Source organism: Xanthobacter sp. NM-59 (assembly GCF_021401125.1).
Classification (GTDB): domain Bacteria; phylum Pseudomonadota; class Alphaproteobacteria; order Rhizobiales; family Xanthobacteraceae; genus Xanthobacter.
Genome location: NZ_JACBFQ010000005.1, coordinates 115,344 through 171,608, shown reverse-complemented (window position 1 = coordinate 171,608; position 56,265 = coordinate 115,344). Strand labels below are relative to the sequence as shown.

At 68.4% G+C, this 56,265-nt stretch carries 49 protein-coding genes (2 of these 49 running past the window's edge); 25 read left to right on the top strand and 24 right to left on the bottom strand.

What is annotated here, in order from left to right; translation table 11 throughout:
* Together L0966_RS11625 and L0966_RS11620 are read left to right on the top strand one after the other, a co-directional pair.
* On the top strand, window positions 1-186 hold the 3' portion of the coding sequence (locus tag L0966_RS11625) for a DUF3126 family protein (protein ID WP_234052062.1). It extends 27 nt beyond the left edge of the window; the window shows 186 of its 213 coding nt (coding positions 28-213); the start codon falls outside the window, past its left edge; the stop codon is at window positions 184-186.
* A 473-nt stretch (window positions 187-659) separates the two neighbouring features.
* Window positions 660-1,532 carry a cation diffusion facilitator family transporter gene (locus L0966_RS11620; protein ID WP_234052061.1) on the top strand — a complete coding sequence of 291 codons (873 nt, stop codon included), beginning with the start codon at window positions 660-662 and terminating at the stop codon, window positions 1,530-1,532.
* A gap of 22 nt (window positions 1,533-1,554) precedes the next feature.
* Here L0966_RS11620 and L0966_RS11615 read toward each other — a convergent pair whose 3' ends face one another.
* From L0966_RS11615 to L0966_RS11590, 6 genes are all read right to left on the bottom strand, one after another.
* Window positions 1,555-1,785, bottom strand: a complete 231-nt coding sequence (locus L0966_RS11615) for a formate dehydrogenase subunit delta (protein ID WP_234052060.1) — start codon at window positions 1,783-1,785, stop codon at window positions 1,555-1,557.
* Window positions 1,775-2,659 (bottom strand): formate dehydrogenase accessory sulfurtransferase FdhD, encoded by an 885-nt coding sequence (gene fdhD / locus L0966_RS11610; RefSeq protein WP_234052059.1) that lies wholly within the window; start codon window positions 2,657-2,659, stop codon window positions 1,775-1,777. The genes L0966_RS11615 and fdhD overlap by 11 nt, the downstream gene beginning before the upstream one ends.
* A 263-nt stretch (window positions 2,660-2,922) precedes the next feature.
* Window positions 2,923-5,763, bottom strand: coding sequence for a formate dehydrogenase subunit alpha (gene fdhF, locus L0966_RS11605; RefSeq protein WP_234052058.1), 2,841 nt, complete (start codon window positions 5,761-5,763; stop codon window positions 2,923-2,925).
* A gap of 13 nt (window positions 5,764-5,776) precedes the next feature.
* Complete coding sequence (locus L0966_RS11600) at window positions 5,777-7,339, bottom strand: NADH-quinone oxidoreductase subunit NuoF (protein WP_234052057.1); 1,563 nt, start codon at window positions 7,337-7,339, stop codon at window positions 5,777-5,779.
* Complete coding sequence (locus tag L0966_RS11595; protein WP_234052056.1) at window positions 7,339-7,833, bottom strand: formate dehydrogenase subunit gamma; 495 nt, start codon at window positions 7,831-7,833, stop codon at window positions 7,339-7,341. The genes L0966_RS11600 and L0966_RS11595 overlap by 1 nt, the downstream gene beginning before the upstream one ends.
* A 274-nt stretch (window positions 7,834-8,107) precedes the next feature.
* On the bottom strand, window positions 8,108-9,037 hold the full coding sequence (locus L0966_RS11590; protein WP_234052055.1) for a LysR family transcriptional regulator: 930 nt from the start codon (window positions 9,035-9,037) through the stop codon (window positions 8,108-8,110).
* A 382-nt stretch (window positions 9,038-9,419) separates the two neighbouring features.
* Between L0966_RS11590 and L0966_RS11585 the strand changes: the two genes are divergently transcribed.
* Window positions 9,420-9,668, top strand: a complete 249-nt coding sequence (locus tag L0966_RS11585) for a hypothetical protein (RefSeq protein ID WP_234052054.1) — start codon at window positions 9,420-9,422, stop codon at window positions 9,666-9,668.
* A gap of 622 nt (window positions 9,669-10,290) precedes the next feature.
* On the opposite strand, the gene L0966_RS11580 is transcribed toward L0966_RS11585, so the two are convergent.
* The 3 genes from L0966_RS11580 to cysQ all read right to left on the bottom strand — a co-directional run bounded on the left by L0966_RS11580 (window position 10,291) and on the right by cysQ (window position 12,819).
* A complete protein-coding gene (locus tag L0966_RS11580; RefSeq protein WP_234052053.1) occupies window positions 10,291-11,061 on the bottom strand; it encodes a hypothetical protein in 771 nt (256 codons plus the stop codon).
* A gap of 138 nt (window positions 11,062-11,199) precedes the next feature.
* Window positions 11,200-11,811, bottom strand: a complete 612-nt coding sequence (locus L0966_RS11575) for a DUF1134 domain-containing protein (protein WP_370640722.1) — start codon at window positions 11,809-11,811, stop codon at window positions 11,200-11,202.
* A 153-nt stretch (window positions 11,812-11,964) separates the two neighbouring features.
* Window positions 11,965-12,819 carry a 3'(2'),5'-bisphosphate nucleotidase CysQ gene (gene cysQ, locus L0966_RS11570; protein ID WP_234052052.1) on the bottom strand — a complete coding sequence of 285 codons (855 nt, stop codon included), beginning with the start codon at window positions 12,817-12,819 and terminating at the stop codon, window positions 11,965-11,967.
* 170 nt (window positions 12,820-12,989) lie between these two features.
* Here cysQ and chpT point away from each other — a divergent pair, with 170 nt between their 5' ends.
* The gene (gene chpT / locus L0966_RS11565; protein ID WP_370640721.1) at window positions 12,990-13,697 is read left to right on the top strand and encodes a histidine phosphotransferase ChpT; all 708 of its coding nucleotides are present in this window, start codon (window positions 12,990-12,992) and stop codon (window positions 13,695-13,697) included.
* 308 nt (window positions 13,698-14,005) lie between these two features.
* Here chpT and ctrA read toward each other — a convergent pair whose 3' ends face one another.
* Window positions 14,006-14,707 carry a response regulator transcription factor CtrA gene (ctrA, locus tag L0966_RS11560; RefSeq protein ID WP_234052051.1) on the bottom strand — a complete coding sequence of 234 codons (702 nt, stop codon included), beginning with the start codon at window positions 14,705-14,707 and terminating at the stop codon, window positions 14,006-14,008.
* Window positions 14,708-15,165: 458 nt separating this feature from the next.
* Between ctrA and L0966_RS11555 the strand changes: the two genes are divergently transcribed.
* The 3 genes from L0966_RS11555 (at window position 15,166) to L0966_RS11545 (ending at window position 21,242) form a co-directional block, all read left to right on the top strand.
* Entirely contained in the window at window positions 15,166-15,561 is a 396-nt protein-coding gene (locus tag L0966_RS11555; RefSeq protein WP_234052050.1) for a flagellar export protein FliJ, read from the top strand.
* A gap of 177 nt (window positions 15,562-15,738) precedes the next feature.
* The gene (locus tag L0966_RS11550; RefSeq protein WP_234052049.1) at window positions 15,739-16,272 is read left to right on the top strand and encodes a sigma factor-like helix-turn-helix DNA-binding protein; all 534 of its coding nucleotides are present in this window, start codon (window positions 15,739-15,741) and stop codon (window positions 16,270-16,272) included.
* Complete coding sequence (locus L0966_RS11545) at window positions 16,269-21,242, top strand: hypothetical protein (RefSeq protein WP_234052048.1); 4,974 nt, start codon at window positions 16,269-16,271, stop codon at window positions 21,240-21,242. The genes L0966_RS11550 and L0966_RS11545 overlap by 4 nt, the downstream gene beginning before the upstream one ends.
* A gap of 47 nt (window positions 21,243-21,289) precedes the next feature.
* Here the strand turns inward: L0966_RS11545 and L0966_RS11540 are convergent, their stop codons facing one another.
* The gene (locus tag L0966_RS11540; protein WP_234052047.1) at window positions 21,290-22,432 is read right to left on the bottom strand and encodes a diguanylate cyclase; all 1,143 of its coding nucleotides are present in this window, start codon (window positions 22,430-22,432) and stop codon (window positions 21,290-21,292) included.
* 232 nt (window positions 22,433-22,664) lie between these two features.
* Between L0966_RS11540 and speB the strand changes: the two genes are divergently transcribed.
* From speB to L0966_RS22540, 4 genes are all read left to right on the top strand, one after another.
* Window positions 22,665-23,645: an agmatinase gene (gene speB / locus L0966_RS11535; protein WP_234052046.1), complete on the top strand. Its 981-nt coding sequence runs from the start codon at window positions 22,665-22,667 to the stop codon at window positions 23,643-23,645.
* 66 nt (window positions 23,646-23,711) lie between these two features.
* Window positions 23,712-24,827, top strand: a complete 1,116-nt coding sequence (locus L0966_RS11530; RefSeq protein ID WP_234052045.1) for an ionic transporter — start codon at window positions 23,712-23,714, stop codon at window positions 24,825-24,827.
* Between the two features lie 115 nt (window positions 24,828-24,942).
* On the top strand, window positions 24,943-25,353 hold the full coding sequence (locus tag L0966_RS11525; RefSeq protein ID WP_234052044.1) for an NADH:ubiquinone oxidoreductase subunit NDUFA12: 411 nt from the start codon (window positions 24,943-24,945) through the stop codon (window positions 25,351-25,353).
* 702 nt (window positions 25,354-26,055) lie between these two features.
* Window positions 26,056-26,727 carry a DUF2155 domain-containing protein gene (locus L0966_RS22540; RefSeq protein WP_370641829.1) on the top strand — a complete coding sequence of 224 codons (672 nt, stop codon included), beginning with the start codon at window positions 26,056-26,058 and terminating at the stop codon, window positions 26,725-26,727.
* Here L0966_RS22540 and aat read toward each other — a convergent pair.
* Both aat and L0966_RS11510 read right to left on the bottom strand, forming a co-directional pair.
* Window positions 26,658-27,335, bottom strand: coding sequence for a leucyl/phenylalanyl-tRNA--protein transferase (gene aat, locus L0966_RS11515; RefSeq protein ID WP_234052043.1), 678 nt, complete (start codon window positions 27,333-27,335; stop codon window positions 26,658-26,660). The genes L0966_RS22540 and aat overlap by 70 nt on opposite strands.
* 68 nt (window positions 27,336-27,403) lie before the next feature.
* Entirely contained in the window at window positions 27,404-28,591 is a 1,188-nt protein-coding gene (locus L0966_RS11510; protein WP_234052042.1) for a pyridoxal phosphate-dependent aminotransferase, read from the bottom strand.
* A gap of 333 nt (window positions 28,592-28,924) precedes the next feature.
* Between L0966_RS11510 and L0966_RS11505 the strand changes: the two genes are divergently transcribed.
* From L0966_RS11505 to L0966_RS11475, 7 genes are all read left to right on the top strand, one after another.
* Window positions 28,925-30,367, top strand: a complete 1,443-nt coding sequence (locus L0966_RS11505) for a M48 family metalloprotease (protein ID WP_234052041.1) — start codon at window positions 28,925-28,927, stop codon at window positions 30,365-30,367.
* Window positions 30,368-30,398: 31 nt separating this feature from the next.
* Complete coding sequence (locus L0966_RS11500) at window positions 30,399-31,172, top strand: DsbA family protein (RefSeq protein ID WP_234052040.1); 774 nt, start codon at window positions 30,399-30,401, stop codon at window positions 31,170-31,172.
* A 156-nt stretch (window positions 31,173-31,328) separates the two neighbouring features.
* Window positions 31,329-31,760 (top strand): type II 3-dehydroquinate dehydratase, encoded by a 432-nt coding sequence (gene aroQ, locus L0966_RS11495; RefSeq protein ID WP_234052039.1) that lies wholly within the window; start codon window positions 31,329-31,331, stop codon window positions 31,758-31,760.
* A 60-nt stretch (window positions 31,761-31,820) separates the two neighbouring features.
* Window positions 31,821-32,291: an acetyl-CoA carboxylase biotin carboxyl carrier protein gene (gene accB, locus L0966_RS11490; RefSeq protein ID WP_234052215.1), complete on the top strand. Its 471-nt coding sequence runs from the start codon at window positions 31,821-31,823 to the stop codon at window positions 32,289-32,291.
* 161 nt (window positions 32,292-32,452) lie between these two features.
* On the top strand, window positions 32,453-33,808 hold the full coding sequence (accC, locus tag L0966_RS11485) for an acetyl-CoA carboxylase biotin carboxylase subunit (RefSeq protein WP_234052038.1): 1,356 nt from the start codon (window positions 32,453-32,455) through the stop codon (window positions 33,806-33,808).
* A 689-nt stretch (window positions 33,809-34,497) separates the two neighbouring features.
* Window positions 34,498-35,718: a polysaccharide biosynthesis/export family protein gene (locus L0966_RS11480; RefSeq protein WP_234052037.1), complete on the top strand. Its 1,221-nt coding sequence runs from the start codon at window positions 34,498-34,500 to the stop codon at window positions 35,716-35,718.
* Window positions 35,719-35,883: 165 nt separating this feature from the next.
* Window positions 35,884-36,498, top strand: a complete 615-nt coding sequence (locus tag L0966_RS11475; protein WP_234052036.1) for an invasion associated locus B family protein — start codon at window positions 35,884-35,886, stop codon at window positions 36,496-36,498.
* Between the two features lie 780 nt (window positions 36,499-37,278).
* Here L0966_RS11475 and der read toward each other — a convergent pair.
* The 3 genes from der to L0966_RS11460 all read right to left on the bottom strand — a co-directional run bounded on the left by der (window position 37,279) and on the right by L0966_RS11460 (window position 39,785).
* A complete protein-coding gene (gene der, locus L0966_RS11470) occupies window positions 37,279-38,646 on the bottom strand; it encodes a ribosome biogenesis GTPase Der (RefSeq protein ID WP_234052035.1) in 1,368 nt (455 codons plus the stop codon).
* A gap of 84 nt (window positions 38,647-38,730) precedes the next feature.
* Entirely contained in the window at window positions 38,731-38,997 is a 267-nt protein-coding gene (locus L0966_RS11465; protein ID WP_234052034.1) for a hypothetical protein, read from the bottom strand.
* A gap of 11 nt (window positions 38,998-39,008) precedes the next feature.
* Complete coding sequence (locus L0966_RS11460) at window positions 39,009-39,785, bottom strand: tetratricopeptide repeat protein (protein ID WP_234052033.1); 777 nt, start codon at window positions 39,783-39,785, stop codon at window positions 39,009-39,011.
* A 191-nt stretch (window positions 39,786-39,976) separates the two neighbouring features.
* On the opposite strand from L0966_RS11460, the gene L0966_RS11455 reads away from it, so the two are divergent.
* Together L0966_RS11455 and cowN are read left to right on the top strand one after the other, a co-directional pair.
* Window positions 39,977-40,777 carry a PAS domain-containing transcriptional regulator gene (locus L0966_RS11455; protein ID WP_234052032.1) on the top strand — a complete coding sequence of 267 codons (801 nt, stop codon included), beginning with the start codon at window positions 39,977-39,979 and terminating at the stop codon, window positions 40,775-40,777.
* Window positions 40,778-40,939: 162 nt separating this feature from the next.
* Window positions 40,940-41,269 (top strand): N(2)-fixation sustaining protein CowN, encoded by a 330-nt coding sequence (cowN, locus tag L0966_RS11450; RefSeq protein WP_234052031.1) that lies wholly within the window; start codon window positions 40,940-40,942, stop codon window positions 41,267-41,269.
* 105 nt (window positions 41,270-41,374) lie between these two features.
* Here cowN and L0966_RS11445 read toward each other — a convergent pair whose 3' ends face one another.
* Window positions 41,375-41,869 carry a YaiI/YqxD family protein gene (locus L0966_RS11445; RefSeq protein WP_234052030.1) on the bottom strand — a complete coding sequence of 165 codons (495 nt, stop codon included), beginning with the start codon at window positions 41,867-41,869 and terminating at the stop codon, window positions 41,375-41,377.
* A gap of 122 nt (window positions 41,870-41,991) precedes the next feature.
* Between L0966_RS11445 and L0966_RS11440 the strand changes: the two genes are divergently transcribed.
* On the top strand, window positions 41,992-42,792 hold the full coding sequence (locus L0966_RS11440; RefSeq protein WP_234052029.1) for a phosphatase PAP2 family protein: 801 nt from the start codon (window positions 41,992-41,994) through the stop codon (window positions 42,790-42,792).
* A gap of 10 nt (window positions 42,793-42,802) precedes the next feature.
* Here the strand turns inward: L0966_RS11440 and L0966_RS11435 are convergent, their stop codons facing one another.
* Both L0966_RS11435 and L0966_RS11430 read right to left on the bottom strand, forming a co-directional pair.
* Window positions 42,803-44,140 carry a sigma-54 dependent transcriptional regulator gene (locus L0966_RS11435; protein ID WP_234052028.1) on the bottom strand — a complete coding sequence of 446 codons (1,338 nt, stop codon included), beginning with the start codon at window positions 44,138-44,140 and terminating at the stop codon, window positions 42,803-42,805.
* Entirely contained in the window at window positions 44,140-45,996 is a 1,857-nt protein-coding gene (locus L0966_RS11430) for an ATP-binding protein (RefSeq protein ID WP_234052027.1), read from the bottom strand. The genes L0966_RS11435 and L0966_RS11430 overlap by 1 nt, the downstream gene beginning before the upstream one ends.
* A 373-nt stretch (window positions 45,997-46,369) precedes the next feature.
* Here L0966_RS11430 and L0966_RS11425 point away from each other — a divergent pair, with 373 nt between their 5' ends.
* The gene (locus L0966_RS11425; protein WP_234052026.1) at window positions 46,370-47,710 is read left to right on the top strand and encodes a dicarboxylate/amino acid:cation symporter; all 1,341 of its coding nucleotides are present in this window, start codon (window positions 46,370-46,372) and stop codon (window positions 47,708-47,710) included.
* A 93-nt stretch (window positions 47,711-47,803) separates the two neighbouring features.
* Here L0966_RS11425 and L0966_RS11420 read toward each other — a convergent pair whose 3' ends face one another.
* Window positions 47,804-48,502 (bottom strand): pirin family protein, encoded by a 699-nt coding sequence (locus L0966_RS11420; RefSeq protein ID WP_234052025.1) that lies wholly within the window; start codon window positions 48,500-48,502, stop codon window positions 47,804-47,806.
* Window positions 48,503-48,611: 109 nt separating this feature from the next.
* On the opposite strand from L0966_RS11420, the gene L0966_RS11415 reads away from it, so the two are divergent.
* Entirely contained in the window at window positions 48,612-49,559 is a 948-nt protein-coding gene (locus L0966_RS11415; RefSeq protein WP_234052024.1) for a LysR family transcriptional regulator, read from the top strand.
* Here L0966_RS11415 and L0966_RS11410 read toward each other — a convergent pair.
* The 4 genes from L0966_RS11410 to L0966_RS11395 form a co-directional block, all read right to left on the bottom strand.
* Window positions 49,552-50,919, bottom strand: a complete 1,368-nt coding sequence (locus tag L0966_RS11410) for an alkaline phosphatase family protein (RefSeq protein ID WP_234052023.1) — start codon at window positions 50,917-50,919, stop codon at window positions 49,552-49,554. The genes L0966_RS11415 and L0966_RS11410 overlap by 8 nt on opposite strands.
* A gap of 116 nt (window positions 50,920-51,035) precedes the next feature.
* Window positions 51,036-51,989: a ribose-phosphate pyrophosphokinase gene (locus L0966_RS11405; protein ID WP_234052022.1), complete on the bottom strand. Its 954-nt coding sequence runs from the start codon at window positions 51,987-51,989 to the stop codon at window positions 51,036-51,038.
* A gap of 81 nt (window positions 51,990-52,070) precedes the next feature.
* Window positions 52,071-52,667 carry a hypothetical protein gene (locus tag L0966_RS11400; protein WP_234052021.1) on the bottom strand — a complete coding sequence of 199 codons (597 nt, stop codon included), beginning with the start codon at window positions 52,665-52,667 and terminating at the stop codon, window positions 52,071-52,073.
* Between the two features lie 237 nt (window positions 52,668-52,904).
* A complete protein-coding gene (locus tag L0966_RS11395; RefSeq protein ID WP_234052020.1) occupies window positions 52,905-53,456 on the bottom strand; it encodes an alpha/beta hydrolase in 552 nt (183 codons plus the stop codon).
* 240 nt (window positions 53,457-53,696) lie between these two features.
* Between L0966_RS11395 and L0966_RS11390 the strand changes: the two genes are divergently transcribed.
* Complete coding sequence (locus L0966_RS11390; RefSeq protein ID WP_234052214.1) at window positions 53,697-54,275, top strand: glycosyltransferase; 579 nt, start codon at window positions 53,697-53,699, stop codon at window positions 54,273-54,275.
* Between the two features lie 318 nt (window positions 54,276-54,593).
* Window positions 54,594-56,265, top strand: the start of a protein-coding gene (locus L0966_RS11385; RefSeq protein ID WP_234052019.1) for an alpha-2-macroglobulin. 3,671 nt of this gene lie beyond the right edge of the window; 1,672 of the gene's 5,343 nt are visible here — the first part of the coding sequence; its start codon is at window positions 54,594-54,596; the stop codon falls past the right edge of the window.

Genomic DNA, 56,265 nt, shown 5'->3' with positions numbered 1-56,265 from the left:
CAGCGCTATATGCGTAACCTCTTCGGCAACCCCCAGATCAAGGTGATGGGCCGCCCGAAGAAGAAGGATTCGGCCGAGGTCTATATCGGCGAAGAGTTCATCGGTGTCCTGTTCGAGGACAAGGAAGACGGCGAGCTCTCCTATAACTTCCAGATGGCCATCCTCGATACCGATCTCGAGGACTGAGTTTTTCTGCACCCCTGAAAGCCGCTCACGCTCATTTCCTTTCGAAGGCCGGTGACATGCGCCTCACATACTGGTGAGGTATGCTCGTCCGTCGGATCTTCAGGGCGAGGGGGCGTGGCATGAGCGGGCCGGAGGCGGGGGCAGGCACGACCGATAAGGGATCGCCGCGAGCGCAGGGGGCATCTGTCCCGCGCCCGGCATCCGCTTCCGCCGGTGGCGCGCACGAGCACGCCCCCGCGCACCATGACGGCGACACCCACCCGCATTCCGATGGCCCCGGCGCAGCCCACGCGACGGAAGGCCACGCCCATCAGGCGCATGACGAGGCCCTCCACGGGGACCATGCGGGTGAAGACCAGGCTCACGACGCGCATTCCCACTCTGGACATTCCCATTCGGGTCATTCCCACGCGGGTCATTCCCACACAGGTCACGGCCATACGGGCCATGACCATGCGGGTCATTCCCATGCCATGCCCCAATCCCTGCGCGCCTTCGCCATTGGCGCGTCGCTGAATTTCGGCTTCGTGGTGGTTGAGGTTCTGCTAGGGCTTTGGGCGGGATCGCTCGCTTTGGTGGCCGATGCCGGCCATAACCTTTCGGACGTTCTGGGCCTGCTGCTGGCCTGGGGCGCGGCTTGGCTGTCGCGCCGGGCGCCCACTGCGCGGCGCACCTTCGGTTACGGGCGCTCCTCCATCCTCGCGGCTCTCGCAAACGCCATTTTGCTGCTGGTGGGCACCGGCGCCATCATTATCGAAGCTCTGTCGCGCCTGGAGGATCCGGAGCCGGTGAAGACTGGCGTGGTCATGGCGACCGCGCTGGTGGGCGTCGCCGTCAATCTCGGCACGGTCATGCTGTTCATGTCCGGACGCAAGAGCGACCTCAATGTGCGCGGCGCCTTCCTGCACATGGCGGCCGATGCGGCGGTCTCGGTGGGCGTGGTGATCGCCGCCGGCCTCATCGCCTTCACCGGGTGGCTGTGGCTCGATTCGGCCGTGTCCTTGGTGATCGCGGTGGTCATCATCGTGTCCACCTGGGGCCTGGCGCGCGACAGCGTGGATCTCGCGCTCGACAGCGTGCCGGCGCACATCGACCGCGCGGAGGTGGAAGCCTATCTTGCCGCCCTGCCGGGGGTGAGCGAGGTGCACGATCTGCACATCTGGGGCCTCTCCACCACCGATGCGGCGCTCTCCGCCCATCTGGTGCGCCCGGGGGCGAGCCTCGACGATACGTTCCTGGACAGCACCATGCGGGAGCTGAAGTCGCGCTTCGGCATTTCCCATTCGGTGCTGCAGGTGGAAGAGGGGCGCATGGCGTGCGCGCTCGCCCCCGCCGAGGTGGTCTGATCAGCCCCGGCTGAAGTGCCGCTCAGGCGGCCCTGACGGGTGGCAGCCCTTCCAGGGCCTCCTTCGCGACGCTGGAGAGGCCTTCGCCACCGGCCGCCACATGCTCCGCGATCTTGGCGCGCATGCGCGGATCCCAGAATTTGCGAATGTGGGTGCGCGTGGCTTCCACCGCCGCCTCGTGGCTCTGCTGGGCGAAGGCGGTGGCGATCTGGTTCGCCATATAGACGAGCTTTTCCGCGGTGCTATGCGACATAAGCGGGCCGTTCATGTGGGCTGCCGAGCGCGATGCGCCCGGGGTGGGTGAAAATCTCGAAGCCGTCGGTGCGCACCACGGCACACAGCGTGATGCCCGCGGCCTCGGCGGTGCGGATGGCGAGGGAGGTGGGGGCCGAGACCGCCGCGATGATGCCGGTGCCCAGCACCGACGCCTTCTGCACCATCTCGATGGACACCCGACTGGTGAGCAGCAGCAGGCCTTTCGACGTGTCGAAGCCGCCGGTGACGGCAAGGCCCACCAGCTTGTCGAGGGCATTGTGCCGGCCCACATCCTCCGCCACGGCGCGGATGCCGGCGCCGGGCTCGGCATAGGCGGCGGCGTGCACGGCGCGGGTTTCGCGATTGAGCTCCTGCAGCGGGCCAAGGGCGGCCATGGCGGCCAGGATCTCCTCAGGGGTCAGCACCAGATCGCAGGCCACATGGGCGGCGGGCTTCACCGCCTCGGCCAGGCTCTCCACCCCGCACAGGCCGCAGCCGGTGGGCCCGGCCAGTGCCCGGCGGCGGGCGGAAAGGGTGCGCATCTTCTCTTCCGCGATCCAGATGCGCGCCTCGATGCCGTCCTCCACCACGATTTCCTCGATGGACAGGATGTCCGCGGGCGACGCCACGATGCCTTCCGTGAGCGCGAAGCCCAGGGCGAAGGCGGGAATGTCTGCGGGTGTCGCCATCATCACCGCATGGGTGGTGCCGTTGAAGGTGAGGGCGACGGGGGTTTCCTCCGGCACGGTGCGGCCGCCCTGGGAAACCGCACCCTCCCGCACTTGCGCGCGCTCCACCCGCCGCGCCGGCGGCGGAGCGGGGAGCTCCTGCGCCGCAGGGCAGGAGAGGGGGGAAACGGGCGTGTCGGCCATAGGGGCGGCCCTTCGGGTCCTCAATCTACGTTTTGCCCGGAACGGGTCACTTCGTCCGCGCCGGGCATCGGGAAACGGCGGCGCTTCAGATGCGCCATTCCCGCCGGGGCGAGGGAGACCCCGGCGGGAGGAGCGGCGTCGCCCGGGGCGATCCGCTCAAGGCAATTCCGGCGGAGGCGCGCATCTGGCCCGCGCCTGGAATTGCGTGGAAGCAGACCCTGGAGCATGCCGGGTGAAAAGGTGTTCGCCCGGCATGCCCGGCTTCATTCCGCAGCTTCCGCGGCGATGCGGCGGCTCTTGCGGGTCAGGTCCTCATACTCTTCCTGCCACGGGGTCGGGCCGTTGGACGGCGAGACCTGCACGGCGGTGACCTTGTATTCCGGGCAATTGGTGGCCCAGTCGGAATAGTCGGTGGTCACAACATTGGCCTGGGTCACCGGGTGGTGGAAGGTGGTGTAGACCACGCCCGGCGCCACCCGCTCCGAGATCTCCGCCTTCAGGGAGGTGGAGCCGGCGCGGCTTTCCACCTTCACATAGTCGCCGTCGCGGATGCCCCGATTCTCGGCGTCGAAGGGGTGGATCTCCAGCACGTCCTCCGGATGCCAGGCCACGTTCGCCGTGCGCCGGGTCTGGGCACCCACATTGTACTGGGAAAGGATGCGCCCGGTGGTGAGCAGCAGCGGGAAGCGGGGGCCCGTCTTCTCGTCGGTGGGCACGTATTCGGTGAGCATGAACTTGCCCTTGCCGCGCACGAAGCCGCCGATATGCATTACTGGCGTGCCGGCGGGGGCCTTCTCGTTGCAGGGCCACTGCACCGAGCCGAGCTCGTCGAGCCTGGCATAGCTCACGCCCGCGAAGGAGGGAGTCAGCGCCGCGATCTCGTCCATGATCTCAGAGGGATGGCCATAGTCCATCTTGAAGCCCATGGCATTGGCGAGCATCTGGGTCACTTCCCAGTCGGCATAGCCATTCTTGGGCGCCATCACCTTGCGCACGCGCTGGATGCGCCGTTCCGCATTGGTGAAGGTGCCGTCCTTCTCCAGGAAGGTGCAGCCGGGCAGGAAGACGTGGGCGTAATTGGCCGTTTCGTTCAGGAACAGGTCCTGCACCACCAGGCATTCAAGCGCCGCAAGGCCGGCCGAGACATGGTGGGTGTCCGGGTCGGACTGCAAAATGTCCTCGCCCTGCACATACATGCCCTTATAGGTGCCATCGACCGCGGCATCGAACATGTTGGGAATGCGAAGGCCCGGCTCGTCGTCCAGGTTGACGCCCCACAGGGCCTCGAACGAGGCGCGGGTGGCGTCGTCGGAGATGTGGCGATAGCCCGGCAGCTCATGGGGGAAGGAACCCATGTCGCAGGAGCCCTGCACATTGTTCTGCCCGCGCAGCGGGTTCACGCCCACGCCCTCGCGGCCGATATTGCCGGTGGCCATGGCGAGGTTGGCGATGGCCATCACCGTGGTCGAGCCCTGCGAATGCTCGGTGACGCCGAGGCCGTAATAGATGGCGGCATTGCCGCCGGTGGCATAGAGGCGGGCCGCCTGCCGCACCAGGTCGGCTGGCACCTGGGTATATTTCTCCACCGCCTCGGGGCTGTGGCGCTCGTCGGCCACGAAGGCCGCCCACTCCTGGAAATCCTCCCAGTCGCAGCGCTCGCGCACGAAGGCTTCGTTCACCAGGCCCTCGGTGACGATCACATGGGCCAAGGCGGTGACGATGGCGACATTGGTGCCCGGCTTCAGCGCCAGATGGTAGGCCGCCTCGATATGGGGCGAGCGCACGATGTCGGTGCGGCGCGGGTCCACCACGATGAGCTTGGCGCCCTGGCGCAGCCGCTTCTTGAGGCGGGAGGCGAACACCGGGTGCCCATCGGTGGGGTTGGCGCCGATGATGAGCACCACGTCGGTCTGCTCGACGCTGTCGAAATCCTGGGTGCCGGCCGAGGTGCCATAGGTCTGGGAAAGGCCATAGCCGGTCGGCGAGTGGCAGACGCGGGCGCAGGTGTCCACATTGTTGTTGCCGAAGCCGCCGCGGATCAGCTTCTGGACCAGATAGGTCTCTTCATTGGTGCAGCGGGACGAGGTGATGCCGCCAACGGCGCGCTTGCCATACTTCTCCTGGATCCGCTTGAACTCGGAGGCGGCGTATTGGATCGCCTCCTCATAGGTCACTTCCTTCCACGGCTCCGTGATGGAAGAGCGGATCATGGGCTTCAGGATGCGGTCCTGGTGGGTGGCATAGCCATAGGCGAAGCGGCCCTTCACGCAGCTATGGCCCCGGTTCGCCTTGCCGTCCTTATAGGGCACCATGCGCACCAGCTCGTCGCCGCGCATCTCGGCCTTGAAGGCGCAGCCCACGCCGCAATAGGCGCAGGTGGTCACCACCGAATGCTCGGGGGTGCCGATCTCCACCATGGACTTTTCATTGAGCGTGGCGGTGGGGCACGACTGCACGCAGGCGCCGCAGGACACGCATTCGGAGGTGAGGAACGGCTCGTTCATGCCCGGCGAAACGCGGCTGTCGAAGCCCCGGCCGGAAATGGTCAGCGCGAAGGTGCCCTGCACCTCCTCACACGCCCGCACGCACCGATTGCAGACGATGCATTTCGACTGCTCATAGGTGAAGTAGGGGTTGGATTCGTCCTTGCCGAGGGTGGTGTGGTTCTCGCCCTCATAGCCGTAGCGCACCTCGCGCAGGCCCACCACGCCGGCCATCTCCTGCAACTCGCAATCGCCATTGGCGGAGCAGGTGAGGCAGTCCAGCGGGTGGTCGGAGATGTAGAGTTCCATCACCCCCTTGCGCAGCCGCTTCAGCCGCTCGGTCTGGGTCTTCACCACGATGCCCTCGGCCACCGGGGTGGTGCAGGAGGCCGGAGTGCCGTTGCGGCCCTCGATCTCCACCAGGCAGAGGCGGCAGGAGCCGAAGGCGTCCAGCATGTCGGTGGCGCAGAGCTTGGGGATCTGGTTCCCCACCTCCATGGCTGCCCGCATGATGGAGGTGCCTTCCGGCACGCTGACCTTCATGCCGTCAATGGTGAGGGTGACCAGCTTTTCGGACTTGGAAGCCGGCGTGCCGTAGTCGATTTCGTTGATGAGGGACATGGGTGTTCCTCCATTATTCCGCGGCGGCCGGCAGGCTCGGCGTGGCGCCGAAGTCTTCCGGGAAATGGTTGAGGGCACTCAGCACCGGATAGGGCGTGAAGCCGCCCAAAGCGCAGAGGGAGCCGAGCTTCATGGTGTCGCAAAGGTCGCGCAGCAGTTCGAGATTCTGCTCCCGCTTCTCGCCGGCGATCACCTTTTCGAGGGTCTCCGCGCCGCGGGTGGAGCCGATGCGGCAGGGCGTGCACTTGCCGCAGCTCTCATGGGCGCAGAATTCCATGGCGAAATGGGCCATCCGCGCCAGGTCCACCGTGTCGTCGAACACCACGATGCCGCCATGGCCGATGAGCGCATCCTTCGCCGCGAAGGCCTCATAATCAAACGGCGTGTCGAACTGGGAGACGGGCAGATAGGCCCCGAGTGGCCCACCCGCCTGCACCGCCTTCACCGGCCGGCCGGACGCCGTGCCGCCGCCGATGTCGTTGACCAATTCGCCCAGCGAGATGCCGAAGGCGGTCTCGAACAGGCCGCCATATTTGATGTTGCCGGCGAGCTGGATGGGCATGGTGCCGCGCGAACGGCCCATGCCGAAATCGCGATAGAAGCTGCCGCCCTTGTCCAGGATCACAGGCACGGTGGCCAGCGACACCAGATTGTTGATGACGGTGGGCTGCTGGAACAGGCCCTTGTGCGCCGGCAGCGGCGGCTTGGCGCGAACCAGGCCGCGCTTGCCCTCCAGGCTTTCCAGAAGGGCGGTTTCCTCGCCGCACACATAGGCGCCTGCGCCCATGCGCATCTCAAGGTCGAAATCGTGTCCCGAGCCCAGGATGTTCTTGCCCAGCAACCCCGCGTCGCGCGCCTTCTCGATGGCCTTTTCCATCACCACGAAGGAGAGGGGATATTCCGAGCGCGAATAAACATAGCCGCGCGTGGCGCCCACCGCGAGGCCGGCAATGGTCATGCCCTCGATGAGGCAGAAGGGGTCCGCCTCCATGATGAGCCGGTCGGCGAAGGTGCCGCTGTCGCCCTCGTCCGCATTGCAGACGATGTAGCGCTGCTCGGCCGGGGCGGCGGCCACGGTGCGCCACTTGATGCCGGTGGGAAAGCCGGCGCCGCCGCGACCGCGCAGGCCGCTTTCCACCACCTCTTCCACGGTGGCTGAGGGGCCGATCTCCATGGCCCGCTTCAGGCCGCGATAGCCGCCGTGGGCCTCGTAATCGGTGAGCGAGAGCGGATCGATGATGCCGACCCGGGCAAAGGTGAGGCGGGTCTGCTTCTTGAGATAGGGGATCTCATCCACCAGCCCCACGCACAGAGGGTGGTCGCCGCCATGGAGCAGGCCCGCATGCAGCAGGCTTTCCACGTCCGAGGGTTTCACCGGGCCGTAGCCCACGCGGCCCTTCTCGGTCTCCACCTCGATCAGCGGTTCCAGCCAGAACAGGCCGCGCGAGCCGTTGCGGGTGATGTCGGCGGTGACGCCGCGGGCGAGCAGTTCATGCTCCAGCTTATGGGCGACCCGGTTGGCGCCGCAGGCGACGGCCGTGGCGTCGTTGGGGACGAAGATGCGGGGGGATTTCATCACGCGTCTCCGAAGTCTTTGCCGGCGGCGAAGCACTCGGCCATCTCATCGATGGCGGCACGATCGAGCCGGCCGACCAGCTGGCCGTCCACCAAAGCGGAGGGGGAGCAGGCGCACAGGCCCAGGCAGTAGATGGGCTCAAGGGTGATCTTGCCGTCGGGCGAGGTCTCGCCCATGCCCACGCCGAACCTGTCCTCGGCATAATCGGCCAGTGCCTTGCCGCCCATGGACTGGCAGGCCTCGGCCGCGCACATCTTCACCACATGGTGGCCCGGGGCCGCGCGGCGGAAGTCGTGATAGAAGGTGAGGACGCCATAGACCTCCGCGCGGGAGAGGTTGAGGCTCTCCGCGATCATGGGCACCGCCGGATCGGGTACGAAGCCGAAGGTTTCCTGCAAGGCGTGCAGAATGGGCATCGTGGCACCCTCCAGGTGCCGATGCTCCGCGATCACCTGAGCCGCGCGCTCGGTGCTCCAATCCTCATAGACCGCCATGGGCGTCCGCCTTCCCGCGTCAGACTGTGCACATCGGGGCCGCTCGGGGCGGCCCTTTCTTGTGATGATTTCAAACAGACTGTCACAAAAGCGGCGGGGATCAATGCAGCCGTGGGATGGTGCAATAGAACATTTCTATGGTTGACCGCCCCCATCAGCATGGTCGACGTGAAAACACAGGCGCCGAAGGTGCGGCAAAATGGCATGTGCCGCGCCTCCGGCGCCTGGATTGATCGGACTTTTCTATGTGTACCCGCGTGCGCGGGCATCGCGTTTATTGCATCGCGGCAAGAGCGGGATCGGCCAGCACCTGCTGGTCGAGCTTCGGGGCAATGCGTCGCGCCTCCGCCACCAAGGCGGAGATGACGGGCGTGGTCGGCTCCCGGTGGGGGACCACGAGGCCGATGGAGTGGGAGATGTCCGGCTCCAGAATGGGAATGGAGCGCACCAGCGCCGTGAGGCCCAGGGAATCGGCCAGCATGGCGGGCATGACGCTGGCCCAAAGGCCGGTGCGCACATGGGTGAACAGCACCGTCATGGAGTTGGATTCGAGGGTGGGTTTCGGTCGCGCCCCCGCCGCCGCCAGCAGATCGTCCACGATCCGGCGATTCTGCATGTCGGGCGTGAGGAGGGCCAGGGGCAGTTCCGCCACCTCGGCCCATGTCACGCTGGTGCGGTCGCCGAAGCGGGCATTGGCGGCGGTGACGAGCCGGTAGCGCTCGCGATAAAGCGGCACTGTGTTCACCCGGCCGAGGGGCTCGTTGTCCAGATAGGTGATGCCGGCGTCAATCTCGAGATTCTCAAGATCGCTCAGGATTTCCAGTGAGTTGCGCGAAATCACCGTGAACCGTACATCCGGGTGGCGGGCGCGGAACGGGGTGGTGAGCGCTGCCACCATGGGCAAGGCGGTGGGAATGGCGGCGATGCGCAGCGGGCCCGACAGGCCGCGCTTGAGGGCATCGATATCCTGCCGCATGGCCCGCGCGTCGGACACGATGCGCCGTGCCCATTCCAGCGCCCGCTCACCCTCGGGCGTGAAGCCCATGAAGCGCGAGCCGCGCTGCACCAGCAACACGCCCAGCATGTCCTCGAGCTGCTTGATGCCTGCGGAAAGGGTGGGCTGGGTGACGCCGCACCCTTCGGCGGCGCGGCCGAAGTGACGCTCGCGGGCCAGGGCGATGAGGTATTCGAGCTTGTCGATCATGCCCCCATATCAGGGACGGGAACGATGTTGCGCAACTCCCCTCGGCGCAACTGCCCGCGCGCGCTGCAATGCAGCGAAAATCAGCCGCTGCGCGGCGTCGTGATTCTCTCGGATTCGTGAATGCCGGGAACGGGAACTTCGCGGCCCGGGTTAACCTTTCCTTCACACCTCTCCACCGGTGCGGCGGACCGGAGAGAGGCACCCCGAACGGACTTCCATTCTAGGGCCCGTGGCGCTGCCTCACGGGCGCGCGGGGGGGAGTCTGCGCGGCGGTTGAGCGCTCCCGGCCGGTTCCAGTTTGGGGCTGGGCCGAGGGCGTCGTTCATGCGCTTCCGGCGCGTGGGCGCAGGGGTCGAAAAGGATGCTCGAAAGGATGCCCGCCATGGCTTCATCTGTCACCCGGCCTGTCCTTCTGTCTGCCCGTCCGGCCTTTTCCAGCTCGTCACGAGCGGACGCGGGCACCTGGCGCAGCTCGTCCCTCCTCATCTCGCTGGTGGTGCTGCTGTTCGCGGCCCTGCTCATCGCCACGCCGACGCTGGCTGTCATGACCTTCCGGCCCGATGCGCCGGCGGTGGCGCCGGAGCCGGTGCGAGCCCCGCACCTGAGCTTCTCTCACTCGCAGTTCGCCTGAGACGAGCCCCGTTTCGTGCCGTCCGTGCGACTTCGCTGCGCTCACGGGTGCGGCGGCGTCCGGGACGTTGTGCGCGGCGGGTGATGCGCAGTCGGGAAGGTCTCGCGGGCACGGTCGAGCGGGGCTTGGAGCGGGGCTTGGGATGAACCCCGGGGGCTTGATCGACCGTCCGGAGAGGGCGCGCGAAAGAGGCCGGGCCCATCCCTTTTGAGTGGGGGGGCGTCGCGGCGGACCGGAAGGCGGCAAGGCACCGTGGCGTCCCGCAGCGTCCTTCCTTGCCTCAGCGCAGGCGCATTCCGGATGTCTGGTCTTCTGGCCGGATCCTTCCTGAGCCGGGACGGGGGAACGGCGGCGGACCGGAAGGCGGCAAGGCGACCGGGCGTTCCGCAGTGTCGTCCCTTGCCTCAGCGCTGGGGGCCGATGTCTTGCCTCCCTGGACAGCCCCCCGCTCGGGGAGCGGGAGCCGCAGCATGAGGAGTATGTTGGCGGGCGTTCAAGAGCCGCGCCGCAGGTATTAAATGTCGATGGGCCCTCCGCGGGACGTCGTCGGGCATGAACCTCGCGACGCGCGCATTTTTACGACGGCGCCCTTCGGGCGAAGGGCGCGTGGCGCGCCATACGCCTATTCTGCGGCCTGGGGGGTCTCGTTGAGCAGGGCACGGATGCGGCTCGCGAGGCTGGTGTCTCCCTTGCGGGCGTTCGCCACCAGAGCGGGTATGGGTGAGGCGGCGCCTTCCACCTGGGCGGTGAGAACGACCACCTTGGCGGCAAGCTCCGTCAAGGCGGCGCGCAAGGCGAGGTCCGAGCTGTCCGAGGTGGTGCCGTCTTCGGTCAGAAGGCGGGCCTGGTCCGCTTCCAGCGCGCGCACCTGATCGTCGCGCGCGGAGAGTGTCGTGGTCAGCCGCTCCACGTCGGCCTGCAGCCGCGCGATGATCTCGTTGGCTTCGGTCAGGTCGGTCAGGCGAGCCCCCATTTCGGCATCGAGACGACCGGCGGTGGCGGCGCGATCCGCTACCTGGTCCTGCAGCTCGCCGATGAGGACCGCCTGCTCAGCATTGAGGCCCTCCAGCCGGCGGGATTGTTCCTCCAGCGCCGCTTTCGCCTGCTCCAGCTCCATGATCTTCAGCCGCTGGTGCTCAATGGTGGCGGCATGGGCGGCGATGGCCTCCCGCATGGTGTCGGCCTGCAACTCCAGCCGGCGCTGGTTGAGGGCGAAGAAGGCGCGTTGCTGGTCCTTGTCCGCCTGCACCTCGAACAGCGAGACGGGCACGGCCGCTTCCACGCGCCGCGTGGTCAGCCGCACCGCACGATGCCACACGGCCGGCAGAACGAGCAGGGCCACCAGCGTCGCGATGAGCGCGCCCAAAGCGAAATACATGATCTGCTCGATCACGTCGGCCCTTGTCCTTCAGCTTGGATCCGCGAGCGCGGATCTCTTGCCCATTCATGCCAGAGTTGGCGACGGCGCACCAGTCCGGACGTTACCCGCCTCCTTACCGAAGGGGAGGGGCGCCGGCTCGCGGTCTTGACCTCAGAAGGGGTTCCAGGTGGGGCTGGAGGTGAACTTCAGATAGCCCAGATTGGCGCCGAGCCGCACGCCCACGCCCGAACGGATGGGCACCACCACGATGCCATCGGCGCCCAGGGCCGTCATGCCGAAGCCGGCCACCACATAGGCCGAGCCCGAAATCCCGGCGAAGCGGCGGAACACGTCTTCCACGCTGCGCAGGTTGTAGACCAGGATCATGGTGCGGGCGCCATCGCCGCCGAAATCCCAGCCCACGGACGGGCCCTGCCAATACACCTTCATGTCACCCGCATTGCGGGTGTAGAGCACGCCCTCGCCATAGCGCAGGCCGCCTACGAAGGCGCCGGACCCTTCCTGGCCAAGGATGTAGCCATTGGGCTCACCCCACTGGGACACCGCCTTCTCGATGGAAAGGGCAAGCCCGCGCGAGACGCTGCCGAAGAAAGAGTGGCCCTTGCTGACCAGCTCGCCACTGGAATAAGTGCCAGGCGGTTGCTGCTGTTGGGCTATCGCCGGCACGGCGCCCAGCGTGGCCGCGGCCACGCCGGCGGCCAGCATGTGGCGCAGCACTGCGCGGCGGGGAACACTCGAGAGGAAGCTCGGGGAGAAGCGCATGACGGGATCTCGCGGTTAGCTTCGGGACGGCGGGTGCCGCGACTCGGCCGCTGATTATTCTCAGCACTGTGACCGTGAAAAGGCGACGGTGGCGCAGTGCCATCGCGCCGCCTGGGGCCGCGTCCACGATCGGCCGTGGGGCTTATCGCCCGGTTAACCGGCGGGCTGGGGCGGCGTGCCGGCACCCCAGGCAAGGAAGCCGCGCACCTTGAAGCCCTGGTCCGCGTGCCCATAGGTGAGGGGGCTGCCATCGGGGCGGGTGAGGTGGCCGCCGGCGGCGGCGACCACGGCGTGACCCGCCGCGCAATCCCACTCCATCACCGTGCCGAGGCGCGGATAGAAATCCACCCGCCCTTCCGCCAGCAGGCCGAATTTGAGCGCGGAACCGGCGGGAATGTATTCCGCCACGGGGTACCGCGCCACCAGGGCATCGGTGGCGGGGTCGTTGTGGGAGCGGCTGGCTGCCACCACCAGCGGACCTTCGGGAATGGGGCGGCAGGCAATGGGCGTCCAGTCCTGCGCATCCACCGGGGCGCCGGGCGCGCGCAACGCATGGAAGGCGCCTCCGGGCCGGCCGGCAAACAGGGCCGCCCGCGCCGGAGCGTAGACCACGCCCAGCACCGGGACGCCATCTTCCACCAGCGCGATATTGACCGTGTACTCGCCATTGCCGGAAATGAACTCGCGGGTGCCGTCCAAAGGGTCCACCAGGAAGAAGCGGGATCCGCAGGTGACCTTGGCGCCGTCGGACATGGCCTCCTCGGCCACCACGGGCACGCCGGGTGCCAGCTTGGCGAGGGCGGCGCAGATGATCTCTTCCGCAGCGCCATCGGCCGCGGTGACCGGGCTCATGTCGGACTTCAGGTGCGCCTCGATGCCCTCCGCCTCGATCCGGCGGATGGCGACGCCTGCCGCCAGCGCCGCTTCAGCAAGGCCGGCCAGCAGGGAAGCGTCGGTGGGGGCGGGCGCGCGGAAAGGGGCGCCGGGGGTAAAAGCGGGGGAAGTCATGGCCGCTTTCTAGCCGCCCGCCGGTGGGCTGTCGACGGCGGCTTGTGGGCGGGCCATCGCCGGGTGTATCAGAGCCGGCCTTCATCCATGTGGTTTCACGTGCCGCCGAGGGTCCGCCCCGGCGGACGGCTGCCGGCCCGGAAACGCAGCACGCCCGGAAGCCCCGCCCCATGTCCGACGTGAACAGCCCCGACGTGAACCAGCCCGACGCGACGTCGCCCGATATGACCGCGCCGGATGCGGTGGTGTCCATCTCCGCGCTCGATCTCGCGGCCCTGCTGTGCTCGCGCGTGTGTCACGATGTCATCAGCCCTGTGGGCTCCATCGTCAACGGCATTGAGGTGCTGGAGGATGAGGACGCCGCCGACATGCGCGAGGCGGCGCTGGAGCTCATCACCAAGAGCGCGCGGCAGGCTTCTGCCCGCCTGCAGTTCACGCGTCTGGCCTTCGGCGCCGCCGGCTCCGCGGGCGCGCAGCTGGATCTCGGGGACGCCGAGCAGGTCTCGCGCGGAATGATTGAGGATGATCGCACGCGGATCGAATGGATGCTGCCGCGCGAGTTCCAGTCCAAGAACAAGGTGAAGATGCTGCTCAACCTGATGCTGATCGCCGCGGCCTCCGTGGCGCGCGGTGGCGTGATCCGGGTGATGCCCTTGGGCGAGGGTGAGCAGATGGGCTTCGTGCTGGCTGCGCGCGGCCCGAAGGCGCGCATTCCCAGCGGCGCCGAGGCCCTGGTGGCGGGGATCGCCCCCGAGGGCGGTCTGGCGGCGCAGGTGATCCAGCCGTTCTATGCCGGTCTGCTGGCGCGGGCGTGCGGCATGGTCGTCAGCTTTTCGGCCGAAGACGAGCTGGTGACGCTCACCGCAACCACGCGCTAGAGCGTCTTCGGGCACCGGGGATGCCGGTTCGCGTGAAAAGGCGCGTTAAGTCGATGACCTGGCGCATTTCCTCGGTTCCGTAAAACCGGGAGATGCGCGCGGGCTCGCTGTGTCGATACGCAACGCGGCCCCAAACGCAGAATGCCCCACCGGATGGGCGGGGCATCGCGCTTGCGAGGACACTCTTCGAAAGAAAGGGACGATACGGCACGGAGCGCTCTTGCGTTCGCCTGGGCGCACGTCATTCGCTCTGAAACCTGCCTCGACGCGCCGTGGCGTGAACGGGTCTCCGTGTCGCCAGAAACGGGCTAGACCGCCATCCGCTCGGCACCGACCGCCGGCTCGCGCAGCACATAGCCGCGGCCCCAGACCGTCTCGATGTAGTTCTTGCCGGAAGAGGCGTTGGCCAGCTTCTTGCGCAGCTTGCAGATGAAGACGTCGATGATCTTCAGTTCGGGCTCGTCCATGCCGCCATAGAGATGGTTGAGGAACATCTCCTTGGTGAGGGTCGTGCCCTTGCGGAGCGAGAGCAGCTCCAGCATCTGGTATTCCTTGCCGGTCAGGTGCACGCGGGCGCCTTCGACCTCCACCGTCTTGGTGTCGAGGTTGACGACGAGGTCGCCGGTCTGGATCACCGACTGAGCGTGGCCCTTGGAGCGGCGGACGATGGCGTGGATGCGCGCCACCATCTCGTCCTTGTGGAAGGGCTTGGTGAGGTAGTCATCGGCACCGAAGCCGAAGCCCTTCACCTTGTCTTCCGTATTGGCAAGGCCGGAGAGGATGAGGATGGGGGTCTTCACCTTGGCAACGCGGAGGTTGCGCAAGACTTCAAACCCGGACATGTCCGGCAGGTTCAGGTCGAGCAGAATGATATCATACTCGTAAACCTTGCCGAGATCGACGCCCTCCTCACCGAAGTTGGTCGTGTAGACGTTGAAGTTTTCGGTCTTGAGCATCAGCTCGATGCCCTTGGCCGTCGCACTGTCGTCTTCGATGAGCAAGACGCGCATGGCAATCCCTTTCCTCGCAACTGTTCGGAAGGCGGCGATGGCGACTTCCGTTGCTCGGCCGTCGGGGTGATTCGCGTAACGTGTGGTGAATCGATAGCAGACCCCGATTCTCGCGGACAAGGCCTTGTGGCAAAACAATTGTGCACGGTTGCGAAGAGCGAATCGCCACCAAGCACTTAACTGTTTTTTGCCCCTGCCGAGCCCCCGTACCACCCGTTGCCGAGCACCTTCCGGCGGCGTTCGAGCGGGCGCCTCGCGGGCCTCGTTCGAACCGTGGAGCCATGATTAACGAAGGCGGTAAACGATTGGTTTCCGGCGGACGATCTGTTGCGATTTTCCGCAGCGGAGGGGTCGGCGGTAAGAAAGGGGCAACCGCCGGCCGGCATTGTGGCGCCTGTTGAGAGGGGTCCGGGGTTGCTCGGACCGCATTGCGTCATTGCGTACCGGAGTTGACGGCGATGAAGTCGCGAGAGCCCTTGATTCGCGCCAAGAAGTTTCAGATCGACGATGCCCGCCGGCGTCTCGCTCAGATTGATGCCATGATCGCCGACTTCGAGCGCATGGCCGTTGATCTCGATCGCGACATCGCGGCCGAGGAGCAGCGCTCCGGTATCACCGATCCCGCCCATTTCGCTTATCCGCCGCTGGCCCATGCCGCCCGCGGCCGTCGCGACAACCTGCGTCGCTCGGTGGAAGACCTTGCCGCCCAGCGCGCCGCCGCCAGCACTGCCCTTTCGGAAGCGGAAGCCGACCTGGCCCTGGCCGAGGCCGCCGACGATCTGGACCGCGCGGCCAAGCCCGAAATGGGCGGGCGCCGGGCCGTGTGGCGCCACGCGGACGCTTCCCGCGCCTGAGGCGCAGGCCTGCTTGCGGCGCGTGCAGATGTTTCCTCTGGTCATCCGCCCGGCCCGAGCGCTTGAATGATGCGTGTCCGCGCGTCGGTCTCCCGGCCAGGCGTGGAACCGCTGATCCCGCTGTGGATGCCGCCTGGAGGCGCCTTTGCGCGCGGCGGCGAGAAAGGTGTGACGGCCGTGACGCCCCACCGAGAGCTTCGTGCCCTGCTGTCGACAGCCACGGACGCCGCCGCCCGTGAGCGCATCTATGCCCTGTCCTCACCCAAGCTTTACGGTCTCGTTCTGCGCCTCGTGCGCCGGCCGGAGCTCGCCACCGAGGCCATGCGGCGCACCTACCGCCAGATCTTTTCCCAGGCCGGAACCCTGGCGGAGCAGCACGACCCGCTGGCGGTGATGGTGGTGATCGCGCGCACCGCGGCGCTGGATGTGGCCCGCGAGCATGGTGGTCTTGATGCGTTCGAGCCGTTCCGCGTCACCCAGCCGGCGGAGGATCCGCTGGCCTTGCCCGGGCGCAGCAAGGGGCTGATGCGCCTTCTCGCCGGGCTCGGCACCCTGTCCGAAGAGCGCCGCCGCATGATGCTTCTCGCTTATTATGATGGTTGGACGCGCGAAGCGCTGGGCGTCTATTTCGACGTTCCGGCCGCCGGCGTGCGCGCCTGGCTGGGGCGCAGCATCCAGCAGCTCGCCACCGTGCTCGGGATCCGGGCATGACGCGGGACGACGCCCTCGCAGCGGAATTCGTCATCGGCACCCTCGATGCCGCTGAACGGGCGGAGGTGCGCACCCGGATGGCGGTGGACATCTCCTTCGCGGCGCGGGTGCGGGCATGGGAGCGGGCGCTGGCGCCGCTCTACGAGCTGGTGACGCCCATCGCGCCGCCGCCCGCTTTGTGGCTCAGCATTGAGGAAGACCTTAGTGATTCGCGCTCCGGCATGTTCGGTTCCCGTCGCGGGCGGGGCCGGAAGGGCCAGGAGCTGCCGCCCGCCGAGCCGACGGACGCCGCCGCAGGGGAGGCGGACACCAGGCGTCGCAAGCCCGGCGAGACGGCCAAGGGCGGGGTCGGCAAGGCGCTGAGCGCCCCGTTCCACGCCGTTAAGGGGTTGGTGCGGGGATTGCGGTCCCGTCCGCCGGAGGTTGGCGAGGCCCCGCGCGATGACGCCCGGGAGCCAAAGGCGCCGCTTGAGATCGCCCCCCCAGATGTCGCGCCCCCCGAGCCGCCAAAGCGGTCTTCGCGGCGCGGGCGAGGCTCGGCTGGCAAAGCCGCGGCGCCCATTCCCCATATCCGCGATGATATGACGGTGCCCGAGGCCGTTGCGCCGGACGTGCGCGCCGAGCGCGCCCAGGAGCCGCGCCACCGCTCGCCAGACACCGCCCCCGAAGCGCCGCCGGTCATGTCGCCCGTGGCGGAAAAGGGCGGGGAGGCGCAGTCCGGTACTGCCGCGCTGACCCTGGTTCCGGCGGTTGTCTTGCCCGAGTTCAAAGTGACGCAGTTGGCGGAGGAGGACGGCAACGAGGCCGTTCCGACCCCCGCCGGCATGGCGCCGCATGTCCCCGATGAGCCCGCGTCAGGATCGGTGGAAGCTCCGGCGACCGATGCGGACGGCGCCTCGCCCATTGATGAGGGGACGTCGGTGGGCGCACCTGTCCGCTCCCGTCCTGCGCCGGCAGGTGCCGAGGCGGATGCCGCTTCAGGGGGCCGGGCGGACGAAGCGGCCCGCGCCGATACGACGCCCGCCTTCGATACCATTGAGCCCGCGCCTCGCGGCGACGTTGAGGCGGCTGGCGCGCCGCTTCAATTGCCGGAGACGCTTGCTGACGCCGAGCCGGTGCCCGCCGTGGAAACCGGCGAGGCCGCCGCTTCCGAGCCCTTGGTGGACTGGGAGGACCGCATTGAGGCGGCCCCCGCCGGGCCTCTGTCGATGGACGTGGAGGCGCACCCGTCCGGCCCGGCTGAGGACGCTGCGGCGCATCCCTCTGCCCCAGGGGCAGGGGAATTGCCCGCTGCGCAGGCAGGCTCCTCGCAGGCCGACATTGAGCCGGAACTCCCCGATTCCAGCGCCGCCGCGTCAGCCGCGGGTCTCGCGGCCTTGACGGAAGAGCTGCAGGCGCTCCTTTTCGCCGACGACGAGACGGACGCGGACATTCCGCCTATTCGTGAAGCCGCCGAGCCCTTGCCCCTGGGAGAACCGGCGGAGGCCCCGCCCGCGCCCGCAAGCGGGCCCGGGGACGCCATCTCCAGGCTCCATGCTGAGGAGCCGCAGGCGCCTCCGGAGGCCCTGGCGGCGGCCGCGACGGACGAGCCCACGGCCCGACCCGAGACTGTGGCGGCCGCCGGCACCGATGACGGATCCGCCCGTGAGCCCGTTCCGGAGCATGCGCCCACAAGCGCGCCCGGGGACGCCATGTCCGGGCTCGATGCCGAGGAGCCGCAGGCGCCTCCGGAGGCCCTGGCGGCGGCCGCGACGGACGAGCCCACGGCCCGGCCCGAGACTGTGGCGGCCGCCGGCACCGATGACGGATCCGCCCGCGAGCCGGTTCTGGAGCCTGCGCCCGCAAGCGCGCCCGGGGACGCCATGTCCGGGCTCGATGCCGAGGAGCCCCAGGCGCTTCCGGCGGCCGCCGTGGCGGCCCACGAGCACCAGCCGACACCGGCTGAGACGGAGGTCGCTCCTGTCAGCGAACCCGCCGCTGCCGCTACTTCGGCGGAGCAGGGCGAAGCTGCCGCCCACGTTGTTGGCACCGAGGCCGGTGACGCGCCGGCCGGCGAAACCGGAGATGCTGCGCCTGTGCTGGTGGCCGGCGACGCTCCGGTCCTCTCCGCAGCGGAGGTGGACGGGCTGCCAGAGCCTGCTCACGCCGCGGCCGTGCCTGTCGGTGAGCCCAAAGATGCGGCGGCTCGCACCCCCGACGGCGAAGCCGCCGACCTCTCCGCGGTCGAGGCCGCCAGCCCGGAGCCCTCCAGCGAACCAGGGGAGACCAAGCCCGCGCCGTCGATGCCGGCGCTCTCGGCCCTGTTGGAAGCCGAGACGGAGCCCGTTGCGGACGGCGCCCGCGGGTCGAAGCCGGCTGCGGCCGAAGCCGCGCCTTCCGGCGAGCCGGCCAATCAAGCCGCTCGCTCCGGAGACGGTGAAGGCACCGACCTGTCCGCCGTCGAGGCGGTCAATCCGGACCGCCGCCCCGAAACCGTCGAGGCGACTGAGGCGCCGGGGTCGGAAGAGCCCCAGGTGGTGATGCCGGTCGAACCGGCTGCGATCGCGGACGCCGAACGCGAGGCGGAGCCTCCTGAAGCCGAGGCCGCGCCTTCCGGCACTCCGGCTATTGAGGCCGGCCACTTCGGGGACGACCGAGCCGCTGACCTGTCCGCCCTCGATGTGGCCAATGAGGACAGTCCTTGCCAAACGGTCGAGCCGGCTGAAGCGCCGGGGCCGGAAAAGCGTCCGGTGGTGATGGACGCCGAAGCGGCTGCGATCGCGGACGCCAAATGCGGGCTGGAGCCCGTCGAGGCCGAGACCGCGCTTTCCGGCGGGCCGGACAATGCGGGAGCTCGTGCCGGAGACGGTGAAGGCGCCGACCTGTCCGCCATCGAGGCGGTCAATGGGGACCGCTCTCGCGAGACCGTTGAGGCGACTGAGGCGCCGGGGTCGGAAGAGCCCCAGGTGGTGATGCCGGTCGAAGCGGCTGCGGTCGCGGATGCCGAACGCGAGGTGGAGCCTGTTGAGGCTGAGGCTGCGCCTTCGGGCGAACCGGCCAATGCGGGAAGTCCTGCCGGAGACGGTGACGGCGCCGACCTGTCCGCCGTCGAGATGCCCAATGAGGATCGCCGCCGCGAAATCGTCGAGGCGACTGAAGAGCTGGAGCCCGAGGAATCCCGGGTGGTGATGCGGGCGGAGAAGGCTGCGATCGCGGACGGCGACCATAGGCCGGAACCCGTCGAGGCGGAGGCGGCGCCCTCCGGCAAACCAGCCAATGAAGCTGCCCACTTCGGAGACGATCAAACCGCCGCCCTGTCCGCCGTCGCAGCGGACAACGAGGATCGCGGCCACGAAACCGTTGAGGCGACTGAAGCGCCGGGGCCGGAAGCACCCCAGATGGTGTTTCAGGCGGACATGGCAGCAACCCCGGCTGGAGAACGTGGGTCAGAGCCTGTTGAGGCCGAAGCCGCTGCTTCCGGCGAGCCGGCGAATGAGGCGGTGCGCTTCGGGGACGCTCAGGCGGCTGACCTGTCCGCGGTCGAGGCGGCCAATCAGGAGTCTCCCGGCGATGCCGCGGAGGTCCCGATTGCGCTCTCGATCGAGGAGCCTCCGGCGCCAACGGATGCCGGGCCGGCTGCCGTCTCGGGCCGCGCGCCCGAGCCCTCGCCCAGTGAAACGGAAGCCTCGCATTCTGAAGAGCGCGCCGATCCGGCTCGCTCTGGGGATGATGAAGCGGCGGCGGTGCCGGCCGCTGCTGCGACCGATCAGGAGGTGTCCGGCGAGCCACAGGACACCGCTCCCGTGGCCTCTGCGGAGGCGCAGGTGCGGCTCCCGGAGGGCGGGGCTGTCCCGGTGGCTGAGCTTGGGTCGTCGGCTTCCGACACGGCTGGCGATGGTGACGCGGCGCAGACGGAGGCGGGGGCCGAGCCTCCCGGTGCGGGGGAGGTGGCTGCCGACGGGGAGGGGCCGCCGCGCTGGGTGCCGGCTTGGCCGAAACTGCGGGAGCGGGCAGAGAATGTCGGGCCCAAGTCCCGGGTTCCGGCCATGGTGCCCGGTCGCGCGCCACCCGCTGCCGAGGCGGTCTCCGGCAGGGATGGGTTGGCAGCGCCATTGGACGCGAGGCCGATCGTCAAGGCCATGGTGAAACGCAGGCCGACCGCCGTCGCGCTCTCGGCGAAGCGGGCTTTGGAGCCTGAGGTCAAGTCCTCGGGGATCAAGGCGAAGGCGCCACCTGCCCCTTCGCCGGAGGGCCCCACCCCGACGGCGGAACCGGTCGCGGAAACCGCCGCGCGGACGAAGGGGGCTGAAATCCCGGAGCTGGGTGCGTCTCAGACCCAGGATGAGGTTGCTGTCGAACGCCCTGACGCGGCGCCTGCGCGCGGCGCTGGCGCGCGATCGAAGCCGAGAGAAAGTGGCAAGCCGCCATCGGACCGGCCGGAGGATGCGGGAGTTGCCGGGAGCGAAGCCGGGGAGGCGGCCGCGCCGACCGCGGATGAGGCCGAACGGCCGCTGCCGCCCCTGCGCACGGTGGAGCCGTCGCCACGCGGTTCTCGGCGTGCGCGGGTGCTTTGGGCGGTCGGCGCCCTGGCGGTGGCGCTTGGGCTGGGCGTCGGTTCCGACATGCTGGCCCATTGGCGCGGCGACGGCGCGCCGCAGCCGCGACGGGTGGAGCTGGCGCCGGTGTTCGTCGCCAATCCGCCGACGGAGGTGCGCCTGCGGCTCGATGAGCGCTCCGGGCGCACGGAATTGCGGATCGTCGCGGCGGAGCCGGCCCCGCCGGGATACATCTATCAGCTGAGGTTGAAGACGGAGGGTGGCGGCACCCATCTGCTTGGCACGTTCGCAAGCGAGATGGTGACGGTTTCCGACCTGGGTCGCCTTCTCGCCGGCAGCGCGCCGGGCACGGCGCGTCTTTCGGTGACGCTGGATTCCCTCGATGCTCCCGGCACGCCGGGCGAGGAAGTCTACAATGCCAGGATTGGCGGCTGAGGTTCCTCAGCCCGGCTTCAGGCCCCCGGCGCAGCCGTGTTCCGGCATCAGCCGGCGGCGCCGCAGGCGGAGTGGGAGGGGTGCACGCGATTGCGCCCTTCCGACTTGCCGCGATACAGCGCCTCGTCCGCCGAGCGGATGAGGTTGGAGAGCGCGGGCACGGTGAGGCCCGCCGGGTGCAGCGTGGCCACCCCCACCGTCACCGTGACATTGACCGGCATGCCGGAGACATAGCGCAGCTCCCGCTCGGTGATGCGGCGCAGGCGCTCGCCCACCTCGCTGGCGGCGCTGGCGTCCGCGCCGGGCAGGATGACGCAGAATTCCTCGCCGCCCAGCCGCCCGATCAGGTCTCCCGGGCGAAGGCTGCGCGCCGCCGTCTCCGCAAAGCTGCGCAGCACCGCATCGCCCACATGATGGCCGAAGCGGTCATTGATGGATTTGAAGTGGTCGAGGTCCACCATCAAAATCGACATCGCGCGCTGGCGCAGGAGTGCCTCCTCGAACAGCCGCCTTCCGCGCCGCAGGGTGGTGCGCCGGTTCAAGAGGCCGGTGAGGTCGTCGGTGGAGGCCAGGCGGTCCAGCACCATATAGAGGGAGCCGAAGTTCCAGCTGGTGGAGAGCGCGAGCCCGACCAGCACGAGCAGCCCCTGCGCGGTGCCCGAGGCGGCATCGACCACATGCACCCACCCGGTGGCCACCGCGACGGCGCGGCCGAAATAGATCATGGCCAGGAGCAGCAGCAGCACGGCGCAGACGGTGCGCGTGAGCGACCAGTCATCGCGCGCCGGCTTGTGCAGGAGGGTCGAGGCCGCGAGCACCCCCCAGCATCCCACGACCAGCGAGAAGATGATGATTCGCTGCCCCAGGTAATCGCCGAACAGCAGCGAGACGAACAGCAGCCCCGCGCCCACAAGGGTGCCGAGGAAGATGGTGCCCAGCATCGGCGTGCGGCCGTCGAACACGCGCACGCCTGAGAGGGTGAGCCCCAGCGCCGCGAAAACGAGGCCATTGCCGATAATGATGGAGACGGCCGGCGGAAACTCGGCGCGCATGCCGAGGATCGCGGCGCCGCTGGCCATGGCGAAGCTCGCCATGGCCCAGTAGACCAGGGCCTGATTCTGCAGGCGATAGCTGACAAAGAACTGCAATGCGGCGACAAGGCCGCTCATCATGGCCGACGTGAAAAGCATGGTCGGAACATGAAGCGTCATGCACGCTACCGGGTTGCCGGAAAACCGAGGCGGATCTGGCGGTCTTCACGGGGAGAGGGCGCTTGCTGCCGCTTCCACGCGCCATGGGCGGTGGAAAGGTTGCGGCCGTGTGCGAATGCTACACCCTTCAGGTGCGCGCCCGTAAGAAGTGGCATGATCACACGGGCTGGATATCATGCGCCGGCCGCTCCGTCGAGCTGAGAGGTATTTGATGACTCAACCCGTGCTGCCGCGTCCTGTGGATCGGGCGCTGGACCCCACCTTCCGGCATGGCCAGTCCACCGAGCCGAACTATTCGGGCGTCACCTCGTTTCTGCGCCGGCGCTATGCGCGCGATGGCGGCGGGGCTGAAATCGTGGTGTGGGGCGTGCCGCTCGACGTGGCGGTCTCCAACCGCCCCGGTACCCGGTTCGGGCCGCGGGCGATCCGCGCCGCCTCCAGCATCCTGGATGGCGACCCCTTCTATCCCTTCGGCATCGACCCGTTCGAGACCCTCGACGTGGCGGATGCCGGCGATTGTGTGTTCGATTATGGCGTGCCGGCCGGCATCGCCTCCTCCATCCGCGATCAGGCGGGGGCGCACTATGCGCGCGGCAGCCACCTCATCACCCTCGGCGGCGACCATTTCCTGACCTATCCGGTGCTGAAGGCGCTGGTGGCGCGCACCGGCGCGCCGGTCGCCCTGGTGCAGTTCGATGCCCACCAGGATACCTGGGATGACGCGGGCGACCGGGTGGACCACGGCACCATGATCACCCGCGCCGTGCGCGATGGCCTGATTCGCACCGATCGTTCGATCCAGGTGGGCATTCGCACCCACGCGCCCAACACCTTCGGCATCGAGATCCTGGATGCGCAGACGGCGGGAGACCTGGGGCCGGCGGCGGTGGCCGCGCGCATTGCCGAGCGGGTGGGGGATGCCCCGGTCTACCTCTCGTTCGACATTGATGCCCTCGATCCCGCGTTCGCGCCCGGCACCGGCACACCGGTCTGCGGCGGGCTCACCACCCGGGAGGCGATCTCCTGCCTCAAGCGCCTGGGCGGGCTCGATTTCAAGGGCTTCGACGTGACCGAGGTCTCGCCGCCGTACGACCATGCGGAGGTGACGGCGCTGGCCGGCGCGACGCTGGCTTCCATCTATCTCTGCCTGCTCGCGCAGCGGAAGGCGGCGGGACGCGCAATCGCGCCCTGACAATGCCTTGCACGGACGGCGCCGATGTGGGAGAGCGGCGCGGTTCGCGCACTGCGAGGTGGCAGCGTGAGGAAGACACGATTTGGCGCCTATGCCTTTGTTTTCCCCTTCCTGGCGGTCGGCCTGGCCGTCCTGCTGGCGCTGGTGCCCCAGCTCGCTCCCGATGCCGCGCCACCGGGGGTAGCGGGCGAGGCGCGCCTTGTGGGCGGGCTGCTTGCGGTGCTGTTTCTCTGCGGCTCCTCCTTCTCTGCGGTGGCGCATTCGGACGTGGCGGCGGCGCGCCTGGGCCAGCCCTATGGAACCCTGGTGCTGACCCTCTCGGTCACGCTGATCGAGGTGTCGGTGCTCGCGGCCATGATGCTGCACGCCTCCCACAATCCGACCCTGGTCCGCGAATCGGTGTTCTCGGTCATCATGATCGTGAATACGGGCATTGTCGGCCTGTGCCTGCTCCTGGGCAGCCTGAAGCACCGCGAACAGGTGATTCAGCAGCAGGGGGTGGCGGGCTTTCTTTCGGTGCTGATCGCGCTCGGGGTGATGCTGCTGATCCTGCCGAGCGAGACGCGCGACGGTGCCACGGGCCAGTTCACACCGTTCCAGCTCGGCTTCATGGCCTTTGTCGCGGTCGGCCTCTATGCGGCTTTTCTCTATATGCAGACCGTGCGCTACACTGAGCACTTCGTCGGCATCGATGACGAGCAGAGCGACAGGCGCCCTTCACTGAGGCGCTTCTTTTTTGCGGTGGGCATGCTGCTGCTGAGCCTGGCGGGCGTGGTGAGCCTTTCCGACCACGTGGCCGGCAGCTTCGAGGATTTCCTCGCGCTCTTTCCCCTTGCCGATCCCGACGCGGTGACCGGCGCGCTGGTGGCCACCCTGCTGCTTCTGCCAGAGGGCATCAGCGCCGTGCGCGCGGCGAGCCGCAATCACCTGCAGCACAGCCTCAACATCGCCCTGGGCTCGGCGCTGGCCTCCATTGCGCTCACCATTCCGGCCATGGCCGCCATCAGCATGATGCTCGGCCTGCCCATGGTGCTGGGCCTCGATCCGGAGGACAGGACCATGATGGTGCTGACCTTCGTGCTGTCCATCGTGTCGTTCGGCACGGGCCGCACCAATGCGCTCAACGGCATCGTGCACCTCATCCTGTTTGGCGTGTACCTGATGCTCACCATCGTGCCGTGAGCGCCGGCTGCGGCGAAAGAAGGGGAGAGGCGGGCGAGGGAGGGCGCTCTCGGCGGTGGACACGGCGCGGGCCAGGTGGCATGTTCCGCCCCGGTTTCGGAACGAGGCGTGGGCCGTGAAGACTCTCCTGCTCTACATCTTCACCTGGTGGCAAAAGCAGACCGTGGGCACTTGGTTGTGGACCAAGCGCTACGGCGAGTTCGTCGGGAAGGACGAGTTCGGCAATCGCTACTATCGCACCAAGGGTGGCGTGGTTGACCCGACCCTCGGCTTTGAGCGGCGCTGGGTGATCTATCCGGGCTATGCGGAAGCCTCCAGCATTCCTCCCGGCTGGTGGGGCTGGATCCACCACCGCGTCGATACGCCCCCCTCGCAGGAAACCTACACGCCTCACGAGTGGCAGAAGGAGCACAGCGCGAACCTCACGGGTACGCCGGCCGCCTATCATCCCAAGGGTTCCGTGCTTGCCACCGGGCCGCGCCCGGCGGTCACCGGCGATTACAAGGCCTGGGCCCCCGGCGAGTGAGGGCTGCACTTGGTCCCTCCTCGGGTCCGTTCCGGATGCCGGGGAAGGGGAGGGTGGATTTCGTTCCCGCCGGCCAGACGCCGGGCATGTGGCGCGCTCGAACGGGCGCGCCATTTTTGTTGCGGCTGCGGGGCTGAGGCTTCGCCCCGCCGCGCGGGCGGGAATCAGCACGGTTGGGGCTCGGCCGCAGGTCACTGCAGGTTCCTAATGGAACCTTCGGGGCAGCCTATCCGGTTGCTCCTATGCTCTTCTTTCACGCGCAACGGAGCCAACTTCGCTTGGAAGTGCTCTCTTCTTTCGCGCCGGGAGCGGCGTGAAAGGGGCGGGTGCACCCATCTGCTGCCGGGGTTCTCTCCTTTCGCGCAGGGGCTCGGGCTCGTGGAGGGCGCAGCGCGATCCCGACGGGCGCGGTGGTGCCGCCGGACCCGCCAACCGGGGCGCTTTTCTTCCGCCCCGATTCCCCGGCTGGTTCACGTCGCGCGGGCATGGCGCGGGGCGGAGGCAGCCCTTGCATTCGCCTACGCCCTGTTCAAGCCGCATTGTCAGTGCTAATCGGCCTGTCACGAAGCTCAACTCGGTTCGGAGGCGCCGCATGGCGCACCCGTCTCGCCATAGGGTGCTTCCGGCGGCCCGGCGTGGGTCCGCGCGACGGAAGCACGTGGGTTCCAGATACTAGACCGGTGCGCCTGTAGCATGATGCGGATGTCCCAGGGCCTGGCGTGGCTCGCCCTCGCGGCGGCGGCGCAGGCGGTATGCCTCTCGCCCGCCGCGGCGCAGCTCCAGCGTTCGGGAATCGAACAGTCGAACGTGCCGCCGCCCACGGGCTATGGCGCCCCCACTGCGCCGGAGCCGCGCCGGGTCTCGCCGCCCGCGCCCTACCAGCCCTCGCCCTACGAGCCCGCCCCCTATCGGCCGGAGCCGTCTTCATCCGCTCCAGCCGCCCCCGGCCGCGCCACTACGGCGGCGGCGCCGGCCACAGCCGCGCCAGCTGTGCCGGGTGATGTGGAAGGCGTGGTGGTTCAGCCGCCGGCGGTGAAGATTCCCAATGGCTATGCGGTCTATGCAGGCCTCGACAAAATCACCGGCCGCACCACCACCTTCGATGTGGCCATGGGCGAAACGGCCCAGTTCGGCGCACTCCAGGTGACGCCGCGGGTGTGCTACACGCGCCCGGCGAACGAGACGCAGAACACCACGTCCTTCACCGAGGTGAACGAGGTGACGCTGAAGGGCGAGGCCAAGCGCATCTTCACCGGGTGGATGTTTGCGTCCAGCCCCGGCCTGCACGGTGTGGAACACCCCGTCTATGACGTGTGGCTGATCGGCTGCAAGGCCCCGGCGCCCGTCACCGCGGCCCCGGCGGGCCAGCAGTAGAAGTCCCCTTCCACCGCCAGCGCCTGATCCAGCAGGCGGTGATATTGGCGCCGCGAGACCTCGGTGGCGCCGAAAGTCTTCAGGTGGCTGGTGACGAACTGGGTGTCGAGCAGGCGAAAGCCGCCGGCGATCAGCCGCCCCACCAGGTGCACCAGCGCCACTTTGGAGGCGTCGCGCTCGCGGTGGAACATGCTTTCACCGAAGAAGGCGCCGCCCAGCCGCACCCCGTAAAGCCCACCCACCAGGCGCCCGTCGCGCCAGGCCTCCACCGTGTGGCAGCGGCCGCGCGCGAACAGCTCGCCATAGAGGCTGCGGATGCGGGTGTTGATCCAGGTCTTCTCGCGGCCCTCCTGGGGCTCGGCGCAGCCGTCGATGACGCCCTCGAAGTCCGAATCCACCCGCACCTCGAACTTGTCGGACCGCACCGTGCGCGCGAGCCGCGAGGAGATGCGGAAGTCGTCGAGGGGGATGATGCCGCGCCGCTCGGGCTCGATCCAGTAAAGGCCGGGATCGTCGGCGCTCTCGGCCATGGGGAAGATGCCGCAGGCATAGGCCTTCAGCAGCACCTCCGGAGTGATTTCCACGATCTGGTCGTTCAATCGGCTCATGACGACCAGATTAGCAGGAAATGGCGCGACTGTATGGCGCAGCGGCCCGCGCGGGGGGAATTTCCCGCTCACTCTCCCTTGAGGAAGGTGCCGATGCGCGCCACCGCCTCGCGCATGTCGTCGGCCGATCCGGCATAGGAGAGGCGCAGGAACTGCTTGCCCCGGAAGGGGTCGAAGTCCACCCCCGGCGTGGTGGCCACGTGCACGGCATCGAGCATGCGGGTGGCGAAGGCGGTCGAATCGCCGGTGAAGGCCGATACGTCCGCATAAAGGTAGAAGGCGCCGTCGGCGGGCAGGAAGTGGGAAAGCCCCGCCTTCGGCAGCCCCTCTGTGAGAATGCGCCGGTTCTCCACATAGCCGGCCTTCACCTTGTCCATCTCCTCGCGGCCCTCGAAAGCGGCGGCGGCGGCGATCTGCGATAGGGTGGGCACGGAAATGGAGAGGTTCTGCTGCAGCCGCTCCATGGTGCGCGAGAGGCCGGGCGGCACCACCATCCAGCCCACGCGCCAGCCGGTCATGCAGAAATATTTGGAGAAGGAATTGATGACGGTGACATCCTCCGCGATCTCCACCGCGCTCACCGCCGGAAAGGCATAATCGAGCCCGTGATAGATCTCGTCGGAAACGAAGGCGATGCCGAGTTCCCGCGCGCATTCATAGAGTGCGGTCAAGGCGGTCCGGTCCATCATGGTGCCGGTGGGGTTGCCGGGACTCGCCACCAGAACGCCCTTGAGCGGCGCCTTGCGATGGGCCTCCATCAGCCGCTCGGGGGTGAAAGCGTGGCGGTCCTCGGCGCGGGTCTCGATCAGCACGGGCTCGCAGCCCAGCGCCGAGAGCACGTGGCGATAGGGCGGATAGCCCGGAGCGGCGATGGCCACGCGGTCGCCGGCCTCGAACAAGGCCAGGAAGGCCAGGATGAAGCCGCCCGATGAGCCATTCGTTACCACCACCCGCTCGGGGTCGAGGGCGACCTTGTGCACCTCCTCGTAGTGGCGGGCGATGCGGGTGCGCAGCGCGGGAATGCCCAGCGCCGCCGTGTAGGCCACCTGGCCGGCCTCCAGCGCGGCGGCGGCGGCCTGCCGGGCCACCAGTGGCGCGGGCGCGGCCGGCTGGCCCACCTCCAGGTGCATCACCCGCCCCCCGGCGGCCTCGATGCGCGCGGCATGCTCCATCACATCCATCACGATGAAGGGGGCGACGGCGCTGCGGCGGGAAGGCTGCACGCCCGAGCTGGCGCGGGGAGATGAAAGGGTCATGGATGAAGGTCCTTCGGCATTCGGGCGCGGGGCCTGCCGTGCTGCCGCCGCATTCTCGCGGTCCTTGAGAAAAAGGTCGCCCCAATGTGAAAACGGGTCCGTTGACCCGGCCGGCGCGGGGCGCCACTGTCCGCCCGCTTCCTAACGCCTGCCGTAAAGCGCGCCAAGGGGAGCGAGAACCGCGGGTCGTCCGGCACGCCGGTCACCAAGGCGGCTTCCGGCGGGGCGGCGTCCGACCGGGCACGCCTGTGGTGCGGTGGGGAATGACGGCGCGCATCGCCTCCAGGGAGGCGCCGCGGGCGGTGCGAAACGGCGAGGCAAGCGTCAGGGCTCATGGGCGAACCAACATCTTCCTCCCTTCTGCGCCGGGCCGCGTCGCGCGCCGGGCGGATGCTGGCGGGTCTCGCGGTGGCGGCCCTGCCTTTCCACGGCGCTTCCGCCCAGGAGAGCGCGCAGGGGCGGATGTCCACCATCCGCGACACCGAGATCGAGGCGCTGCTGCGCGACTACACCCGGCCGATTCTGAAGGTGGCGGGCCTGTCGCAGCAGAATGTGGAAGTGGTGCTCATCAACCAGCGCTCGTTCAACGCCTTCGTGGCCGACGGCAAGCGCATCTTCGTCAATACCGGCGCGCTCATCGATTCCAAGACGCCGAACCAGATCATCGGCGTGCTGGCGCACGAGACCGGCCATATCGCCGGCGGCCATCTCGCCCGCATGCGCCAACAGCTCGCGGGGGCACAGACCATGGCCATTGTGGCCATGCTGCTGGCCGGCGCGGGCGTGGCCGCGGGGGCGGCGAGCGGCATGGGCGGCAGCAATCTGGGCAGCGCCGCCGCAGCCGGCATGAGCGCTCCGCAGGAAATGATTCGCCGCTCGCTCCTTTCCTACCAGCGCAGCGAGGAGCAGGCCGCCGACCGATCGGCGGTGAAGTATCTGGATGCCACCCACCAGTCGTCCAAGGGCATGCTGGAGACGTTCGAGCGCTTCCAGAACGACCAGCTTTTCATCAGCCAGCGGGTGGACCCCTACCTGTTGAGCCATCCCATGGCGCGCGAGCGTATCGCGGCGCTGGAGCAGCTGGCCAAGTCCAGCCCCTATTACAATGCCAAGGACTCGCCGGAGCTGCAGGCGCGCCATGACCTGATGCGCGCCAAGCTCATCGCCTTCACCGAGCGGCCGGAGGCGGTGAACCGGCAATATCCCATCTCGGACAACTCGCTGGCGGCGCAATATGCCCGCGCCATCTCGGCCTATCGGTTCGGCAATGTGGACCGGGCGGTGGCGCAGATCGACGCGCTCATCGCCAAGCAGCCCAATAATCCCTATTTCTACGAGCTGAAGGGTCAGGCCCTGCTGGAGAGCGGGCGCGCCGCCGAATCGGTCGCGCCCCTGCGCAAGGCGGTGGCCATGACCAACGGCGCGCCGCTCATCCGCGCCATGCTCGGCCAGGCCATGGTGCAGTCGGGCAGCAAGACCAACCCCGACGAGGCCATCCGCGAGCTGATCCAGGCGACGGTGCGCGATCCCAATTCGGCCGGGGCGTGGCGCTCACTCGCCATCGCCTATGGCCGCAAGGGCGACCTTGCCAATGCCGACCTTGCGGCGGCGAACGGCTATTTCGCTTCCGGAGACTTCAAGACCGGCCGCGAGCTCGCCGCCCGCGCGCGGGAGCGCTTTCCCAAGGGCACCCCGGGCTGGCTGAAGGCCGACGACCTCGTGAGCTTCAAGCCTCCCGAGGGCGCCGACAAAGGCGGCCCAGGCGGCCGGCAGTAGACGACCCTTTCCTCACGCGATGGAGATTCGCATGTTCTCGCGCCTCGGCCTCAGCGCCGGCCTCATTCCGCTGGCGCTGGCGGCCGCCTTGGCCTCCAGCCCCGCTTCCGCCTTCACCGACGAGGAGAAGAAGGAGCTCGGCCCTGTCATCCGGGAATACCTCCTGCAGAATCCGGAGGTGCTCCAGGAGGCCATCATGGTGCTGGAGACGCGCCACAACGCCGCCGAGGCCCAGGAGCGCGGCAAGGCGCTGGCTTCCGTGAAGCCGCTGCTGATGGAAAGCCCGCGTGGCGTGGTGGTGGGCAACCCCAAGGGCGACGTGACCCTGGTGGAGTTCTTCGACTACAACTGCGGCTACTGCAAGCATGCGCTGGCCGACCTTCAGAACCTGATCAAGGAGGATCCGAACCTGCGCGTGGTGCTGCGCGAGTTCCCGGTGCTTGGCCCGGGCTCGGTGGAAGCCGCGCAGGTGGCGGTGGCGGTGCGCATGGTGGCGCCCGACAAGTACATGGCCTTCCATCAGGCGCTGCTGAACGGCCGTGGCCAGGCCGACCGGGCCAAGGCCCTGGCCGCCGCCAAGTCCGTGGGCATCGATCCCGATCTCCTGCAGAAGCAGGCCTCCTCGCCGGAGCTCAACGCCACGCTGGATGAGAGCATGAAGCTGGCCGAGGCGCTCTCGCTCAACGGCACGCCCTCTTATGTGGTGGGTGACCAGGTGGTGGTGGGCGCGGTGGGCTTCGACAAGCTCAAGGCCGCCATCGCCGACACCCGCGCCAAGGAAAAGGCGCCGGCCAAGGCGAACTGATCGCTTTCCGCGCATCCGGGCTGATGCAACCCGGATGTGCGTAAACCGGATGGGCGCGGCGCGGGGCGGGGCGAGCGGCCTCTTTCCTTGCGCCGTGACCACCCCTATAAGTGCGCCCGACCCGGCCATGGGGCGCCGGCGGCAGATGTCTGTTTGATGTCGAATATTATCCACGTCTTGAACGGGCCTAACCTCAACCTCCTCGGCACGCGCGAGCCCGGCATCTATGGTGCCGCGACCCTGGCCGATGTGGAGGGGCTGTGCCGCGCCGAGGCGGCGCTGCATGGTCTTGAGATCGTGTTCCAGCAGACCAATTCGGAAGGCACGCTCGTGGACCTGATCCAGGCCGCGCGCGGCGCGAAGGGGATCGTGCTGAACGCGGCGGCCTATACGCACACCTCCGTGGCCATTCGGGACGCGGTGGCGGCGGTGGGGGTGCCCACCATCGAGGTGCACCTGTCCAACGTGTTCGCGCGTGAGCCGTTCCGCCACCATTCCTATTTGTCGCCGGTGGCGCGCGGCGTGATCTGCGGCTTCGGCCCGCAGAGCTACGTGCTTGGCATCCAGGCGCTGGCGCGCCTTCCGTGACGATATGATGGCGCGCCGCCCGGCGAAAGCGGGCGCGCTGCCGGCAAGAGCAGGATGATGATGAAGCCTACCAAACCTCAGATCGATACCGACCTCGTCAAGGATATCGCCAAGCTCCTGTCGGACAGCGACTTGACCGAGATCGAGGTGGAGCATGAGGGCCTGCGGGTCCGCGTGGTGCGCGCTCCGGCGCCGGTGATCGCCGCCGCCCCGATGGCCGCCGCCGCGCCCGCCGCTGCCGCCGCCGTGGCCGCGCCCGTGGCCACCGCCGATGCCCCTGCCGATCTGTCCAAGCATCCCGGCGCGGTGACCTCGCCAATGGTGGGCACGGCCTACCTGTCTCCGGAGCCCGGCGCCCCCGCCTTCGTCGAGGTGGGCGCCAGCGTGAAGGAGGGCCAGACGGTGCTCATCGTCGAGGCGATGAAGACCATGAATGCCATCCCCGCGCCCCGCTCCGGCACGGTGACCCGCGTTCTGGTGGGCAACGCGCAGCCGGTGGAATACGGCGAGCCGCTGCTCATCATCGAGTAATTCGGCAGATCGGCGCGCCGCCTGTTCACTGGTGGCGCGCTGCGCGTGAGGCGCTCCAGGTCCTCTGCGGGCCCCGGAAGCGCTCCCGGTCCTGGAGGTGGCGTGTCCTTCCCGAATGAGGGGAACCCACCCCGCTCGAAAATGCTCTGAGGGCAGGCCAGATGTTCAAGAAAATCCTCATCGCCAATCGCGGCGAGATCGCGCTGCGCATCCTGCGCGCCTGCAAGGAGCTCGACATTGCCACGGTGGCGGTGCATTCCACCGCGGATGCCGACGCCATGCATGTGCGCCTCGCGGACGAGAGCGTGTGCATTGGCCCGCCCCCGGCGCGCGACAGCTACCTGAACATTCCCTCCATCCTGGCCGCCTGCGAGATCACCGGCGCGGACGCCGTGCACCCCGGCTACGGCTTCCTGGCGGAGAATGCGCGGTTCGCGGAGATCCTGGCGGATCACAATATCGGCTTCATCGGCCCCAAGGCGGAGCACATCCGCATCATGGGCGACAAGATCGAGGCCAAGAAGACCGCGCAGGCCCTGGGCATCCCCGTGGTGCCGGGCTCCGAGGGCGGCATCCGCGACGACGAGGAGGCCCATCGCGTGGCCGCCGAGATCGGCTTTCCGGTGCTGGTGAAGGCCGCGGCCGGCGGCGGCGGGCGCGGCATGAAGGTTGCGCATGCCAAGGAGGACCTGTCGCAGGCCCTCTCCACCGCCCGCATCGAGGCCAAGGCAGCCTTCGGCGACGACGCGGTCTATCTCGAGAAGTACCTCTCCACGCCGCGCCACATTGAGGTGCAGGTGCTGGGGGACGGCCGGGGCAAGGCAATCCACCTGGGCGAGCGTGACTGCTCGCTGCAGCGCCGCCACCAGAAGGTGTGGGAGGAGGCGCCCTCGCCGGTGATCACCGCCGCCCAGCGTCAGCAGATCGGCGAGACCTGCGCCAACGCGATGCGCGAGCTGCAATATCTCGGCGTCGGCACGATCGAGTTCCTGTATGAGAACGGCAGCTTCTACTTCATCGAGATGAACACCCGCATCCAGGTGGAACATCCGGTGACGGAGATGGTGACCGGCATCGATCTCATCAACGAGCAGATCCGCGTGGCCGCCGGCGAGCCCATGAGCCTCGCCCAGGAGGATGTGGTCATCAATGGCCATGCCATCGAGTGCCGCGTGAATGCAGAGCACCCCACCACGTTCCGCCCCTCGCCGGGCAAGATCACGCATTATCATGTGCCGGGTGGTCTCGGCGTGCGCGTGGATTCCAATGCCTATCAGGGCTACGTGATCCCCCCCACCTATGACAGCCTGGTGGGCAAGCTGATCGTCCACGGCCAGAATCGCGACGAATGCCTGCGCCGCCTGCGTCGGGCGCTGGATGAGTTCGTGGTGGACGGTATTGACACCACGCTCCCGCTGTTCCGGACCCTGGTGCGGACCCGGGACATCGCGGAGGGCAAATACGACATCCACTGGCTGGAGCATTTCCTGGCCGACACAGCGCATCCGCACGGCTGAAGCCTGAGTCTTCCTGGATCGGACGGTTTTCATGACGACCGCGCGGCACCCAAGCCGCGCGGTCGTTGCGTTTTGGGGGGGGGGCCTCGGCGGCGTCGTGCGGGGAATCGGCGTGGGCGCGGAGATGAGATGGGCGGGGTGGTTTTGTGGGGAGATGTACTGGAGGCTTTATTCAGAAGATCATGAATATATTTTTACCTTAACGTATGGTTATGAAGTTCTGCGCTTTCAGGCGCGACGTTACGGTGCTGTCTCAGCGGAAACTGTTTGATTGGTATAGGATTGAAGTTGTTGCCGTGAAGACACGGTTGGCGATGGATTGCACATTTGGGGCCGTAAGGGCGCTGTCGCGCATCATTTTGCAGGTGCGTCTTCACTTTTGACTCGCATAATGTCTCGTCACTGGGGTGGCGTCTGCGCTCCGGTGTGGCGCTTCGTGTTCAGGTGTCGCGTGGCTTCGCCGCGTTTGCGCCGCAACGCGGGCATGTTAAAGGCAATCGTGGCTGTCGCGGTTTGGCGCGCTGCGGTCGTCGTCCGCATGCCGAGTGGTGTCTGGCACGGCCGGTGCCAGGCAGTGAGGTGTGAGGGGGCGTCATCCGGACAGGCCCCTCAGGCGCGTCGGCGCCGAGGGCATCGTCCAGGGGGCGACGCATCGGTGGTCATTGCAGTCAGCAAGAAGGCCAGGGGGAATGGTATTGAATTGGCTCCGCAGCTGCCGGCTCGCTCTTGGTGAGACGCTCAAGCCCGCGCACGCGCTTCTGGCCCTGGCCATGGGTGCCGCGCTGGGCCTTGCTGGCTGCGAGACGCCGCGTAGCGGCCCCATGGCGAGCGAGATCCAGCAGGAGAGCGAGAATCCGGGAGATTTCCCGTTCCGCCTCGTGCCGGTGGATGTGGCGGTCAGCCGCGTGCTGCTGCGCAATCCCGACGACAGCATGAGCACCAACGGCTTCTTCCGCAGCGACCGCAAGGCCGGCGGGCCGGTGCTGGGCCCCGGCGACACGCTGGCCATTACGGTGATGGAGCCGGCATCCGGCGGCGTGTTCTCGGGCATCAATTCGCAGACCGCGGGTGGCCAGTCGGCCGCTCTCGTTACGCTGCCCGATATGTCGGTGGACAGCCAGGGCACCATCAGCTTCCCTCTGGTGGGCTCCGTGCACGTGTCCGGCTTGACCACCCGGCAGGTGCAGCTGAAGCTTGAGGAAGAGCTGAAGAGCCGCATCATCCAGCCGCAGGTGATCGTCCGCCTCGTCGGTAACTCGGCCAACAAGGTCATCATTGCCGGCGCGGTGAAGGCGCCCGGCGAGTTTGACGTCACCGCCGCCGGCGAAACCCTGCTGCAGCTCGTGACGCGGGCCGGCGGGCCCACGGTCGCGCCCAGCGACGTCATCGTGGAGCTGACCCGGAACGGTACGACGCGCTCCGTGCGTCTGCAGGCGCTGATCAACCAGCCGACCTCGGACGTGAAGCTCAAGGGCGGCGATTTCATCAACATTTCGGTGAAGCCGCGCATCTATCTCATCATGGGCGCCGCCGGCCGCACCACCGAGGCGCCGCTGCCTCCGGAGCAGCTGACCCTCGCCAATGCGCTGGCTCGTAATGGCGGCCTTCAGGACACGCGTGCGGACGTGCGGGGCGTGTTCGTTCTGCGCTATGAGCCGAAGCGGGTCGTCAGCCAGCTGACGCCCGACCAGCCGGCGGACACGCCCTATGTGCCGGTGGTCTACCAGTTCAATTTCCAGGCGACTTCCGGCTTCTTCCTGGCGGACAGCTTCGTGCTGCGGGACCGGGACATCATCTATCTCTCCAACGCGCCGAGCGTGGAGATGCAGAAGTTCCTGGAACTGTTCCGTGTCGCCGTGTCTCCGGCCATCAGCGCCGTGGGCGTCGCGGCCAGCATCAACAACCTCTGATCTGGCCTTCCGGCTGCAGGCGGAGTGAAAAGGTGGCCTTGGGGGGCGCGTCCGGATGGAGGCGCCCCCCATTGCCGTCGGGATAGGAGTTGCCGAACCAGCCGCGATTCGGATATTCCGGCGCAAGCAGCTGGGGCAGGGCACTGCCAAACGTCGGGGAACGCTATGATCAGCATGTCGCGCAAGGACTTCCTGCCCAAGCGGGCCTCCCGGATCGCCAAGGCAGCGGGCGGACGCGCTGCGCGCTTGTTCGCCGGCAAAGCGCTGGTGTCCGTGCTGGCTCTGGGTGGCGCGCTGATGCTCCAGGGCGTGGCCGCACGTGCAGAAAATGCCACGCCCGCCACCCCGCCGTCGGCGAGCGAGACCCGCTCGACCCATGGCGACTGGATCGTGCGCTGCAAGAAGGACGTCTCGCCGAAGGAGTGCGAGGCGGTGCAGACCCTTCAGACGACCGATCTCAAGGGCGTCCTGGCCCATGTGGCCGTGCGTGCGCAGCACCAGGGTCCGGTTCGCCTGATCGTCCTGACGCCGCCCGGCGTCTGGTTGCCCGCGAATGTCACCCTCAAGGTGGGTGGTGTGCCGGACATCGCGCTGACCTACAAGCGCTGCGGCCAATATTGCGTGGCGAGCGTGGAGCTGACCCAGGAGAATATCGCCGCCCTGAAGGCGAGTTCGGGACAGGGTGATCTCACCTTCGAAAATGGCTCGCGTAACCCGATCATCCTGCCCGTTTCCTTCAAGGGCCTCGGCGAGGCCATGGAAGCCAGCCTGAAGGATTGAGCGCGGCCGTAGCGGAGGCGTCGAGTGACGCCTCATGCCGGCTTGTGTTTGCCCCGTTTCGTGGAAACGAAACGGCGTCGAGCATGCATCGAGGGGCCATTCGCGGCTTGCCTGGCCCCTCGCCCCTTTGACTGCGGCGAGGGAGCCGATTGCCGTTTCAGGATGGCGGATGGACGGCCTTCCAATCGGCGCAGCGGGCCGGTCGTTTGCGATCCGGGGCGGGGTGCGGGTGGCACCGGAGTTTCCTAGGCGACCGCAACATTCGCGCCCCTGCCGGCGCCGCCGGATATCAGCGCGATCTGTTGGATCACCCTGATATCCGATTTCCCGTTTATCGATATTGCACCAGCCGAGTGGGGCTATCCCGCGTGTCCGGCTCCGTTTGTGATTGACGTCGGCGCCATACACCGGCGCGGAGCGCTCGCCTGGCCGGCGAGGCATTGCGTATATCGTCGCAAGCGGCTCCAAGGACGTGGGCGCCGGTATCCTGGAAAAACCCGTCGCAAATGCCGAGCCGGCGCGTTTCGTCGTCTCAGCCGGACCGCAGCCCTCGTCCCCCAGCCAGGCGCATCGCACTTTGGCATCGGCTGCCCGCCGTCACCTGCCGGAGTGGTGGAAGCGGTCTTCGTCATTATGGTGGGGCAGCCCGCCCGTGCGCCTTTGCCGGATCGGCGATCCCCGGTGCCGCGGACCGGGAGCGGGCCGCCGGTGCATCAGCCCGGCAGGCACCGCCTGCGCTGTGCGCGTCGAGCGCCCTTGCCCGATGGCAGCGGAACCGCGTCATTCGGCGTAAGGATTGTCCTTCTGGCGCAGGGTCAGGCGGATGGGGACGCCGGGCAGGTCGAATGCCTCGCGCAGGGCATTGGTGAGGTAGCGCACATAGCTTTCCGGCAGCGCATCCGCCCGCGAGCAGAACAGCACAAAGGACGGGGGCCGGGCCTTGGGCTGGGTGATATAGCGCAGCTTCACGCGCCGCCCCGAGACAGCCGGCGGCGGGTGGTTGTCCACCGCCTGCTGGAGCAGGCGGTTGAGCGGGTTGGTGGCCACGCGCTTGTTCCACACCTTGTGGGCCTTGGCGATGGCCTCCACCAGCTTGTCGAGGCCATGCCCCGTCAGGCCCGAGAGGGGCACGATGGGCACGCCCTTGATCTGCGGCAGCAGGTGGTCCGCCTCCTCGCGCAGGCGGGTGGCGAGGCCGCCGCGGGCGATCAGGTCCGACTTGTTGTAGCCGATCACCACGGCGCGCCCCTCGCGGGCGACCAGGTCCGCGATGCGCAGATCCTGCTCCTCGAAGGGATGGGTGGCGTCGATGAGCACCACCACCACCTCGGCGAACTTCATGGCGCGCAGGGCATCGGCTGCGGAGAGCTTCTCCAGCTTGTCCTCGATGCGTGCGCGCTTGCGCAGGCCGGCGGTGTCGAACACCTCCAGCTTGGTGCCGCGGAAATCCACCTCCACCGCGATTGAGTCGCGGGTGATGCCGGCCTCGGGGCCGGTGAGCAGGCGGTCCTCCCCCAGCAGGCGGTTGATGAGCGTGCTCTTGCCGGCATTCGGGCGGCCCAGAACGGCCACCTTGATGGGCCGCTTGGGCGCGTCATCGCCCTCCTCGCCGTCTTGGGCCTCTTCCTCCTCCAGCGCTTCGGGGCTGGTCTGTTCCGGCAGGGCGTCACAGATGGCGTCGTAGAGGTTCGAAAGTCCCTCGCCATGCTCGGCCGAGAAGGGCACGGGCGTGCCCAGACCCAAAGCGAAGGCCTCCATGGTCCCCGCTTCGCCGCCACGCCCCTCACTCTTGTTGGCCACGAGAATGGTGGGCTTGCCGGAGCGGCGTACGAAGGCCGCGAAGGCCCGGTCGGTGGGCGTCAGGCCCACGCGCGCGTCAATGAGGAACAAGAGCGCGTCAGCATCGCCGATGGCAGCCTCGGTCTGGGCGCGCATGCGGCCCTCAAGGCTCGCCGCGTCCGCCTCCTCGAGGCCGGCCGTATCGACGATGCGGAAGGTGAGGTCGCCAAGCCGGCCGTCGCCCTCGCGGCGGTCACGCGTGACGCCGGGGCGGTCGTCCACCAGCGCGAGCTTCTTGCCCACGAGGCGGTTGAAGAGGGTGGACTTGCCCACATTGGGCCGGCCGACAATGGCCAGGGTGAAGCTCATGGAATCGGCTCGGCTGGGATCGACGCGGCTGGGATCGACTTGCCGCCCGAAGAAGAGGTGAATGAGGCTGGCCGTCGTCGCGCGTCAGCGCGACGGGCCGACCCCGGGGGTGGGGGGTGTGGCCGGCGCGTCGAGGACGGCGTTGGCATTGCTGGGCTGCCCGGGGCCGGTCGAATAATCGACGCCTGGCACGCCTTCCGGGAACACCGCGTGGCGCTCGCCGGGAATCGGCTTCTTGTGTTCCTCGAAGGGGTTGAACTTCTCGAGGCTTTCGCAGCCGGCCGCCGCCAGAGCGAGCGAGAGCCCGATGGCGACGCGCAGCGTGCGCAGGAGGCGAGGGGCATGTCCCATGGAGCGCATCCTTACTTTTCGGGGGCCGGAGCGGCCGGGGCCTCGGCGGGAGCCGAAGGCGCCTTCGGTGCGTCCGCGGCAGGCTCGCCGGCAGCGGACGGCGCAGGCGAGTCGGGGGTGGCCGCGGGTGCGGCCGGGGCCGGCGCGGCGGGAGCGGTAATGCGGCGCAGGAGCTCCGCGCGGGAACGGATGCCGGCATTGGCGTCCGCATCCTCGGTGATCTCTGTGGCGGTCTTGTTGGCGGCGGCGATGTCGCCGGCCTTCATCTGCGCCAGGGCCAGGATCTCGCGCGCCGGATTGCGCAGCGGTCCGGTGCCGGCGGCGAGGTCGCCCACGCGCTGCCTCACGGCGGCGAGGTCGGAGGTGTCCAGCAGGATGAGGCCTGCGCGCAGCTGCCCCATGTCGCGCACCAGAGCGGGCAGGCGCCCGTCTGCGGCGATGGCATCAAACGCGGCGACGCCGGCGGCCTTGTCGCGCGCGGCGGCGGCATTGGCTGCGTGGAAGAGGGCAATGGCGCGATAGCCGTCCGGCCCGGTCTTGGCGATCTCCTGGAAGGCGGCCTCGGCCTCGGCGACCTTGCCGGCGGCGTTCAGCGTCACGGCCTCGTCGAGGGCGAGGCTGGCGGCAATGGCCTTCTGCTGGCGCCAGTACTGGTAGCCGCTCCAGGCCGCCGCGCCGGCGATGGCGAGCACGACCGCGGCAATGAGGACAATGCCGTAGCGGTCCCAGAGCTTGCGCATCCGCTCGCGGCGGAGGTCTTCCTGGATCTCGTGGAAAATGTCGGTCATCAAAGGTCCGCAGGTGCTGGGGGCCGGCGTTCCGGCTCAGGGCGCGTAACGTATCCATGCGGCCTCATCGTGGCAAACCCGGCGTGGTCGCGCCTGTGGGCGACGCAGGTTTGCATTCGCTATTGCCGGCGCCGGCCCCCGCCCTAAACTCTTCCGCGAAGGGCGACGGCGGCGCCGGGGGAGGCAGGGCGATGGCGAAGGGCAGGGACGACGCGCGGCCGCAGCAGGCCGGCCCCTCGTTCGAATACCGCCTCAACCGGACCCCGGTCGGGGTGGTGATGCTGGATGCGGAATTGGCCATCCGCTCGGTGAATCCAGTGGCTTTGCGTCTGCTGGCGCCGACGGGGGCGGACCTGTTCGGCGCCAATATCCTGGATCTCCATCCGGAGGAGGCGCGCGACAAGGTGGGCTGGCTCATCTCCCGCGCGTCGAGTGGGCCGGAGGGCACCGCCTCGCTGGTGGTGACCACCGCCATGGGCAGTCTGGTGGCGAAGGTCAGCCGTCTCGACGGCACAGGCGGCGCGGTCGAGGGCTATTGCATGATGATCCATGCGTTGACCGATGCGCCCGCAATGGGCCGCGCCGAATCGGAAGCGGCGGAAGAGCTGATGGAAGCGCTGCCCGTGGCGGGGGAGGCGGGCCAGGCCCTTTGCCCCCTGATGAAGCTGCCCTTGATGCACGGCAAGGGCGCTGTGATCTCCCTCATCGATGTGGGAGAGGTGGTGTGCCTGGTGGCCCAGGGCCATTATGCGGAGGCGCGCACGGTCTCCTTCTCCGCCTTCTGCCCGCGCTCCCTGGCGGATCTGGAACGGCGGCTGGACCCCGCCTCCTTCCTGCGCGTGCATCGGCGCTATGTGGTGAACATGCGCCATGTGCGCGGCGCGGCGCGCACCGATGGGGCCTGGCACCTCATCCTCGCGGACAAGCAGGGCACGCAGGTTCCGGTGAGCCGGGCGAAGGTGGAGACCATGCGGCGCATGCTCGCCGTGTGACGCCGAAGGCCAGCCGGATGGGACGGCGTGCCATTCGTGCAGCCCTGATGCCGTTCGTGCACGCACGCCGTGAGCCGTTCCCGCATCGTTGAGCGGCGTTGCGTGGCCCCGCACCCTTTGCCCCTGCGCGGTCGACGCGCCTGACTGCTAAGGGGCCCTGCAATGGATTCACCCGCCGCCCGTTTCTCCGAGCTGCCCGACGAGCTCGACAATGCGGACCGCTACGTCACCTTCCGCGGCATCGATTTCGACGGCAACATGGCGCGGGTGCTGGGCCACCTTGCCCGATACATCGACGATCCCGCGCGCACCAATGCCTTCTGGGCCCGCTTCAAGTCGCGGTTGGAAGCGGCGGAGGCGGGCGGGGCAGCCACCTGTGACAAGCTGCTGCTGCTCCATTCCCACGTCTATTACATGGTGGACCTGTTCGAGGAGTACGATGACGAGGCAGCACTGGCCGATCTCAAGAAGCTGGAGGAAGAGTGCTTCTGAGCCTTGGAGCGGTTTCGGGCGCAGGGGACACGCGGTTCGCGTGAAGAAGACGCGTCAACTCCAATCCCTGGAGCATCCCCCGAGCCCGTGAAGAGGGGGCGGGCCCTAGCCCACCGCAAAGCCGGCCCGCTTCAGGCGGACCACGGCGACGTCGAGGGCGGAAAGAAAGGCCGAGCGGTCGCGGGCGGAGAAGGGCTTCGGGCCGCCGGTGACGGTGCCGGCCGAGCGCAGTTCGTCCATCAGGTTGCGCGTGGCCAGGGCCATGCCGATGGAATCGGCGGTGAAGGGTTTGCCGGAAGGGGCGATCACATCCGCCCCCGCCTTCACACAGCGCGCGGCCAGGGGCACGTCGGCGGTGACCACCACATCGCCCCGCGACACCCGGGCGGCAATGAAGTCGTCGGCCGCATCCGGCCCGGCGGGCACCACCACCCGTTCCACCAGCGGGTGCGAGGGCACCGCCAGCGCCATGTTCGCCACCACATGCACCCGGATGCCGTGGCGCCAGGCCACCTTGTAGGCCTCATCCTTCACCGGGCAGGCGTCGGCGTCGATATAAAGGGCGATGGGCGCGACCCGCCCCGTGACTGGAATGGTCATGGCCGGGAGATGGCAGGCGGGCGCCGCGCCGGCAAGGGGGGATCCCGCCCGCACGGTTCCATGTGACGGGATTAAGACGGTTAGGATTGACGCGGGGCGACGGTCGCGCCAAGCCTTCCGTCATGACATCGCTGATCACCCGCGGCCGCCGCCGCATCGAAAGCCTGCCCGTCATCGGCCGCCTGCTCGCCTCGGTGAGCCGGATGGAGCGGATGACCCTCGCGACCGTGGCGTTCGCCGCCTGTGCGCTCTATGCCTTCGTCAAAGTGGCCGACGAGGTGATGGACCACGAGACGGGCGGCCTGGATCGCGGCATCCTGCTGGCGCTGCGCGACCCGGCGAATCTCTCCGATCCGCTGGGGCCGCCCTGGTTCGAGGAGATGATGCGCGATTTCACGGCGCTGGGCAGCACCGGGGTGCTCACCCTGCTGACCATCGTCGTTCTCCTGTTCCTGCTCATGACCCATCGGCGTCATTCCGCGCTGCTGGTGGCGCTGTCGGTGGCCGGCGGCACGGCGCTGTCGCAGGTGATGAAGTGGGGCTTCGACCGGCCGCGGCCGGATCTGGTGCCCCATGGCACCGCCGTCTACACCCAGAGCTTTCCCAGCGGCCACGCCATGCTCTCGGCCATCGTCTATCTCACCCTGGGCGCGCTTCTGGCCCGCACCCAGGCGCGCACGCGGGTGAAGGTGTTCATGCTGGCCGTCGCGGCTGCGGTGACGGTGCTCGTCGGCATCAGCCGTATCTATCTGGGGGTGCACTGGCCCACCGATGTGCTGGGCGGCTGGATGCTGGGCGCCGCGTGGGCGGCCATGTGCTGGCTGGTGATGCTGTGGCTCCAGCGCAAGGGCGACGTGGAGCCCGAGCCGAAACTCCCGGCGGAGGGGGAGGAGCTTGCGGGGCAAGCGCCGCGGGCGCCCTGATTCGTCTGCCTCATTTGCCGGGTCGGTAGCCGGCCTGGTCGATGCCGTGGCGGCGGAGCTTGTCGTAGAAGGTCTTGCGCGGAATGCCGAGGGCGCGCACGGCGGCCTGCACATCGCCCCGCGTGGCGGCGAGGGCGGAGCGGATTTCCGCCGCCTCGAACGCCTCCACCCGCTCGGGCAAGGAGGGGGCGTCCCCCCGCGTCTCCACCGCCGGCCCGCTGTCAGCGGCGGCGAGGCCGAGGGCGACCCGTTCGGCATAATGGGCCAGCTCGCGCACATTGCCCGGCCAATGGTGGGTCTCCAGATGGTGGCGCACCCCGGCCAGCAGGGGCGGGGGCTCCCGCCCGAAGCGCCGGGCGGCGCGGGTCAGGAAATGGCCGAACAAGAGCGGCACATCCTCGCGCCGCTCGCGCAGCGGCGGAATGCGCAGGCTCGCCACATGCAGGCGGTAATAGAGATCCTCGCGGAATTCGCCCTTCCGCACCAGGTCGATGAGATCGATCTTCGAGGCGGCGACCACCCGCAGGTTCACCCGCCGCACCTCGTTGGTGCCGAGCGGGGTCACCTCCCGCGCCTCCAACACCCGCAGCAGTTTCACCTGGAGGGCGGGGGACATGGCCTCGATCTCGTCCAGGAACAGCGTGCCGCCGCTCGCATGCTCGATGCGCCCCACGCGCTTCTTGGCGGCGCCGGTGAAGGCTCCGGCCTCGTGGCCGAACAGCTCGCTCTCGATCATGCTTTCCGGCAGGGCGCCGCAATTCACCGCCACCAGCGGGCGGGCGGCGCGGCGGCTCCAGCGATGCAGGCTGTGGGCCACCACCTCCTTGCCGGAGCCGGTCTCGCCCTCTACCAGCACGTCCACATCCGCGTCCGCGAGCTGGCGCAGCATCTGGCGCAGCCGCTCCATGGCCGGGGCCACACCGATCAGCGGCTCGCCCTCGCTCGCCGCCTCGGCCCGCTGCTTCAGCTCGCGGTTTTCCAGGACCAGGCGGCGCTTTTCCAGCGCGTGGCGGATGGCGGAGAGCAGGCGATCCATGGGGTAGGGCTTGGCCAGGAAGTCATAGGCCCCCTCGCGCATGGCCTCCACCGCCATGGCAATGTCGCCGTGGCCGGTGATGAGGATGACCGGGAGATCTGCGTCGATGCGCTTCAGGTGGCGGAACAGCGTGAGCCCGTCCATGCGCGGCATGCGCACATCGCTCACCACCACGCCGGGAAAGGCCTCGTCCAGGTCGTCGAGGGCCGCTTCCGCCGAGGCGAAGGGCTTCACCTTGAGCCCGGCCAGCATGAGGGCCTGCACGTTGGCGGCGCGGAGCGCCTCGTCGTCGTCGATGAAGGCGACATCCATCAGCGGTCCTCCGGCAGGGTGATGATGAAGCGGGCGCCGTTGCCGTTCTCCACCGAGAGAGTGCCGCCGAATTCCCGCAGGATGTCCTGGCAGATGACGAGGCCCAGCCCCAGGCCGTGGGGCTTGGTGGTGGTGAACGGCATGAACAGCGCGGCCATCACTTCTTCCGGCACCCCCGGGCCATTGTCGGCGATGGTGAGCGTGATGGCGCCTTCCCCAGGGGCCGCGGTGATGCTGACCCTGCGATCCGCGCGCTCCGCCAGGGCTTCAATGGCGTTCTGGATGAGATTGACCAGCACCTGTTCCAGCCGGCCCCGATCGGCCCGCGCCACCAGGGTTTCGGGGATGTCGAGGGCCAGCGTGATGTTCTGCTCGCGCAGGCGATAGCCCATGAGGCCGAGCACCCCCTTCACCGCCTGGGCGAGGGGCACCGGCCCCACCTCGCGCGCCGGCTTGCGGGCGAAGGCGCGCAGCTCCTGGGTGATGGCGCCGATGCGATCGGTGAGCGCGGCGATGGTGCCCAGATTTTCCCCCGCGGCATCCGTCTGACCACGATCGAGGAAGGCGCGGGCATTGTCGGCGAACACGCGAATGGCGGCCACGGGCTGGTTCACCTCATGGGCGATGGAGGCGGCGATCTGGCCCAGCATGGCGAGCTTGGTGGCCTGCGCCAGCTCGTCCTGGAGCACCTCCAGCGAGATGCGGGCACGGCGGCGCTCCGCCATTTCGGCTTTCAGCTGGGCATTGGCGGTCTTCAGCTCCGCAGTGCGGGTCTCCACCTGCTCTTCCAGCTCGCGCCGCGCTTCGGTCTGTCGCGCCTTTTCCACCTGTCGACGGGTGCGGCGGGAGAGTAGTAGGCCGGCGGCCCCGAGCCCCACCACCCCCACCAGCAATGCGACGGCGCGGCCCGCCGTGGTGGCAAGGTTCACCGCCGGGGCGGTGGGGGCGAGCACGTGCAGCGTCCAGGGGGTGGTCGGCACCTGCTCCTGCGCTTCCAGGAAGGTTTGCGGCGCGCGGGCACCCGGCAGCGTCGCCCTCACCACGCCGTCGCCGTCGGGGGCGAAGGAGAGAGGTTGGAGCGGCGCGTCACCAAATTGCAGGCTGGCGCGGATGCTTTCTTTCTCCTCGGGCGCGATGGCTGCGGTGGTCCGGAAGCGCCAGCCCGGCTCGCTGGTGACGATGATGACCGAGTGGGCGTCGCTGACGAAGGTGGGGGTCGGCACGGGCAGCCGCCGCCAGTCGCTTTCGATGGTGTCGAACTCGTCCTTCACCACCACCACGCCCAGCGGGCGTCCATCGGGCCCATCCACCCGGCGCGACAGATAAAGCCCGGGGTGCAGGCTGACCGTGCCGAAGGCGAAATGCTCGGCCCCGCCCTCCGCCATGGCCAGCCGGAAATAGGGGCGGAAGGCGTAGTCGGACCCCACAAAGCTCAGCGGCGTGCCCGCATTGCTGGCGGAAATGCAGAGCCCGGCATCGTTCATCAGATAGATGACGCCGGCGCGGGTGGCCTGAGCCAGGGTCTTGAACTTGGCATCGAGGGCCGTAATGGCAGCGGCATCGCCATGGCGGAGGGCGTCGCGTACGTCCGGATCCTGGGCGAGCACCACGGGCAGCGTGCGCTGCTTCTCGATCTCACTGCGCAGGGCGGTCACGCGCAGGTCCGCGGCGAAGGCGGCTTCGGCCTCCACCTTGGCCAGGGCCCAGCGCGTGGCGGCATAGACCGCCAGCCGGTCGAGCCCCGCCAGCAGCGCCAGCAGCAGGGCGCCCAGCACCAGCAGCTTCAGCATGCGCGGCCGGTTCCCCCAGGAGGAGGCCTCTGGCGTCGGCGCGGGCGTGGTTTGCGGTTCGAACACGGCTGGCTTCAGCTCCGGAGCGTTTCCCGCCTCCGGGAAGCGGGCGGATGCTCCTGTCCATTGCGGTCACGCGGTTTCGAGCGAACCGGCATCTTCCCTCGCTCGAAGCCTTGCCGATGTGTGCGAAAATTCGCACGCATCTTGAAGGAAGTTGTGCGGCAGATCGCACGATCTGTCGAGGGGACCGCGCGGGTGCCCTCTAAATTAACGATTTATCAATGCTTTGCCGGCTTCCGCGCGGGGCCGGACGGGTGGCACAGCGCTTGCGGAAAGGGAGCGCCCGCGCGGTGAGCGCGCGGGCGTTGCGTCACCCATTCGGTTTCGACGCCGCCCGATCCAAGAGGCGCGACGAGGCCGGCGGAGGAAACCGTTCATGGCCACCCCCATCCCAGCGGCAGCGCCCCAGGCGCCGCGTCGCCTGCATCAGCATTTGTATGTCCAGGTGCTCGTCGCCATCGGCGCGGGCATCCTGCTCGGTCATTTCTATCCGAGCCTCGGCGCTGACATGAAGCCGCTCGGCGATGCCTTCATCAAGCTGGTGAAGATGGTGATTGCGCCGGTCATCTTCCTCACCGTGGTCACCGGCATCGCCGGCATGCGCGACCTGGGCAAGGTCGGGCGCGTGGCCGGCAAGGCCATGCTCTACTTCCTCACCTTCTCGACCCTGGCGCTGATCATCGGCCTGATCGTGGCCAATGTGATCCAGCCCGGTTCCGGCCTCCACATCGACCCCGCCACCCTCGACCACAAGGCGGTCGCGAACTATGCCGCCAAGGCCCACGACCAGAGCCTCATCGGCTTCCTGATGGCCATCATCCCGGCGACGCCCGTGAGCGCGCTGGCCTCCGGCGACATTCTCCAGGTGCTGTTCTTCTCGGTGCTGTTCGGCATCGCGCTCGGCGCCGTGGGCGAGCGCGGCGAGCCGGTGATGGAGGTGCTGCAATCGGCCGCCCAGGCCATGTTCAAGCTGGTGTCCATCCTGATGAAGGCGGCCCCGGTCGGCGCGTTCGGCGCCATGGCCTTCACCATCGGCAAATACGGCATCGGCTCGGTGGCGAGCCTGGCGCTGCTCATCGCCACTTTCTACCTCACCTCCCTCATCTTCGTGCTCGGCGTGCTGGGCGCGGTGGCGCGCTATAACGGCTTCTCCATCCTGGCGCTCATCCGCTACATCAAGGAAGAGCTGCTGCTGGTGCTCGGCACGTCCTCATCGGAGGCGGCGCTGCCCAGCCTCATGGAGAAGATGGAGCGGGCCGGCTGCGGCAAGCCGGTGGTGGGCCTCGTCATTCCCACCGGCTATTCGTTCAATCTCGACGGCACCAATATCTATATGACGCTGGCTTCGCTGTTCATCGCGCAGGCGGTGGGCATTCACCTGTCGCTGTGGGATCAGATCCTGCTGCTGCTGGTGGCGATGCTCTCTTCCAAGGGCGCGGCGGGCATTACGGGCGCCGGGTTCATCACCCTGGCGGCGACGCTTTCCGTGGTGCCGTCGGTGCCGGTGGAGGGCATGGCGCTGATCCTGGGCATCGACCGCTTCATGTCGGAGTGCCGGGCGCTCACCAATTTCACGGGCAATGCGGTGGCCACCATCGTCGTCGCCCGCTGGGAGAATGACCTGGACAAGGACATGCTCGATGCCGCCTTGCACGGCCGCATCCCCGAGCCAGCGGAAGAGCCCATCGACCTCGCGCAGGCCGCCCCTATCGACTGATCGGGCCGCACCCTTTCGGCCAGCAGCAAACAGGCCGCCCGGCGGGAAGCGGGGCGGCCTGTTCGCATGTCAGGGGATGACCGTGGAAGCCGCTCAGGCCGCGTCCACCAGGATCACCTCGGCGTCTTCCAGGGCCTTCACGGTCACCTGCGCTTCGTCGCGGATGGCGGCGCCGTCACGCTCGCCGACGCGCGCGCCGTTCACCTCCACCGCGCCACGGGCGGTGACGAGATAAAGGTGGCGGCCCGGATCGGCCGCATAGGTCGCGCTGTCGCCGGCCTTGAGGGTGGCGGCCACAAGGCGCGCATCGGCGCGGATCATCAGCGCATCCTCATCGCCCTTGCGGCCGCTGGCCAGGGTGACGAAGCGGCCGGCGCGCTCGCCCTTGGGGAAGGGCTGGGCGGCCCAGCGGGGCGCACCGCCGCGCTCCTCTGGGATGATCCAGATCTGGAAGATCTTGGTGAGACCCTTCTCCAGATTGTACTCGGAGTGGCGGATGCCGGTGCCGGCGCTCATCACCTGCACGTCGCCCGCTTCCGTGCGGCCGCGATTGCCGTGGTCGTCCTGGTGGGTGATGGCCCCGTCGCGCACATAGGTGATGATCTCCATGTCGCGATGGGGATGGAGCGGAAAGCCGGTGCCGGGTGCGATCTCATCATCGTTCCACACACGCAGATTGCCCCAGTGGATGCGGTCCGGATCGTAATAATCGGCGAAGGAGAAATGGTGCTTGGTGTCGAGCCAGCCGTGGTCGGCGCCGCCCAGGCGGTCAAAGGGACGCAGTTCGATCATGGTGAACTCCTCTCCGCCCGTTTGCTGACGGGTCGTTCGGTGTCCGTGTTTGGACTGCGCCGAATATGGCATTGGACAGTGGGGCGAAAAATGGAAACAATGGAAATTCATGGTTTCCATTTCTGCACCACATCGCCTGCCGGACCTGGAAGGCTGGGCCATCTTCGCCAAGGTCGTGGAGGCGGGCTCCTTCGCGCGCGCCGCCGCCGAGCTCGGCGTGTCCAAGGCCACCGTGTCCAAGGCCATCAGCCGGCTGGAAGAGCGGCTGGGCACGCGACTGATGCACCGCACGGCCCGTCGCCTCTCCCTTACCGCCGCCGGCCGGGCGGCCGCCGAGAGCGCCACGCGGCTGCTGGCCGAGGCGGAGGCGGCGGAGGCCGAGGCGGTGTCCCAATCGGTGGAGCCCCATGGGGTGGTGCGGCTGGCGGCGCCCATGTCGTTTGGCCTGCGCCATCTGGCGCCGCTGCTGCCGGAGCTGCTCGAGCTCTTCCCGAAGCTGTCGGTGGACCTGCACCTGAGCGACGCGGTGGTGGATCTGGTGGGGGAGGGCTTTGACCTTGCCCTGCGCATCGCGGTGCTGCCTTCATCCAGCCTGAAGGCGCGGCGCATCTGCTCGGTGCGGCGCATTTTGGTGGGGGCACCGGACTATTTCGCGCGCCAAGGCCGCCCGGCCCATCCGCGCGATCTCGAGGCCCATGCGTGCCTCGGCTATGCCTACCTGCCGGTGCCGGACCGCTGGCGTTTCGAGAACGCCGCCGGCGAAGTGGCGACGGTGATGCCCAAGGGGCCCCTTCGCGCCAACAATGCGGATGCGCTTACCCCCATGCTCCTGGCGGGCCAGGGCCTGGCGGTGCAGCCGGAATTCATGGTGTGGCAGGATCTTGCGGCCGGCCGGCTGGAGCCGGCTTTGCCCGGCTGGTCCATGCCGGACTTGGCGCTGAACATTGTGCTGCCACCCGGCGGCCTGCGCCCGGCCCGGGTGACGGCGGTGGTGGATTTCCTGGCCGCGCGGCTGGCGGCGGCGCCCTGGGCGGGGGCCGCCGGGCGCGTCAGTTGAGCTCGAGCGCGTTGGTGAGGTCGTTGGCCTTAGCGTCGCGCTCCGCCAGCGGCTTCAGGCCATGGCGGGTCTCGATCAGCTTCAGCACCGACGTGGTGTCATACTCGGTATGGTCCACGAACCCCTTCTTGGCGAAGGGGGAGATCACCAAAGTGGGAATGCGCATGCCCGGGCCCCAGCGGTCCCCCTTGGGCGGGGCCACATGGTCCCAGAGACCGCCATTCTCGTCATAGGTGACGATGACGACCGTGTCCTTCCAGATGGGGCTACGCTCGATCAGGGAGATGATGTCGGCCGCCTGGCGGTCGCCGGCCAGCACGCTGGTGTAGCCGGGGTGCTCGTTGGCGACGCCGATGGGCTTGTAGAAGGACACCGGCGGCAGGGTGCCGTTGTTGATGGCCTCGATGAAGTCCACTCCGTCCTTCAGGTGGGTGGCGCGGGCCTGCGTGCCGTCGCCATAGGCCTTGAAATAGGCGAAGGGCTGGTGGTGGAACTGGAACGACATGTCCGGGTGGCCGGCAATGGCGTCGTTCCAGCCGCCCGAATACCACGCCCAGTTCACGCCCTTCTCGGTCAGGCGATCGCCGATGGTGGGCTCTTCCATGGGCGGCAGGAGCTTGGCCGGGTCGTTGGCGGAGGCGGGGCGCGGCATGTAGCTGGAATAGATGGTGTTCACCGCATAGCCGTCAGGGGTGAGCGCGCCATCCTTCTTGAGCGTGCCGTCGGGGTTGAGCTGGGCGCGGATGCCCTCGGGCGCGTTCTTGAATTCGGGCGTGCAGGCGCACACCAGATACATATGGTTCAGGAACGAGCCGCCAAACGCCGCGTGGAAGAAATTGTCCGCCAGCGTGTACTTCTGCGCATAGCGCCACAGGGGCAGGCGCGAGCCGTCATAATAGCTCATGGTCAGGCCGCCGGCATCGGAGATGGCCGCGAACCGGTCCATCTTGCCGCCGTTGATCTGTTCCTGCTGCTGGTAAAAGCGGTGCACCAGATCGCCCGTGGTCTGCTCGAGGCCGGCATAGGCGTCGGCGCGGAACGGCTTGTTCGGCAGGTTGTCGGGGAAGCGGTTGTCCACCACCGGCGGCTTGATGTTCACGTTCATGACCAGGGGAAGCTGGTCATAGGGCTTGCCGTCGCGGTCGGTCTGGGTCGCGCTTGCGCCTGCATTGGCGATGCCGTTGGCGCCCGGGAACAGGCCATAGATGTTGTCGAAGCTGCGGTTCTCCAGGAACAGCACGACGATGTGCCCCACCTTGTCGAGGCCCGGCTTCGGCGCCGGGGGCTCGGCCGCGCCCGCATGGGGGCTGGCCAGGAGGACAAAGGCGGTGGATGCGAGGGCCAAGGTGCGGAGACGCATGGAAGGGCTGCCATCTGATCGAAGACGCCGCACCCTCCACATCCTGCGTGACCCACGGATGACACTTGGAGGAATTCTAAACTACTCCCCCAAGGTCAATCTTGGCCCGTGGCCGCTCAGTCGAAAAGGCTGGAGACCGATTCTTCGTGCGCCGTGCGCGCGATGGCCTCGCCCATGAGGGTGGCAACGGACAGGACGCGGATGTTGCGCGCCACGCGCACCGCCTCGGTGGGCTGGATGGAATCGGTGATCACCAATTCCTTGAGCTTGGATGCGGTGATGCGCGCCACCGCGCCGCCGGAGAGCACCCCATGGGTGATGTAGGCATGCACTTCGCTGGCGCCGCGGGCCAGCAGGGCATCGGCGGCGTTCACCAGGGTGCCGCCGGAATCCACGATATCGTCCACCAGGATGCAGCGCCGGCCCTTCACGTCGCCGATAACGTTCATCACCTCGCTCTCGCCGGGGCGCTCGCGGCGCTTGTCGACGATGGCGAGGGGGGCGTCGATGCGTTTGGCCAAAGCGCGGGCGCGCACCACGCCGCCCACGTCGGGCGAAACCACCATGAGGTTCGACAGTTCGAACCGTTCCTTGATGTCCCGCACCATCACCGGCGCGGAATAGAGGTTGTCGGTGGGGATGTCGAAGAAGCCCTGGATCTGCCCGGCATGGAGATCCATGGTCATCACGCGGTCGGCGCCGGCGTGGGTGATGAGGTTGGCCACCAGCTTGGCCGAGATGGGCGTGCGCGGGCCGGGTTTGCGATCCTGTCGGGCATAGCCGAAATAGGGCACCACGGCGGTAATGCGCTTGGCCGAGGCGCGGCGCAGCGCGTCGATGATAATCAGCAGCTCCATGAGATGGTCGTTGGTGGGAAACGACGTGGACTGCACCACGAACGCATCCTGGCCGCGCACATTCTCCTGGATCTCGACGAAGATTTCCATGTCCGCGAAGCGCCGCACCACCGCCTTGGTCAGGGGGATGGCGAGATAGGCGGCAATAGCTTCCGCCAGCGCGCGGTTGGAATTCCCCGCGACGAGCTTCATAGGACCGTTCTCCGCTGACATCTGACGCTCCACCCGCACGGCGGGTTGTTGAGGCTGGGAGGCTCTGATAGGCGCCCGCGCGGGACCTTGTAAAGACGCGGCTCAGTTGGCCGCATAGGCGAGGGCGGGGGTCGCCGCCCCCAGAGAGGCGACCTGGCCACTGCCATCGGCGGGGGTTTCCGGGGCCGCGGCCGGCGCTTCCGCGGGCGCGCTTGCCGGGGCCTCCTGCGCCGCGGCGGGCTTGGCTTCTTCAGCCGCCGCCGGCCCGGCGTCATCGCGGCTGGAAGCCACGGCGGCCACCGCCGGCTGGCTCGCCGCGGGCGCGGTGCCGCCGACCCCCAGCGCCTGGGAAAGATCAGCCATGGAGCGGTCCGCGATCTTCGCCAAAACCGCGTCGTTGCAGGCCGCCCAGGTCGCCGAGCCCTTCACCGGACCGGCGTTTTCCTCGCCGGTGATGCGGGCGACGCGGGTCTTGTTGGCGTCATAAACGTCCCAGGCATAGGCCACCGAGGCCTTGCCCCGTTCCACATGCATGGAGAGATAGCCCTTCACCTTGTAGGCGCCAGCATCATCGCGGGAGGCCACCTTCACCTGCCGGCTCTGCGCCTCCGAGGAGAGCTCGTTCACCAGCTTCTCAAAGGTGGGCTTGGGCGGCCCGTCAATGGAGACGAAGGAAAGGCCGCCATTGGCGGAGGCCATCCCGCTACCGTCCGTCTGGCATGCGGCGAGCGCAAGGCTCGTCAACAGAATGCTGGTCCGAAACAGGACGCTGGCCGAAAAACCGGCAATGCTACGCTTGCCGACCTGTCCAACCGTGGCCGGTGCCTGTGATTCCCGCATGGCGGCTCTCGCGTGATGCTTGATCCGCAAAGAGGTAGCGGCAAAAGGCGGCGCGGTCCACAAAAACGGTTAAGGGGCTGTTAACAAGGTGAATGCTCAGCCCAGGGCGCGCAGAAAGCCCAAGAGCCGCATGGAGCCTTCCGGCCATGGGCCGAAGCCGGCGTCCGGGTTGATATGGCCGGCCTCGCCCGCGTCCAGCAGCTCGGCGCCCCAGGCCGCCGCCAGCTCCTGCGAGTGGGGATAGGGGCAATAGGGATCGTTCCGGCTCGCCACCACGAGCGCCGGAAAGGGCAGGGGTGCGCGGGGGATGGGGGCGAACGAGCCGAACAGCGGGTTGAGGGGCGCGGCGTCGAGGTCCGGCGGGGCGACCAGGAAGGCGCCTGCCACCTTGCCGGCCGGCAGGCTCGGCGCCGCATGGATCACCGTCGGCACGCCGAGGGAGTGCGCCACCAGCACCACGGGCTTGTCCGCCGCCGCCACCGCCGCGCACAGCTTTTCGACCCACGCCCCGCGATCCGGCTGCGCGAAGTCGTCCTGCTCCACGCGCCGGGCGGTGGAGAGGCGGCTTTCCCAGCGGCTCTGCCAATGGTCGGCATCCGAGCCCTTCCAGCCGGGAACGATGAGAAGGGCGACATCGGAGGATTTCATCTGCTGTGTCCGGCGTGGGCGGGGCCGCGGGGCCTGAAAAAGTCGAAGTCCCCGCTTGCCACATCCGCAGGGAAGGGGAAAGTGCTGGCGGCACGCGCCTCAAGCGCCGCGCGAGGCGGCGATGATCGCCAGGGTTGCAGTGGGGCGCCTTGCCCCTTGCGTGCATTGCGGAATCGACGTTGCAGCGCAGCGGCGGTATAGCTGTCACAAAAATGCGGGAGCGTTGGCCCTTTGCTGTCCGTGGTGATCGCCACTCAGAATTCGGAACGTCAGCTGGTACCGGTGCTCTCGGCGCTGGTGCAGGGCGTGACTGCCGGTGTCCTGCGGGACGTGACGCTGGTGGACAGTGGGTCCACCGACGACACGGCGGCCATTGCCGATGCGGCCGGTTGCACCTTTCTCCATTCCGTGAGCGACGTGGGCGTGCGCCTGCGCCAGGGCGCCGCGCAGGCGCGCGGGCGCTGGCTGCTGTTTCTGTCGCCGCGCTCGTTCCTCGAGGAGGGGTGGGCGCGCGAGGTGGCCAATTTCATCGAGACCGCGGAGCGGCGGGGGCAGGCGGATCGCCTTGCCGCCACCTTCCGGCTGGCGGTGGACGGCTACGGCCTGCGCCCGCGCCTGGGCGAGGCGGTGGCGGCCGCGCGCCTGGCTTTGCTGGGCATGCCCAATGCCGGGCAGGGCCTGCTGATCTCCCGCAAGCATTATGAGCGCCTGGGCGGCCATCCCTCCGGGGTGAAGGCCGAGCGGCGGTTGGTGGCCCGCATCGGCCGGCGCCATGTGCATCTGCTGCGGGTTCATGTGCTGCTGCCGGAGAAGGGCTGAGGCGGCGGCTACCTCCCGAAGCCGGCTGCGCTTTTCACGCCTGTGCCGGCCGGACGACGCCGGCTCCCGCACGTCTCAGATTTACCCTTGGCGAGGCCCATGGCTTGCGTCTAGATGTCGACGCAGGGTGAGGCCGGGCCTGTCGCGCAAGCCGAGGGACCGGCGGCCGTGAGCCGTTTCTGTTGACATGAGGGTGTGTCGCGTTGCGCGGAAGCCCATGTGCCCGGAGGTCGCCCGCCAGGGCCGACGCACCGGAAGGCTCACCGCCCGAATGTGACGCCCCCACAGCCACGATGCCCGGCATCGGGGAGGGGACCCATGAAATTCGCGTTCGGGCCATGCGCTGCCACGAAACTCGCTCGCCATCTCCTCGCGCGGGGTACGAGCGGTGCGCTGAGGGTGCTGGGCGCGAGCGCGCTGGCGCTGGCGGTGGCCTCTGGCCCCGCGCTGGCGCAGCCGCGGCCTCCGGCTCCCATTCCCGCACCTGCTCCCGCGACCACGCCGCCCGCCACCGCGCCCGCGCCGGCCCGGCCCGCGGCGCTGAAGAGCTTCCAGCGGGCGGATCTCGTCACCTCTGCCAAGCGCTATGAGCGGTACCTTCGTCGTGAGGTGTTCGCCCCCACCATCCCCCTCGACCGTGCGCGGCGTGACGCGGACCAGGCCTTCCAGCGCAACGATGCCCGCTCGGCCGCCGCGCTATACGGCAGCCTTGCCTTGGCGGTGCCGCAGGATGCCGGCGTGTGGCTGCGGCTCGCCCGCTCGCTGGCGGCCATCAAGCCGACTGAAGACGAAAATGCGAGCGCCCTCACCGACAATGCGCTGGCCGCCGCCTACATCTCCTATCGCCGCGCAGGCACGCGGGCGCAGGAGGCGGATGCGCTGGGCCTCATCGGCCGGCTCTATGCCTCGCGCGGGCTGTGGAATGCGGCGCTGGAGACCATGAAAGCGTCGCTGGAGCTGCGCGACGCCCCTGCCGAGCGCGCTTTCTATGAGAAGCTGCGGGAGGAGCATGGCTTCCGCCTCGTGGACTATTCGGTGGAGGCGGATTCGGCCAATCCGCGCGCCTGCGTGCAGTTTTCCGACGATCTGGCCACGGGCGCGGATTTCGCCCCCTTCGTGCAGGTGGCGGAGCTGACGAAGCCGGCGGTGACCGCCGAGGCGCGCCAGATCTGCGTGGAGGGCCTGAAGCACGGCGAGCGTTATACGCTGCGCGTGCGCCCCGGCGTTCCGGCCGCCAATGGCGAGAGCCTGCGCAAGCCGGTGGAGCTCTCCTTCTATGTGCGCGACCGCGCGCCGTCCGTGCATTTCACCGGCCGCAATTACGTGCTGCCGCGCACGGGGCAGAAGGGCGTTCCCCTGGTTTCGGTGAACACCCGGGCGGTGAAGGTGAACATCCTGCGCATCGGTGATCGGGCGCTGGTGCCCACCGCCATCCAGGGCGAGTTCCGACAGAACATCGATTCCTATGTGCGCGAGCAGATGGCGGCCGGCACCGCCATCTCGGTTTATTCCGGCATCCTGGAAACCGAGAGCCCGCTCAATGGCGACGTGACCACGGCCGTTCCCATCACCGATGCCATCGGCAAGCTGGAGCCTGGCGTCTATGTGATGACCGCCAAGCCCGACCAGGTGCTGGGCGATGATGAATATGGGAGCGAGGCCACCCAGTGGTTCATCGTCTCCGATCTCGGCCTCACCGCTCTGTCGGGGCTCGATGGGGTGCACGTGATGGTGCGCGCCCTGGGCACCGCGCAGCCGGTGGCGGACGCGACGGTGCAGCTCGTCGCCAAGTCCAACGAGGTGCTGGGGGAGGCGCGGTCCGATGCCGACGGCATCGTGCGCTTTGATCCCGGCCTGTCGCGCGGGCCCGCGGGGCTCGAGCCGGAAGTGGTGATCGCACGCACCAAGGCCGGCGATTATGCCTTCCTCTCCCTCAAGGAGATGGCCTTCGACCTCACCGACCGGGGCGTGGCCGGCCGCGAGGCGCCCG

What these genes read in the sequence shown, in the direction of transcription:
- L0966_RS11620 (WP_234052061.1), top strand. Translation starts at nt 660, where the DNA reads ATGCCCCAATCCCTGCGCGCCTTCGCCATTGGCGCGTCGCTGAATTTC.
- L0966_RS11615 (WP_234052060.1), bottom strand. Translation starts at nt 1,785, where the DNA reads ATGTCGCATAGCACCGCGGAAAAGCTCGTCTATATGGCGAACCAGATC.
- fdhD (WP_234052059.1), bottom strand. Translation starts at nt 2,659, where the DNA reads ATGGCCGACACGCCCGTTTCCCCCCTCTCCTGCCCTGCGGCGCAGGAG.
- fdhF (WP_234052058.1), bottom strand. Translation starts at nt 5,763, where the DNA reads ATGTCCCTCATCAACGAAATCGACTACGGCACGCCGGCTTCCAAGTCC.
- L0966_RS11600 (WP_234052057.1), bottom strand. Translation starts at nt 7,339, where the DNA reads ATGAAATCCCCCCGCATCTTCGTCCCCAACGACGCCACGGCCGTCGCC.
- L0966_RS11595 (WP_234052056.1), bottom strand. Translation starts at nt 7,833, where the DNA reads ATGGCGGTCTATGAGGATTGGAGCACCGAGCGCGCGGCTCAGGTGATC.
- L0966_RS11590 (WP_234052055.1), bottom strand. Translation starts at nt 9,037, where the DNA reads ATGATCGACAAGCTCGAATACCTCATCGCCCTGGCCCGCGAGCGTCAC.
- L0966_RS11585 (WP_234052054.1), top strand. Translation starts at nt 9,420, where the DNA reads ATGGCTTCATCTGTCACCCGGCCTGTCCTTCTGTCTGCCCGTCCGGCC.
- L0966_RS11575 (WP_370640722.1), bottom strand. Translation starts at nt 11,811, where the DNA reads ATGCGCTTCTCCCCGAGCTTCCTCTCGAGTGTTCCCCGCCGCGCAGTG.
- cysQ (WP_234052052.1), bottom strand. Translation starts at nt 12,819, where the DNA reads ATGACTTCCCCCGCTTTTACCCCCGGCGCCCCTTTCCGCGCGCCCGCC.
- chpT (WP_370640721.1), top strand. Translation starts at nt 12,990, where the DNA reads ATGTCCGACGTGAACAGCCCCGACGTGAACCAGCCCGACGCGACGTCG.
- ctrA (WP_234052051.1), bottom strand. Translation starts at nt 14,707, where the DNA reads ATGCGCGTCTTGCTCATCGAAGACGACAGTGCGACGGCCAAGGGCATC.
- L0966_RS11555 (WP_234052050.1), top strand. Translation starts at nt 15,166, where the DNA reads ATGAAGTCGCGAGAGCCCTTGATTCGCGCCAAGAAGTTTCAGATCGAC.
- L0966_RS11545 (WP_234052048.1), top strand. Translation starts at nt 16,269, where the DNA reads ATGACGCGGGACGACGCCCTCGCAGCGGAATTCGTCATCGGCACCCTC.
- L0966_RS11540 (WP_234052047.1), bottom strand. Translation starts at nt 22,432, where the DNA reads ATGCTTTTCACGTCGGCCATGATGAGCGGCCTTGTCGCCGCATTGCAG.
- speB (WP_234052046.1), top strand. Translation starts at nt 22,665, where the DNA reads ATGACTCAACCCGTGCTGCCGCGTCCTGTGGATCGGGCGCTGGACCCC.
- L0966_RS22540 (WP_370641829.1), top strand. Translation starts at nt 26,056, where the DNA reads ATGTCCCAGGGCCTGGCGTGGCTCGCCCTCGCGGCGGCGGCGCAGGCG.
- aat (WP_234052043.1), bottom strand. Translation starts at nt 27,335, where the DNA reads ATGAGCCGATTGAACGACCAGATCGTGGAAATCACTCCGGAGGTGCTG.
- L0966_RS11510 (WP_234052042.1), bottom strand. Translation starts at nt 28,591, where the DNA reads ATGACCCTTTCATCTCCCCGCGCCAGCTCGGGCGTGCAGCCTTCCCGC.
- L0966_RS11505 (WP_234052041.1), top strand. Translation starts at nt 28,925, where the DNA reads ATGGGCGAACCAACATCTTCCTCCCTTCTGCGCCGGGCCGCGTCGCGC.
- L0966_RS11500 (WP_234052040.1), top strand. Translation starts at nt 30,399, where the DNA reads ATGTTCTCGCGCCTCGGCCTCAGCGCCGGCCTCATTCCGCTGGCGCTG.
- aroQ (WP_234052039.1), top strand. Translation starts at nt 31,329, where the DNA reads ATGTCGAATATTATCCACGTCTTGAACGGGCCTAACCTCAACCTCCTC.
- accB (WP_234052215.1), top strand. Translation starts at nt 31,821, where the DNA reads ATGAAGCCTACCAAACCTCAGATCGATACCGACCTCGTCAAGGATATC.
- accC (WP_234052038.1), top strand. Translation starts at nt 32,453, where the DNA reads ATGTTCAAGAAAATCCTCATCGCCAATCGCGGCGAGATCGCGCTGCGC.
- L0966_RS11480 (WP_234052037.1), top strand. Translation starts at nt 34,498, where the DNA reads ATGGTATTGAATTGGCTCCGCAGCTGCCGGCTCGCTCTTGGTGAGACG.
- L0966_RS11475 (WP_234052036.1), top strand. Translation starts at nt 35,884, where the DNA reads ATGATCAGCATGTCGCGCAAGGACTTCCTGCCCAAGCGGGCCTCCCGG.
- der (WP_234052035.1), bottom strand. Translation starts at nt 38,646, where the DNA reads ATGAGCTTCACCCTGGCCATTGTCGGCCGGCCCAATGTGGGCAAGTCC.
- L0966_RS11465 (WP_234052034.1), bottom strand. Translation starts at nt 38,997, where the DNA reads ATGGGACATGCCCCTCGCCTCCTGCGCACGCTGCGCGTCGCCATCGGG.
- L0966_RS11460 (WP_234052033.1), bottom strand. Translation starts at nt 39,785, where the DNA reads ATGACCGACATTTTCCACGAGATCCAGGAAGACCTCCGCCGCGAGCGG.
- L0966_RS11455 (WP_234052032.1), top strand. Translation starts at nt 39,977, where the DNA reads ATGGCGAAGGGCAGGGACGACGCGCGGCCGCAGCAGGCCGGCCCCTCG.
- cowN (WP_234052031.1), top strand. Translation starts at nt 40,940, where the DNA reads ATGGATTCACCCGCCGCCCGTTTCTCCGAGCTGCCCGACGAGCTCGAC.
- L0966_RS11445 (WP_234052030.1), bottom strand. Translation starts at nt 41,869, where the DNA reads ATGACCATTCCAGTCACGGGGCGGGTCGCGCCCATCGCCCTTTATATC.
- L0966_RS11440 (WP_234052029.1), top strand. Translation starts at nt 41,992, where the DNA reads ATGACATCGCTGATCACCCGCGGCCGCCGCCGCATCGAAAGCCTGCCC.
- L0966_RS11435 (WP_234052028.1), bottom strand. Translation starts at nt 44,140, where the DNA reads ATGGATGTCGCCTTCATCGACGACGACGAGGCGCTCCGCGCCGCCAAC.
- L0966_RS11425 (WP_234052026.1), top strand. Translation starts at nt 46,370, where the DNA reads ATGGCCACCCCCATCCCAGCGGCAGCGCCCCAGGCGCCGCGTCGCCTG.
- L0966_RS11420 (WP_234052025.1), bottom strand. Translation starts at nt 48,502, where the DNA reads ATGATCGAACTGCGTCCCTTTGACCGCCTGGGCGGCGCCGACCACGGC.
- L0966_RS11415 (WP_234052024.1), top strand. Translation starts at nt 48,612, where the DNA reads ATGGTTTCCATTTCTGCACCACATCGCCTGCCGGACCTGGAAGGCTGG.
- L0966_RS11410 (WP_234052023.1), bottom strand. Translation starts at nt 50,919, where the DNA reads ATGCGTCTCCGCACCTTGGCCCTCGCATCCACCGCCTTTGTCCTCCTG.
- L0966_RS11405 (WP_234052022.1), bottom strand. Translation starts at nt 51,989, where the DNA reads ATGTCAGCGGAGAACGGTCCTATGAAGCTCGTCGCGGGGAATTCCAAC.
- L0966_RS11400 (WP_234052021.1), bottom strand. Translation starts at nt 52,667, where the DNA reads ATGGCCTCCGCCAATGGCGGCCTTTCCTTCGTCTCCATTGACGGGCCG.
- L0966_RS11395 (WP_234052020.1), bottom strand. Translation starts at nt 53,456, where the DNA reads ATGAAATCCTCCGATGTCGCCCTTCTCATCGTTCCCGGCTGGAAGGGC.